At 44.5% G+C, this 57,671-nt stretch carries 48 protein-coding genes (1 of these 48 running past the window's edge); 15 read left to right on the forward strand and 33 right to left on the reverse strand.

Going from position 1 to position 57,671, the window contains the following annotated elements; all coding sequences use genetic code 11:
- Positions 1-21: 21 nt before the first annotated feature.
- Positions 22-561 carry a DUF924 family protein gene (locus GCHA_RS19645; RefSeq protein ID WP_007991476.1) on the reverse strand — a complete coding sequence of 180 codons (540 nt, stop codon included), beginning with the start codon at positions 559-561 and terminating at the stop codon, positions 22-24.
- A gap of 138 nt (positions 562-699) precedes the next feature.
- On the opposite strand from GCHA_RS19645, the gene GCHA_RS19650 reads away from it, so the two are divergent.
- On the forward strand, positions 700-1,869 hold the full coding sequence (locus GCHA_RS19650; protein ID WP_007991478.1) for an aspartyl/asparaginyl beta-hydroxylase domain-containing protein: 1,170 nt from the start codon (positions 700-702) through the stop codon (positions 1,867-1,869).
- A gap of 49 nt (positions 1,870-1,918) precedes the next feature.
- On the opposite strand, the gene GCHA_RS19655 is transcribed toward GCHA_RS19650, so the two are convergent.
- The gene (locus tag GCHA_RS19655; RefSeq protein ID WP_007991480.1) at positions 1,919-2,101 is read right to left on the reverse strand and encodes a hypothetical protein; all 183 of its coding nucleotides are present in this window, start codon (positions 2,099-2,101) and stop codon (positions 1,919-1,921) included.
- 279 nt (positions 2,102-2,380) lie between these two features.
- Here GCHA_RS19655 and GCHA_RS19660 point away from each other — a divergent pair, with 279 nt between their 5' ends.
- A complete protein-coding gene (locus tag GCHA_RS19660) occupies positions 2,381-2,776 on the forward strand; it encodes a DUF3718 domain-containing protein (RefSeq protein ID WP_007991482.1) in 396 nt (131 codons plus the stop codon).
- A 158-nt stretch (positions 2,777-2,934) separates the two neighbouring features.
- Here the strand turns inward: GCHA_RS19660 and GCHA_RS19665 are convergent, their stop codons facing one another.
- From GCHA_RS19665 to GCHA_RS19680, 4 genes are read right to left on the reverse strand one after another with little or no spacing between them, the layout of a single operon-like run.
- On the reverse strand, positions 2,935-3,909 hold the full coding sequence (locus GCHA_RS19665; RefSeq protein WP_007991483.1) for an NADPH:quinone oxidoreductase family protein: 975 nt from the start codon (positions 3,907-3,909) through the stop codon (positions 2,935-2,937).
- A gap of 57 nt (positions 3,910-3,966) precedes the next feature.
- On the reverse strand, positions 3,967-5,001 hold the full coding sequence (locus GCHA_RS19670; protein ID WP_007991485.1) for a phosphotransferase: 1,035 nt from the start codon (positions 4,999-5,001) through the stop codon (positions 3,967-3,969).
- Positions 5,002-5,013: 12 nt separating this feature from the next.
- Positions 5,014-6,240: an acyl-CoA dehydrogenase family protein gene (locus tag GCHA_RS19675; RefSeq protein ID WP_007991486.1), complete on the reverse strand. Its 1,227-nt coding sequence runs from the start codon at positions 6,238-6,240 to the stop codon at positions 5,014-5,016.
- Positions 6,241-6,255: 15 nt separating this feature from the next.
- Positions 6,256-6,933 carry a histidine phosphatase family protein gene (locus GCHA_RS19680; RefSeq protein WP_007991487.1) on the reverse strand — a complete coding sequence of 226 codons (678 nt, stop codon included), beginning with the start codon at positions 6,931-6,933 and terminating at the stop codon, positions 6,256-6,258.
- 337 nt (positions 6,934-7,270) lie between these two features.
- Here GCHA_RS19680 and GCHA_RS19685 point away from each other — a divergent pair, with 337 nt between their 5' ends.
- The 5 genes from GCHA_RS19685 to GCHA_RS19705 all read left to right on the forward strand — a co-directional run bounded on the left by GCHA_RS19685 (position 7,271) and on the right by GCHA_RS19705 (position 14,430).
- Positions 7,271-9,859 carry a TonB-dependent receptor gene (locus GCHA_RS19685; protein ID WP_007991488.1) on the forward strand — a complete coding sequence of 863 codons (2,589 nt, stop codon included), beginning with the start codon at positions 7,271-7,273 and terminating at the stop codon, positions 9,857-9,859.
- 147 nt (positions 9,860-10,006) lie between these two features.
- Entirely contained in the window at positions 10,007-10,711 is a 705-nt protein-coding gene (gene pepE / locus GCHA_RS19690; protein WP_007991489.1) for a dipeptidase PepE, read from the forward strand.
- 167 nt (positions 10,712-10,878) lie between these two features.
- A complete protein-coding gene (locus GCHA_RS19695) occupies positions 10,879-11,886 on the forward strand; it encodes an LLM class flavin-dependent oxidoreductase (RefSeq protein ID WP_007991491.1) in 1,008 nt (335 codons plus the stop codon).
- 134 nt (positions 11,887-12,020) lie between these two features.
- Positions 12,021-12,803, forward strand: a complete 783-nt coding sequence (locus GCHA_RS19700; protein ID WP_007991492.1) for a substrate-binding periplasmic protein — start codon at positions 12,021-12,023, stop codon at positions 12,801-12,803.
- 277 nt (positions 12,804-13,080) lie between these two features.
- The gene (locus GCHA_RS19705; protein WP_007991493.1) at positions 13,081-14,430 is read left to right on the forward strand and encodes a PQQ-dependent sugar dehydrogenase; all 1,350 of its coding nucleotides are present in this window, start codon (positions 13,081-13,083) and stop codon (positions 14,428-14,430) included.
- A gap of 77 nt (positions 14,431-14,507) precedes the next feature.
- On the opposite strand, the gene GCHA_RS19710 is transcribed toward GCHA_RS19705, so the two are convergent.
- A complete protein-coding gene (locus GCHA_RS19710) occupies positions 14,508-15,110 on the reverse strand; it encodes a winged helix-turn-helix transcriptional regulator (protein ID WP_318249028.1) in 603 nt (200 codons plus the stop codon).
- Between GCHA_RS19710 and GCHA_RS19715 the strand changes: the two genes are divergently transcribed.
- Both GCHA_RS19715 and GCHA_RS19720 read left to right on the forward strand, forming a co-directional pair.
- Positions 15,077-16,732: an FAD-binding oxidoreductase gene (locus tag GCHA_RS19715; RefSeq protein ID WP_318249023.1), complete on the forward strand. Its 1,656-nt coding sequence runs from the start codon at positions 15,077-15,079 to the stop codon at positions 16,730-16,732. The genes GCHA_RS19710 and GCHA_RS19715 overlap by 34 nt on opposite strands.
- Before the next feature lie 242 nt (positions 16,733-16,974).
- The gene (locus GCHA_RS19720; protein ID WP_007991496.1) at positions 16,975-19,044 is read left to right on the forward strand and encodes a S9 family peptidase; all 2,070 of its coding nucleotides are present in this window, start codon (positions 16,975-16,977) and stop codon (positions 19,042-19,044) included.
- Positions 19,045-19,108: 64 nt separating this feature from the next.
- Here GCHA_RS19720 and sucD read toward each other — a convergent pair whose 3' ends face one another.
- The 8 genes from sucD to sdhC form a co-directional block, all read right to left on the reverse strand.
- Positions 19,109-19,981 (reverse strand): succinate--CoA ligase subunit alpha, encoded by an 873-nt coding sequence (gene sucD, locus GCHA_RS19725; RefSeq protein ID WP_007991499.1) that lies wholly within the window; start codon positions 19,979-19,981, stop codon positions 19,109-19,111.
- Positions 19,978-21,147, reverse strand: coding sequence for an ADP-forming succinate--CoA ligase subunit beta (gene sucC / locus GCHA_RS19730; protein WP_007991500.1), 1,170 nt, complete (start codon positions 21,145-21,147; stop codon positions 19,978-19,980). The genes sucD and sucC overlap by 4 nt, the downstream gene beginning before the upstream one ends.
- 123 nt (positions 21,148-21,270) lie before the next feature.
- Positions 21,271-22,761, reverse strand: coding sequence for a 2-oxoglutarate dehydrogenase complex dihydrolipoyllysine-residue succinyltransferase (gene odhB, locus GCHA_RS19735; RefSeq protein WP_007991504.1), 1,491 nt, complete (start codon positions 22,759-22,761; stop codon positions 21,271-21,273).
- Positions 22,762-22,770: 9 nt separating this feature from the next.
- Positions 22,771-25,593 carry a 2-oxoglutarate dehydrogenase E1 component gene (sucA, locus tag GCHA_RS19740; RefSeq protein ID WP_007991506.1) on the reverse strand — a complete coding sequence of 941 codons (2,823 nt, stop codon included), beginning with the start codon at positions 25,591-25,593 and terminating at the stop codon, positions 22,771-22,773.
- 177 nt (positions 25,594-25,770) lie between these two features.
- Positions 25,771-26,481, reverse strand: coding sequence for a succinate dehydrogenase iron-sulfur subunit (locus GCHA_RS19745; protein WP_007991508.1), 711 nt, complete (start codon positions 26,479-26,481; stop codon positions 25,771-25,773).
- Positions 26,482-26,495: 14 nt separating this feature from the next.
- On the reverse strand, positions 26,496-28,265 hold the full coding sequence (gene sdhA, locus GCHA_RS19750) for a succinate dehydrogenase flavoprotein subunit (RefSeq protein WP_007991510.1): 1,770 nt from the start codon (positions 28,263-28,265) through the stop codon (positions 26,496-26,498).
- The gene (gene sdhD / locus GCHA_RS19755; RefSeq protein WP_007991512.1) at positions 28,266-28,613 is read right to left on the reverse strand and encodes a succinate dehydrogenase, hydrophobic membrane anchor protein; all 348 of its coding nucleotides are present in this window, start codon (positions 28,611-28,613) and stop codon (positions 28,266-28,268) included. It lies immediately after the preceding gene.
- Positions 28,607-28,981, reverse strand: coding sequence for a succinate dehydrogenase, cytochrome b556 subunit (sdhC, locus tag GCHA_RS19760; RefSeq protein ID WP_039992860.1), 375 nt, complete (start codon positions 28,979-28,981; stop codon positions 28,607-28,609). Before sdhC ends, sdhD begins: the two co-directional genes overlap by 7 nt.
- Before the next feature lie 412 nt (positions 28,982-29,393).
- Here sdhC and gltA point away from each other — a divergent pair, with 412 nt between their 5' ends.
- The gene (gene gltA, locus GCHA_RS19765) at positions 29,394-30,674 is read left to right on the forward strand and encodes a citrate synthase (RefSeq protein ID WP_007991516.1); all 1,281 of its coding nucleotides are present in this window, start codon (positions 29,394-29,396) and stop codon (positions 30,672-30,674) included.
- A gap of 97 nt (positions 30,675-30,771) precedes the next feature.
- Here the strand turns inward: gltA and GCHA_RS19770 are convergent, their stop codons facing one another.
- Together GCHA_RS19770 and GCHA_RS19775 are read right to left on the reverse strand one after the other, a co-directional pair.
- Positions 30,772-32,223 (reverse strand): phosphohexomutase domain-containing protein, encoded by a 1,452-nt coding sequence (locus GCHA_RS19770; protein WP_007991520.1) that lies wholly within the window; start codon positions 32,221-32,223, stop codon positions 30,772-30,774.
- Positions 32,224-32,253: 30 nt separating this feature from the next.
- The gene (locus GCHA_RS19775; protein WP_007991522.1) at positions 32,254-33,672 is read right to left on the reverse strand and encodes a mannose-1-phosphate guanylyltransferase/mannose-6-phosphate isomerase; all 1,419 of its coding nucleotides are present in this window, start codon (positions 33,670-33,672) and stop codon (positions 32,254-32,256) included.
- 284 nt (positions 33,673-33,956) lie between these two features.
- Between GCHA_RS19775 and tcdA the strand changes: the two genes are divergently transcribed.
- Entirely contained in the window at positions 33,957-34,754 is a 798-nt protein-coding gene (gene tcdA, locus GCHA_RS19780; protein ID WP_007991525.1) for a tRNA cyclic N6-threonylcarbamoyladenosine(37) synthase TcdA, read from the forward strand.
- A gap of 42 nt (positions 34,755-34,796) precedes the next feature.
- On the opposite strand, the gene GCHA_RS19785 is transcribed toward tcdA, so the two are convergent.
- Complete coding sequence (locus GCHA_RS19785) at positions 34,797-35,525, reverse strand: hypothetical protein (RefSeq protein WP_007991527.1); 729 nt, start codon at positions 35,523-35,525, stop codon at positions 34,797-34,799.
- Between the two features lie 125 nt (positions 35,526-35,650).
- Between GCHA_RS19785 and GCHA_RS19790 the strand changes: the two genes are divergently transcribed.
- Both GCHA_RS19790 and GCHA_RS19795 read left to right on the forward strand, forming a co-directional pair.
- Positions 35,651-36,556 (forward strand): LysR family transcriptional regulator, encoded by a 906-nt coding sequence (locus tag GCHA_RS19790; protein WP_007991529.1) that lies wholly within the window; start codon positions 35,651-35,653, stop codon positions 36,554-36,556.
- A gap of 23 nt (positions 36,557-36,579) precedes the next feature.
- Complete coding sequence (locus GCHA_RS19795; RefSeq protein WP_007991531.1) at positions 36,580-36,993, forward strand: hypothetical protein; 414 nt, start codon at positions 36,580-36,582, stop codon at positions 36,991-36,993.
- A gap of 51 nt (positions 36,994-37,044) precedes the next feature.
- Here GCHA_RS19795 and GCHA_RS19800 read toward each other — a convergent pair whose 3' ends face one another.
- From GCHA_RS19800 to GCHA_RS19845, 10 genes are all read right to left on the reverse strand, one after another.
- The gene (locus GCHA_RS19800; RefSeq protein ID WP_007991533.1) at positions 37,045-37,533 is read right to left on the reverse strand and encodes a DUF2919 domain-containing protein; all 489 of its coding nucleotides are present in this window, start codon (positions 37,531-37,533) and stop codon (positions 37,045-37,047) included.
- A 21-nt stretch (positions 37,534-37,554) separates the two neighbouring features.
- Positions 37,555-37,986 carry a GNAT family N-acetyltransferase gene (locus GCHA_RS19805; RefSeq protein WP_007991535.1) on the reverse strand — a complete coding sequence of 144 codons (432 nt, stop codon included), beginning with the start codon at positions 37,984-37,986 and terminating at the stop codon, positions 37,555-37,557.
- Positions 37,987-39,765, reverse strand: coding sequence for a GGDEF domain-containing protein (locus GCHA_RS19810; RefSeq protein WP_007991537.1), 1,779 nt, complete (start codon positions 39,763-39,765; stop codon positions 37,987-37,989). It abuts the gene before it with no gap.
- 154 nt (positions 39,766-39,919) lie between these two features.
- Positions 39,920-40,921, reverse strand: coding sequence for a D-cysteine desulfhydrase family protein (locus tag GCHA_RS19815; RefSeq protein ID WP_039992873.1), 1,002 nt, complete (start codon positions 40,919-40,921; stop codon positions 39,920-39,922).
- A gap of 31 nt (positions 40,922-40,952) precedes the next feature.
- Complete coding sequence (locus GCHA_RS19820) at positions 40,953-41,615, reverse strand: SDR family oxidoreductase (RefSeq protein WP_007991540.1); 663 nt, start codon at positions 41,613-41,615, stop codon at positions 40,953-40,955.
- 51 nt (positions 41,616-41,666) lie between these two features.
- Positions 41,667-42,428, reverse strand: coding sequence for a 3-deoxy-manno-octulosonate cytidylyltransferase (kdsB, locus tag GCHA_RS19825; protein WP_007991542.1), 762 nt, complete (start codon positions 42,426-42,428; stop codon positions 41,667-41,669).
- 12 nt (positions 42,429-42,440) lie between these two features.
- A complete protein-coding gene (locus GCHA_RS19830) occupies positions 42,441-42,644 on the reverse strand; it encodes a Trm112 family protein (RefSeq protein ID WP_007991544.1) in 204 nt (67 codons plus the stop codon).
- 12 nt (positions 42,645-42,656) lie between these two features.
- Complete coding sequence (gene lpxK, locus GCHA_RS19835) at positions 42,657-43,640, reverse strand: tetraacyldisaccharide 4'-kinase (RefSeq protein ID WP_007991546.1); 984 nt, start codon at positions 43,638-43,640, stop codon at positions 42,657-42,659.
- Positions 43,637-45,394, reverse strand: coding sequence for a lipid A export permease/ATP-binding protein MsbA (gene msbA, locus GCHA_RS19840; RefSeq protein WP_007991548.1), 1,758 nt, complete (start codon positions 45,392-45,394; stop codon positions 43,637-43,639). Before msbA ends, lpxK begins: the two co-directional genes overlap by 4 nt.
- Positions 45,395-45,489: 95 nt before the next feature.
- Positions 45,490-47,778 carry a DNA internalization-related competence protein ComEC/Rec2 gene (locus GCHA_RS19845; protein WP_007991551.1) on the reverse strand — a complete coding sequence of 763 codons (2,289 nt, stop codon included), beginning with the start codon at positions 47,776-47,778 and terminating at the stop codon, positions 45,490-45,492.
- Between the two features lie 49 nt (positions 47,779-47,827).
- Here GCHA_RS19845 and GCHA_RS19850 point away from each other — a divergent pair, with 49 nt between their 5' ends.
- The gene (locus tag GCHA_RS19850; protein WP_007991553.1) at positions 47,828-48,373 is read left to right on the forward strand and encodes a DUF2062 domain-containing protein; all 546 of its coding nucleotides are present in this window, start codon (positions 47,828-47,830) and stop codon (positions 48,371-48,373) included.
- Between the two features lie 38 nt (positions 48,374-48,411).
- Here the strand turns inward: GCHA_RS19850 and GCHA_RS19855 are convergent, their stop codons facing one another.
- Genes GCHA_RS19855 through smc form a run of 4 tightly spaced genes read right to left on the reverse strand, consistent with a single transcriptional unit; the run spans position 48,412 to position 55,665 of the window.
- Positions 48,412-48,750 carry a DUF3392 domain-containing protein gene (locus GCHA_RS19855; RefSeq protein ID WP_013753521.1) on the reverse strand — a complete coding sequence of 113 codons (339 nt, stop codon included), beginning with the start codon at positions 48,748-48,750 and terminating at the stop codon, positions 48,412-48,414.
- Between the two features lie 3 nt (positions 48,751-48,753).
- Positions 48,754-50,787: an NAD-dependent DNA ligase LigA gene (ligA, locus tag GCHA_RS19860; RefSeq protein WP_007991556.1), complete on the reverse strand. Its 2,034-nt coding sequence runs from the start codon at positions 50,785-50,787 to the stop codon at positions 48,754-48,756.
- 50 nt (positions 50,788-50,837) lie between these two features.
- Positions 50,838-52,148, reverse strand: coding sequence for a cell division protein ZipA (zipA, locus tag GCHA_RS19865; RefSeq protein ID WP_007991558.1), 1,311 nt, complete (start codon positions 52,146-52,148; stop codon positions 50,838-50,840).
- A 22-nt stretch (positions 52,149-52,170) separates the two neighbouring features.
- Positions 52,171-55,665, reverse strand: a complete 3,495-nt coding sequence (gene smc / locus GCHA_RS19870) for a chromosome segregation protein SMC (RefSeq protein WP_007991561.1) — start codon at positions 55,663-55,665, stop codon at positions 52,171-52,173.
- Between the two features lie 215 nt (positions 55,666-55,880).
- Here smc and cysZ point away from each other — a divergent pair, with 215 nt between their 5' ends.
- Positions 55,881-56,615, forward strand: a complete 735-nt coding sequence (gene cysZ / locus GCHA_RS19875) for a sulfate transporter CysZ (RefSeq protein WP_007991564.1) — start codon at positions 55,881-55,883, stop codon at positions 56,613-56,615.
- 49 nt (positions 56,616-56,664) lie between these two features.
- Here the strand turns inward: cysZ and GCHA_RS19880 are convergent, their stop codons facing one another.
- Positions 56,665-57,671, reverse strand: the 3' portion of a protein-coding gene (locus GCHA_RS19880; protein ID WP_007991565.1) for a 2-dehydropantoate 2-reductase. It continues 76 nt past the right edge of the window; only the last 1,007 of its 1,083 coding nucleotides appear in the window; its start codon lies off the right edge, out of view; its stop codon occupies positions 56,665-56,667.

The following is a 57,671-nucleotide window of genomic DNA, read 5'->3' on the forward strand; positions in this document are numbered from 1 at the left end:
ATTAACGTGGAATGGTATTACTTAAAACCCCGAGTTGGGCTGCGTTAAAAACGCCCTTTCCTCTTCAGTTGAATGACGCTGTAATATGTCATTTCGATGAGGATAGCGTCCAAAGCGCTGAATAATAGCGAGGTGCTTTAACTCAAATTCATACGTATGTTTACTTGCTTTGTTTTCAAATAAAGATTGAGCCTGCTGGTGGATCGCCAAAGATTCGCTGTGCATAAACGGCATATACAAAAAATTGCGTTGCGGCTCACTCAAGTCGTCATCTGCTTTACTGCTAACCGCCTCTTGTGCGAGCGCCAAAGCGAGCGGATCGTGAATAAACGCTTGGGGCGTATCTCGGTAGATATTACGCGAGAACTGGTCGATGACAATTATTTCTGCCAACCGTCCAAGCGATGTGTTTCGCCATTGCCTTAGCTCACAGTTGATCGCCTGTTGGTGAAGCGCCGAAAAGCGCTCTTTTAACATCGCATCAAATTCGTCACTTTTTTGCCACCATTGCGCCGGCGTTATTTCTTCAAACCAAAAAGTAATTATTTGTTGTTCATTCACAATGTGCTCCTTTATGGCAACCAGCAAAGGCCCTGCTTAGGGTTTATTACCGTGAATAAGGGCTCAAACACATGAGCAGAAACTTGTTTTTTATCAGCTAAAAAAGTAGCTTAGCATGATAATAATAAGGAAAGCGTCATGAGCGATACATCTTTTATCCAACCACAATTGCAATCTGCGATTGGCCTACTGCAAAACGGCAAAATGCAACAGGCTAGAAACGCATTCGACACTCTGTGTCACCAAGCTCCTCAATTAACCCAAGCTTGGTTTGGCTTAGCCTACGCTTGTTCGCAATTACAAGACTACCCTGCGTCTATTGCAGCCATTGACAACGTCATTCAGCGAGAGCCTAAAAATGTTAAAGCACTCATTTTTAAAGCTGACCAATTGGTATACAACGACCAAGAGCGCATGGCTCTGGCATTTTACGAAGGGGCATTACAACTTACGGCAAATCAGCAGAACTTGCCGGATGAAATTAAACGAGGTTTAAAAAGAGGGTTAGCACTGCGTGAAAAGTATGATAGTGAATACAGCAGCTACTTGCTCAATGCGCTACAAAAGAAAGGCTATCAACGCGGTAAAGTCAGCCAGCGTTTTGACGAAGCACTGGATATAAGCTTTGGTAAAAAAGAGATATTTTTGCAACAACCCACGCGTTTTTATTTTCCGGGTTTACCCCAACGGGCGTTTTATGAGCGCAGTGAGTTTCCTTGGTTAAATGCGCTAGAAGCAAAAACACCACAGATAAAATCCGAGCTACAAACCATGTTAACCGGAAGTGAGCAATTTTCACCTTATCTTGAGCGTGGCAATAATGAACCGAATTTCGTTCAACATTTGGATATTGTTGATAACTTAAATTGGTCTGCCGCTTATTTTTGGCACTACGGAACGCTAGACGATGCCATTGCTCAACAATGCCCCATCACCAAGCGCGCGTTGGATGAAGTGCCCTTACCTTTTATCAGTGGGCAGACCCCGATAGCGCTTTTTTCAAAACTAAAAGCTGGCATTAAAATACCACCCCACCATGGCTTGTTAAATACACGTTTGATATGTCATTTACCTGTCATTGTCCCAGAAAACTGCGGTGCTCTGCGAGTGGGAAACCAAACCCGTACGTGGCAAGAAGGAAAAGCCCTTATTTTTGATGACAGTGTTGAACATGAAGCTTGGAATAACAGCAATGAAGAACGTGTGGTGTTGCTTTTTGATATATGGCGCCCAGAACTTACTGAAGACGAAAGGCGTTTAATAACTGACATGCTGGTCGCTGTTGAGGAATACTCAGAGCAGCAATAAACAGCGCAAAGGTAAACAACGGCGAAGGTAAAGGTCAAATATGCGCTATTTAGCCTTTACTCGCGTTCGACCTTGAGCGAAAGACCTTACCTATGCCTAACCAGAATGCGGCCTCAAGTAGTATGCCGAGTACGAAAAAGCCCACGACTCCCGTCATGCTGCCCGCTGAATAACAGACTAATGCCGCAAAAATAACGGCCAATGATAGTAACACCCTATAAAGTGTATTCATGTTTATCTCCTTTACCTTTTTCCTTAATCCTTAGCCCCTATCCCTTTGAGCTATCGCCCATAGACAAAGCTGGAACATTTTTAAGAGTAAAGCACTATGTCTTTGTGAGAGCCAGTCTCGAACTGCAACAAAGTATTGCATACAAAAGCTTAAAGCTAATCATACGTATAGAGCCTTATACCTTAGTATCGACATGTAGATTTTTTAATCAGCTTAAATGACGTTTAATTACCTCAACGAAACGAGATTAAACCAATAATAAAAACCGAGGAATTGACCATGTTGAAAATAGTTAAAACTTCTATCGCCATCGCCGCTACTTCTATTGTTTTTGCTGCTCCTGCTCAAGCGGACGTAGCTGAAGCATTACAAAATATTTGCACCATCGTAAAAGCAGATGACAAGAGTGAACTGCGTAAAAAAATGAAACGCGTTCAGTCTGATTACCGTCTTAAATTGCAAGACTATTACACAGGGATCACCTGTGGTGGCAATAGCCTTATTCGTACCGCAATGCTCAACGATGCAGTTGAAACAGGTACATTAATGGTGAAAAAGATGCCAAAAAGTGATTTGAGCGCACCTGAGAAAGACGGAAAAACCGTTGTCGCTTGGGCCTCAGAAAATGGTTTAACCTCTTCTCCCATCGTTGCCGTATTGAACGACCGCATTTAAGTACATAGAGACTTTCGCGTGTTGGCAGCCACCGTTTATCTACCGTTTTTGAACTGACGCAAGGAATAAAACAAAGCTAAATTTGGCTGTTGAACACGCACCAAACAACAAAGGGCCTCAAATGAGGCCCTTTTTTTTGCTAACAAATAAAGAAAACACTAAGGATTAAGTGACATTTTACCTTTGACTTCTCGCCCCATCACTTTATTTAGCGCATCTTTGGCTTGGGCTAAAGGCAATGCTTGGTCCACCACTACTTTTACTTTTCCTTGCACGTACCAGGTCAATAGCTCTTTCATATTTTGGGCAAAGTCTTGGGGTTGATGTTGAGTGAACGAGCCCCAAAATACACCGACTACGGAATAACCTTTGACTAATGACAAGTTAACGGGAAACTCTGGAATGGTGCCACCAGCAAAACCGACCACCAGTAAGCGGCCATTCCACGCCATACTGCGTGAGCAAGCATGAAAGGTGTCACCGCCAACGCACTCGTAAACCACGTCAACGCCTTTACCATTGGTTGCTTCTTTTATGGCGGTTTTTAAATCTACTTCGCTGTAATTAATTAAAATATCAGCCCCATTGTCTTTTGCCATATCCAGTTTTTCTTGAGTAGAGCAAACGGCTATCACTTTTGCGCCCATTTGCTTACCAATTTGCACTGCAGCAAGCCCAGTGCCACCCGCAGCGCCTGTCACGAGTAGTGTTTCGCCAGGCTGTATATTCGCACGCTGTTTAAGGCCATGATGCGCGGTGGCATGTGCAGTCACTAAGCCAGCTGCTTCATCAAAAGAGATTTCATCAGGCAGCGGCATCACGTGGGTTGCCGCGCAAGATACTTTTTCGGCATAGCCACCAAGCATACACAAAGCAATAACCCGTTGCCCTACCTTAAGGTGGGGAACCCCTTCACCAATTTCGCTGATCACACCAGCGACTTCGTTGCCGGGAATAAAGGGTACTTCAGGCTTCATCTGATAGAGGCCCTGTACGATCAGCCCATCCGGAAAGTTGACGCCGCAGGCTTTAATCTCAACCACAACTTGGCCCTTGCCTGCTTGTGGGTCAGGTACGTCTTTGTATTCTAACTCTTCTACAGGACCAAAAGCGTTACATACGATAGCTTTCATGTTTGACTCCATTAGTTGTCAAAACGCCGCTTAGAGGGCGGCGAATTTATAAGTTGTTTATTGAATGAGCTTTAACGCGTATTGCGCTAAGGGTTGTACCAATTTACCGACTTGTAATGCTTCTTTGTTCGATGCATTACCATCAACAGCACGTTTGGCAACGCCTTGAGCGATGGCGCCGAGCCTGAAAAAACTAAACGCGAGGTAAAAGCTCCAATTTTCGATTTGCTCAATGCCGACCAGTTCGCAATATTGGGCTACGTACTCTTCTTCACTTGGAATACCAAGCTCTGCTCGGTCTACGTCGCCTAACCCAGTCGCTTTACCCACGTTGTCCGGCAGGCGCAGCTGCATGCATTGGTATGCTAAGTCAGCATATGGATGTCCCAAGGTCGATAGTTCCCAATCGAGCACCGCAATGATGTCGGTAGAATCTTTAGCGAACATTAAATTGTCCATTCGATAATCACCGTGCACCAAGGACACTTTGCCATCATCCGCAGGAATATTGGCCTCTAACCAAGCGATGAGGGTATCCATTTCAGGGATAACCTGAATCTCTGACAAGCGGTACTGCTTGGTCCAGCGACTAATTTGACGCTCAAAATAGTTGCCGGGTCTGCCGTAATCCCCTAAGCCGACCTCGTCTACGTTCACGCAGTGCATGGTGGCCATCACCTTAACCATGTTTTGATACATAGTACGCCGCGTTTGCGTATCGTTCACGTCAGGTAAAGAGCTGTCCCAATACACGTTGCCGTCCATAAACTCCATGACATAAAACATGCTACCGATAACATCGGTATCTTCACAAAGGTGATAAACCTTAGCCACGGGTACATCTGTGTTTTCAAGCGCTTTAATAACACGATACTCGCGGTCTACCGCATGGGCTGACTTCAGCAATTTACCCGGCGGCTGACGACGCAACACATAAGTTGTGTTCGCGGTTTGTAGTTTGAAGGTAGGATTAGACTGCCCACCAGCAAACTTTGTAGCAGTCACAGGACCACTAAAACCGGGAATATGCTCAGCTAAATAAGTGGCTAGACGTGCTTCGTCTAATTGCTCTACACCGCTTTGCTTACTCATTGCTCACTCCATTTATGCATTGTGATCTTTAATTAGATTACGCCCTAGTTGCATCATATGCACTTGATCTGGGCCGTCAGCCAAACGGATGGTACGTGCGTAGGCGTAGCTTGCGGCCAAGCTAAAGTCTTGACTTGTACCCGCTGCACCATGCATTTGAATCGCTTGGTCAATAACGTTGCACGCCATAGTAGGTGCAACAATTTTAATTGCTGCAATAATGTCTCGGGCCACCTTGTTGCCGTATCTGTCCATCTTGTCAGCTGCTTTTAATGTTAACAAACGAGCTTGCTCAATCTCGCAGTGCATTTTCGCAATGCTTTCACGCACCGATTGTTGCTTACTTAATGGTTGACCAAATGCAACGCGAGATTCTACCCGTTCACACGCCAAATCTAGGGCGCGCTGTGCACAGCCAATCAGGCGCATACAATGATGAATTCGCCCTGGCCCTAAACGCCCCTGAGCAATTTCAAAGCCCTTGCCCTCTCCTACCAACAAACTTGAGGCAGGAACGCGCACATCTTCAAATAACACTTCAGCATGGCCTATTGGCTCATCATAAAAACCCATGCCACTTAATGGGCGCACAACCGTAACGCCTTTGGTATCAATAGGAACAAGGATTTGTGATTGTTGTTCGTGGCGGGCTGCCGTAGGGTCTGTTTTACCCATGACTACCAAAATTTTACAATCTTCATTCATGGCGCCACTGGTGTACCATTTACGGCCGTTAATCACGTATTCATCACCGTCTCGGGTGATAGACGTTTCGATATTCGTCGCATCTGATGAAGCAACTGCAGGCTCTGTCATGGCAAAACCTGAACGAATTTTTCCTTCTAGCAAGGGCTCTAGCCATTTTTTCTTGTCGGCTTGTGACCCATAACGAGCAAGCACTTCCATGTTGCCGGTATCTGGCGCACTACAGTTAAATACTTCTGAGCTGAACATGACTCGGCCCATGATTTCACACAAAGGGGCGTATTCAAGGTTGTTTAAGCCGGCGCCATATGGCAAATACTCTTCAGGAAGGAAAAGATTCCATAAACCTGCAGCTTTGGCTTTTTCTTTTAGCTCTTCAATTAGCGGCAGGTTTTTCCAGCGTGTTTCTGGGTTGGTTGACGCGGCTTCAACATCGGCGAGATATTGTTTCTCATTTGGGTAAATGTGCTCGTCCATAAACGCTTCTAAACGGGCGATAAGATCTTTGGTTTTTTCTGAATAATCGAAGTTCATAGTATTTTATTCCATTTAACTAAACGTGACGGCACCCACACGCTCGGGGATATCGAGATGAGGTACATTATTGAAACTACTTAACCGCACCGTATCGCGGTTAAAGAAAAACTGACTGTAACTGGCATTACGTACTTGCATATTGAGCTCAATAACATGCTTTGCTTCAAGCTCAAGCACGAGACTCATTAGCATAGAAATAGCGCCGCCAGAACTGACGAGAAGAATAGGTTTTTTGTGATTCTGCTGGCGCATGGCATTTAACACGTCAAGCACACGTTGGCGAAACTCGGTCCAGGTTTCATTCAACATGCTCGGTTCAAGCTGTTCACTTGACCATGCCCCCATGGCTTTTTTAAGCAAGCGGTAAAACTCGGCTGGTGGCGCCCCCTTTTGCACCACGTCGTTTGGGTGCTGAGCTAAATAGGCTGCCGCAATATTCTGAAAGTCGAACTCATTTAAGCCTGTGTGCGTCACGCTTGAAATATCTGTGTTTAACCCCTCACAGATCCCCGCAGCTGTTTCTTGGTGGCGCACCATTTGACCTAACCACAGTTGACCAAACGTCATGTTTCGTTGGGCGAAATACTCGCCTAACCAAACAGACTGCTGATGACCTAACTCGCTGAGTTTGTCGTAATTTTCCGCGCCGAACGACGCTTGACCGTGTCGAACAATATAAAACTCTGACATTGCACCACCTCAATTTGAAACTGAAATGATAGTAGTGACAAAGCTATTATTAGTTTAATTGATTCTTTTAATGGTTTTGTATTGATCTACTTTATGCCTAGCCACGAAAGCAGCACTGATAAGGCGCTCAAGGCAACTGGTTGATATTTTGGATTAAAAAACCAGCATTAACATTTAACTAACGTATTATTTACTTTAGTTCAAAAAACTTGCACTCTTATGCTCATCCGACTAGTTGCTGCACTGGCAATGTGTGGGATATCGTCATTCCTCAACGCACAAAACTCAAATAACAAGGCGTGAGGATCAAGAGCTAACACATTGAGAGAAGTATAAAATGCCAATTTTACCGAATCGCTTAAAACGTACTCCCATCGCCTCTGTTATCGGTTTAGCACTTGCGCTAAACAGTGGTTTAACTGCAGCCCAAGAAGCCACCCCCGATGATAAAGGACTCGAAACGATAACCGTCACAGCGCAAAAGCGTGCACAAAATCTACAAGAAGTACCAGTGGCCGTCACCGCCTTTACGGGTGAAGCTATGGCTGAAGCAGTCATCAAAGATGTATACGATCTGCAAACCAATGTGCCTGGCTTAGGAGCCTTTCAAAGCCAAAGTGCCACGAATTCTAGTTTCTCCATCCGTGGTGTAGGTACTTCGTCACAAAACTTCGGTTTAGAATCGTCAGTGGGTTTATATGTAGACGGTGTTTATCGTGCTCGTCAAAACTCCATGATCAATAACTTGGTGGATATAGCCGCAGTTGAAGTTTTGCGCGGCCCTCAAGGCACACTATTTGGAAAGAACACCCCTTCAGGAGCAATTTTATTGTCTACGGTTGCTCCGAGTCATGGTGGCGGAGATGGGTTTGTTGAAGCAACTGTAGGTAATTATGGTTTAGTTAACCTATCAGGTGCGATGTCAATCTCTGCTATTGATGACGTGTTAGCGTTTCGGGTTACTGGATTTTCAAGTAACCGCGACGGCACAATTAGCGATGTTAACTTCGGTGAAGACGTACTAAATGATCGCGATAGATTTGGTGGTCGCATACAGGCACTTTATACCCCAAGTGAAGATATTTCCGTTCGAGTTATCGCTGATTACGCAGAAATTGACGAAATTTGCTGCGGCGCTCCCGTACAATTAAGTAACTTTCAGGCCAACGAAATCCCTGGAAAGTTTGGTACAGATGCCATTCTACCGACATTAGGTGGCACTGTGTTTGAAGGCGGTAATGCGTTTTATGACAGAGAAGTCGCTGTGTCATTCTTGCCTGTTGCCACAATGAAAGATCGCGGTATTTCAGCCGAGTTAGATTGGGAATTAGACGAGAACTATACCTTTGTGTCTATTTCTGCTTTTCGTTCATTTGATTCCTACGACAACATCGATAGTGACTTCACTGATGCAGACTTATTTGGCACCAGCAATGATTCAGAGCAAAGCTCGTTTTCCCAAGAATTTCGTTTAGATTACACCAGCGACGATTTAAACTTCATTTTGGGTGCTTATTATTTCACTCAAGACTTAGATTTGGACTACAGCCTATACACAGACAGCATCTTTGAAGGATTCGCCCTTGGTGTGCTTGGTCAAACAGTGGATGGCTTAACAGGTGCTGCAGGATCGTTTGATGGATTACTGGCAGGAATAGATGGTTTAGCTAGCGCCGGCCTTATCGCACCCCGCGCAGCTGCGGCACCTGCGGGTACAGGTTTTGACCATGTGGCTGAACAAGAACACAAAAGTTATGCGGTGTTCGGCCAGTTTGATTATAAGTTAAATGACCAATTCACCCTTACCGCCGGTTTGCGTTTTACCAAAGAAGAAAAAGACTTATTGACGGTATTTACTGAAGTCGGGCCTGGCATCAATGGTTTAGCGGGCAATACACCCGTTGATTTAGTGTCAGCATTAACTGTGGCAGGCGGTATTGCTGCTGGGGCAATTGATTTGACTACAGCAGAAGGACAAGCGGCATTAGGTGCGTTTCAAGGGTTCTCAGAGACAGGCTGGGCATTCCCCTTATTAGGTGATACCACGCGTCCACGGAGCAATATTCAAGAGAGTTTAAGCGATGACCAAATCAGTGGTACGCTAAAACTTAGCTATCAACCAGATACAGACACCTTGCTTTATGCATCATACGGCAATGGCTACAAATCAGGTGGTACTAACACGGATCGCATCGCCGCCACCTTTAATCCAATATTCGACGCTGAGACTTCTCAGTCTTTCGAGTTAGGTATTAAAAAGGACTTCCGCGAACATGACTTACGGGTGAATGCCGCTGCCCACTACACAACAGTGGATGACTTCCAAGCAAACACCTTTACCGGAAATGGCTTTAATTTACAAAACGCCGGTGACTATGAAATATCAGGTATGGAATTAGAAGCCACTTGGTTACCCATGGACACAGTAGAAGTGCACTTTGGTTATGCTCTAGTTAAAGCAGAGTATAAAACCTTTGAAGCGGGAAACTGCTGGACAGCATACACTTGGCATACAGGGATAGACGATCCAGGTCGAGTAAATCCTACAGATGGATTCTGTGACCGCTCTGGTGATCGTCCAGGTGGCGAACCTGAGAACTATGCAGTGTTGAGTGTCAAAAAGGACTTCGATATTGGCGATAGCATCTACGCCTACATTCAAGGTGAATACAGCTACACGGGCGACATTATCTTAGATGGCAGTAACGACCCATACGCTGTGCAAGACTCTTATAACATTATGAATTTACGCTTGTTTATGAACTTCACTGACTACGACATGGATGTAATTTTGTGGGGTCGAAATGTGTTAGACGAAGAGTACATCAACCGTACTAACTTCAACACGCCGTTACAAGAAGGTAAATTAAATGCCTATATGGCAGAGCCCGCTACTTATGGGATCACGGTGAAAAAACGCTTCTAGTCAGCGACTAAGTAGAGCGCAGAAGCTTGACCAAACCGGCGCATTGAGTAAATACACTAGTTGCTCAATATGCCGGTTTTTTATTGTCTGAAATTTGAATATTGAATTGATATCATTGGCTTTTAATCAGCATCTTAAGGAACTCCATTGAATTTATTGATGTTAAGCAGCTCGCGCGCAGGGGACGAAGCTTATTTAGCCCATGCTAAAGATATGATTGCGTCTCATTTAACTGGGTGCCAACGCATTGTGTTTATCCCGTATGCTGGGGTGACCATTGATTGGCCTAGTTATACCGAAAAGGTGCAAAGCGCCCTCCCCGAGTTCAATATTGTAGGGATTGAATCATTTGACGATCCCAAATTAGCAATCGAACAAGCAGACGCCGTTATGGTCGGTGGTGGCAACACCTTTCATTTACTGCATCAGCTGTATTCAAATGACCTTATTCATCCTATACAAGAACGTGTGGAACAAGGATTGCCCTATGTTGGCTGGAGCGCAGGTTCTAATATTTGTGGCACGTCGATTTGCACTACCAATGACATGCCGATTATTTATCCACCATCGTTTGATGCTTTGGCATTCGTGCCGTTTCAATTAAACCCACATTACAGTGATTATCAGCCGCCTGGGCATAATGGTGAAACCCGTGCCCAGCGGATTGAAGAATTTTGTGTACTAAACCCTAGTGTACCGGTAATAGGGATTAAAGAGGGCACCGCCCTAGTGCGAAAAAACGATACGCTGACGCTTCAAGGTCAGCTCGCCGGTGTTGTATTCAAAGGGCGTCAGCAGAACATTATTCAAACAGGAGAGGATTTGACTGAATATTTAAGGCCCTATCCTTAATAACTTCCTAGTCTGGATACGCTAGCGCTAAACTGCGCTGATTGCGTGAAACGTATGAGCTAGTGGTATAACCCCCAGTAAATAGTGACAATTTATGACGGGTGCTTGTTTTCATTTCAATGCACCCCCACCTGTTTTTCATGCGTCGCATTCAAGGACAATACAAAATGACACCCACAACGCCATTTTCCATTTTAGATTTAGCCCCGATAGCACAAGGGCAATCTATTTCTCAAACATTAGAAAACAGTCGACAGATGGCGGTTCAGGCTGAACAGCTCGGATACCAGCGTATTTGGCTTGCCGAACATCACGGAATGCGCGGCGTCGGTAGTTCAGCGACGTCAGTGGTTTTAGGGCACATTGGTGCAGCAACAAATAAGATACGCATAGGCTCAGGTGGTGTGATGTTACCTAATCACTCGCCACTTATTATTGCCGAACAATTCGGCACCCTCGCCGCGCTTTTTCCAAACAGAGTTGATCTAGGGTTAGGCCGCGCGCCAGGAACTGATATGGCAACAGCAAAAGCGTTAAGGCGTAACATGCAAGCCAGCGTAGAAGATTACCCTAACGATATTCGCGCCTTACAAAGCTATTTGGGTACCCCAACGCCTGAACAGAAAATTCTCGCTATCCCCGGCAGTGATAGTCACGTTCCATTGTGGCTACTTGGTTCAAGCTTATACAGTGCACAACTTGCAGCACAATTCGGTTTGCCTTATTCGTTTGCCTCACATTTTGCGCCTGACGCTTTGTTCGACGCGTTGAATATTTATCGCAGTCAGTTTCAACCTTCCGCACAACTAGAACAGCCTTATACCATGGCTGGGGTGATGGCCGTGATTGCAGATACTGATGAAGAAGCACAATACTTGTATACCTCACTACAACAACAATTTGCCAATTTGCGTAGAGGAGCCAATAAACCATTCGCACGGCCAGTAGATGATATTCATACTGTTTGCAGCCCTGCAGAGTTGTCGATGATTGCTCACACCTTACAATACGCCATTGTTGGCTCAGCCGAGACAGCGCATAAACAACTCACTACATTCATTGAAAACACTCAAGCAGATGAAGTTATTTTTTCATTTCCGATACATGATCAAAACGCCCGTTTGCACAGCATGCGATTACTAGCAAACAGCCCTAACATGCAAAGCCAAGTCTGAAACGCGTGTTTTATTATCCCAATTAAATTAATCTAAATTGACGTAATGCAGATATAATAGATTGATGAAAACGTTTTTAAGCGTACGCCAATAATAGCGCGTGTTTGCATTAATAACCTAACCGAGAGACAAATATGAACATAGCCCGCCCATTGATACAGTTAGTGTCATGGGCAATATTGGTATCCAGTGTGTTTTTGGTAAAAGCACTGGCCAATGACTCAACTCAAAACCTTTCCATAGCAGTTGGTTGGAGCAAGCCCCCCTATGTAATCGCTTTAAACGACACAGGTTATGAAGTTGAGTTAGCTCGACAGGTTTTTAAACGTATGGGATATTCAATCACGCCTGTGTACGTGCCCTATGGGCGAACACTGAGTATGCTTAAAAGTGCTAAAGTCGATGCTGCTTTAACCTTAAGTGAAAATACCGCTACACAGACCATTCATTTAACCGATAGTTATATTCAATATCAGAATGTGGCAATCAGTTTACAATCCTCAAATTTTAAAATTAAGCGCCCAAACGATTTGGCCAAACACTCGGTTGCGTCCTTTCAAACGGCCACGAAAATTCTGGGCAAAGCATATGCAGACGCGATAAAACAAGTGCCTTTATACGTGGAATTGCCTGATCAACGTAGGCAAGTGGGCATGCTACTAAATGGCAGCATTTCGGTGCTGGTAATGGACGTAAATATTTTCAACCACCTTCACTCTGCGCTCGAACCGATTGAAAGTAGGCAGTTGGTTAGCATTCACAATATATTCCCTCCTTCTCATTACCATGTAGGTTTTTTAAATTCTGAACTAAAAGAGCAATTCAATCGCGCATTAAACGATTTTCAAGCATCTCAAGCGTACGAAATATTAGTCAAAAAATACCATATTTTTCAAGAAGCGTTATCCACGCACTAAATTGAAACGCTAGTTTAACTCTTCAACCAATCGGTAAATATTTCTCACTGTAAGTAAAATATTCTTGGTTGCAAACAGCAACACTGAAACGTTTATCTCAATTTCACAATGCGCCCCTCACATCAATGTATTCTTACAGCACAGCTTCCCTCTTCGAAACGGCAAATAACTTGCTTAAACAAAGTCATCAACCGTGACAATCAAAATCGTTAAAAAGTGGACGCCAGCTAAAAAGCGGGTCTTTGCGCTTTTTTTACGTTTTACACAAGGAGCTCCCATGACAAAAATTCGTCCAATACACTGTGCTTTTATAGCCCTTTCTTCAATAGGTATAAGCGCTTGCTCAGAACATTCTGAAGTAGACCCGGCAAAAACTTTTGGCGCCGATCCTTTACTTGTTGAACCAGATGAGGAGCTTATCCCGAATGTGAATATTGCCGACGCGGTGGGATGGTCAGAGGGAGGAAAACCCACCACGCCACTAAATTCTATGCAAGTGAACCGCTTTGCTACCAATTTGCAGCACCCAAGATGGCTTTATACCTTGCCTAATGGCGACGTATTAGTGGCTGAAAGTAACGCACCGAAGAATGAAGGTAGTGACGGGGGCATAAAACAGTGGGTGACTGAAAAGGTTAAATCACAAGCAGGCGCAGAAACGCCCAGCGCTGATCGCATTACACTATTAAGAGACGCAGACAAAGACGGTGTGGCCGAGACTAAAACAACATTCTTATCGGGTCTTCATTCTCCTTTTGGCATGACGCTCGTGGGGAGCACCCTATATGTTGCAAATACGGACGCAATAGTCAGCTTTCCTTACCAGCAAGGTCAAACAGAAATTTCCGCTAAGGGCACTGAGTTAGTTAAATTGCCCGGGGGGAAAATCAATCATCACTGGACCAAGAACCTCATTGCCAACCAAGATGGTAGCAAACTGTACGCGTCTATCGGCTCAAATAGCAACATTGCTGAAAACGGATTTGATGCTGAAGTCGGCCGTGCTGCGATTTGGGAAATCGACATAGCAACAGGTGATCATCGCGTGTTTGCCTCGGGGTTGCGAAACCCAGTAGGAATGACATGGGTAAACAACACCTTGTGGACAGCGGTTAATGAGCGCGACCAACTAGGCAATGACTTAGTGCCTGATTACATGACATCAGTGCAAGACAATGGCTTTTATGGTTGGCCATATAGTTACTACGGTCAAAATATTGATACTCGCGTAGAGCAGCGCGAACCAGAGTTAGTAAAAAAAGCCATTAAACCAGACTATGCTCTTGGTGCTCATACGGCGTCGTTAGGTTTAATGTACACCAAAGGCGCTCATGCGTTATCTGGCATAAACGAAGGTATGTTTATCGGTCAACACGGTTCATGGAACCGTGAACCTAAAGCGGGTTACAAAGTTATTTTCGTCCCTTTTAGCAACCAAAAGCCAGCAGGCGACCCCATGGATATCTTAACTGGGTTTTTAAACGATAAAGACGAAGCACAAGGACGCCCTGTAGGAGTTGAACTAGATCAAAGCGGCAATTTACTGGTGGCAGATGATGTAGGGAATATTATCTGGCGCGTCTCCCCCAGTGATAGCAATGTTACCCACAATGTGAACCCAGAATAACGATGTAACCTGTTGTACTTACTCAGCAACGAGTAAGTGCTTTTCACGTTTTTTGATATGCGCAAGAGTGCTACAACCTAGGCAATTTCGGTGTATTTCTTAGGCCCTTTGAATTTTAGCCTATGGTCTTCCACCGCAGCGTTAAAGTCTTCCCACCCCATCCAAATTTTTGTTAGCTCACGAGCAGACACTTCAATGTGTACATCTGGTTTAAACCCTCTATCTACATAACATAAATCAACTTGCCCATGTTCGAAAATCAACCAGTACTCACTTTTATTTTCAGGCATGTCAGTCAACAAGAAGTGCGCAATAAAAAGGTTAGGCAAATCTTCATGTATTCTCACGTTGCGCCGAATGTCCCACATCAAAAAACTGCCATCAATATTTTCCAGTGACGGCTCTGTTTCTAACCACTCCTGCCCCCAACTCGCCATCGAAAAAACAACTGATTCAAGGGCTTTACCCGGTTTAGTCAACACATAATCAACTTGTCCTGTTCCCTGCTTTTCGAGGCGTGTTATCAAACCGATATTGACCAGTTCCTTTAAGCGGTTTGACAGGAGGGTGCGCGACATCCGAGGCACACCTCGGCTTATATCGTTAAAGTTTGTGGAGCCAAACAGTAATTCTCTAAAGATCAATAATGTCCACTTATTACATAGAAAAGCGGCAGACATTGCTAGCGGACAATACTGCCCATAAGGGGTGGTATTCACGGTGGTATTCCTCAGTGAAAGGTCAATTTAGCATACGCCCTAAACGTATATTTAGCACCTTAGCCAGTAAACAACTTGTACCACCTAGTGCAAAACGTTCACTAGACAGCATTTATGGCTCTGCCTACCCTTGGCTAGAAATCAACCAAAGGAGTGACGATATGAATATTCATATTATGGGCCTTAATGGCCAGAAGAAGGATATAAATAAGCAACAGTTTGAACAATACACGATCTCTATTCGCGGAGATGTGTTGCTGCCTGAGACTGCTGGTTACGCTGAGGCTCGTACAATATGGAATGGCATGATAGACATCAGCCCCGCTGTTATTGTGCGATGCAGTGGAGCTGCCGATGTGGTAACCACGATACAATTCGCTCGAAAATATGAATTGTTAATATCACTGAAAGGCGGAGGCCACAATATTGCGGGCAGTGCGTTATGTAATGGTGGCATAACGTTAGATTTAAGCAGTATGAAAGGTATATCTGTTGACCCTTCGGCGCGTATTGCAAGGGTGCAATGCGGTGTGTGTTTAGGGGATATTGATCACGAAACGCAACGCTTCGGGCTGGCTGTTCCAACTGGTATTAACTCAACTACAGGAATTGCAGGCTTAGCGCTGGGGGGTGGATATGGCTGGTTAAGTCGTGCTTTTGGGCATACCGTTGATAATATTATTAGCGCAGATTTAGTTGATGCTCAGGGCGAGTTTTTACATGTATCAGAGCAGGAAAATAGCGAATTATTTTGGGCTATACGTGGCGGCAGTGGCAATTTTGGCGTGGTAACACAATTTGAGTTTAAGTTGCACCCAGTCGGGCCGACAGTATTTGGAGGCCCAGTAGTATTTCCTCTATCTCAAGCGAAATCAATATTACGTAAGTACCGCGAGCTTGCTAAATCAATGCCCGATAAAGCAAGCTGCTGGCCTGTCATGCGCAAAGCTCCCCCCTTTCCCTTTCTTCCTCCTGAGCATCAAGTTAAGCCCGTTATTATTCTACCAATGATATACGTGGGAGATACAGCAAAAGGTGAAGAAGTATTAGCCCCACTGCGCACAATCGCAGAGCCGTTAGCTGATGCGGTCGGTCCCTTACCTTATGCCTCATGGCAAGCTGCATTTGACCCACTACTAGCGCCTGGGGCTCGAAATTATTGGAAATCAAGCGATTTTACCGAAATGACTGACGAGCTTATCGATACATTAGTTTGTGCTGCTGAGCAGTTACCATCGGATGAATGTGAAATTTTTACTGCTCAGTTAGGCGGCGCTGCATCTCGAGTAGCACCTGATGCTATGGCCTTTCCACATCGTTCAACAGCGTACACGGTAAATATTCATGGACGCTGGCAAACCGCTGAAATAGATGAAGCAGGTAAAGGTTGGGTAAAAGGACTGTTTGCTCAACTAGAGACGTTCTCGACTGGCAGCGTATACGTTAATTTTGTGCCTGAATATGACGAAGAGCGCTCGATTGGTCCCTATGGTGCGAACAGGCCGAAATTAGAAGACATTAAAAGTCGTGTCGATAAACTAAACTCGTTTCGCAGTAACATTAATATTTTACCTAAAGGCTAAATCAGTAGAATCAAAATTATTATTCGCTTTGTATGTACCTCAAAATGGGTGTGCAAAGCGCTTTTCTTTAGTTTAAGCAATAAAACGCAGCAAAATAGATTCACGGGAAAAGTTTAACATTTTCTTTCAAGACAACCTTATATACATCGCGTTGTGCGCTATATTGATATAGCAAAACACAGGGACAAAGGTTTAGCCAGGTGGTATTGGCCCATATCAAACGCTAACTGCAAGGGAATCAAATGAAAAATTCACTGCTTTACGCTTTTACATTGAGCGTGTTTTTAACGTTAATCGGATGCGCGCCCAACACTTCACAAACAACCCAACAAGAATCAAATTCACTTAATCAAAAATCATCTCCGCCCATGCTCATCTCTAGAGAGGTTTTGCTGGGCAACCCAAGTCGATATCAAGGGCGTATCAGCCCGGATGGAAACAGCATGAGTTTTAGAGCGCCAGTAGAGGGTGTTATGAACCTTTGGGTCGGAAAAATTGGCGACTTTTCTATTGCAAAACCCATAACCCAAGACACTGGGCGCGGTATTCCAACCCACTTTTGGTCATTAGACAGCCAATATGTTTTTTTCACTCAAGACAAAAATGGCGATGAAAACTGGCATTTACATCGTGTTGATGTAGGTAGTGGTGAAATACAAGACCTAACGCCATATCAAGGGGTGCAAGCTGACCAAATGCACCAGAGTGAGGCCCACCCGGGCACGATTATTGTAGGTATGAATGATCGCGACGCAAAATGGCACGACATGTATCAAGTTAACGTGGCCACCGCAGAGCGCACCTTACTTGAACAAAACGATGGCTACGCTTATTACAAATTAGACAATAACTTAAAAGTAAGGCTCGCGGTTAAGACTGCTGAAGATGGATCGAGCCATGTTTTCACTAAAGCGAATAATGAATGGCACTTGTGGTTTAAAGTGCCCTTTGCAGATTCACAAGCGTTCAATATTCTTGGCTTCGATAAACAAAATCAAGGCATATACATGATAGATACGCGAGAGCGAAACACCGCCGCGCTTGTATACTTGCCTATAGGAGAAACGACACCCACAGTCATTGCTAGCGATGATAAAGTAGATGTTACCAATGTACTTTTACACCCTCGTAGCCATGTGCCCCTAGCCTATGCACTAAACTTCATTAAACCTGTGTGGCACGCCATTGATGACGCTTTCATTACCCCGATTAATCAGTTGAACAACCAATTGAATGGGGGGTCACAAGTTTTAGCGCAAACATTAGATAATTCGCTTTGGACAGTATTTACTGACCAAAGTAATCAATCACCTATTTATAAAGTATTTGATACCACAAGCGGTGAATTGACTGATTTATTCATTACCCAGCCAGAAGTTAATAACCTGCCTCTTTCCACTATGCACGGGGTGGTTATTCCATCGCGGGATAATCTAGATTTAGTGAGTTACTTGTCTTTGCCCTTGATGTCAGATCCTAACCAAGACGGCAAACCCGAACAGACTTCCCCCCTGGTATTATTAGTTCACGGTGGCCCTTGGGCGAGGGACGAATTTGGCTTTAATTCTTTAGCTCAATGGCTAACAAATCGAGGGTATAGCGTACTGCAAGTTAACTTTCGCGCTTCAACAGGTTTTGGTAAAACGTTTTTAAATGCAGGGAACAAAGAGTGGGCAGGTGCTATGCACAATGACCTAATTGATGCAAAAGAATGGGCGGTAGCACAAGGTATTACCACGGATGACCAAGTCGCCATAATGGGGGGAAGTTACGGTGGCTACGCTACTCTAACCGGACTCACCTTTACCCCAGAAGCGTTTGCCTGTGGAGTCGATATTGTAGGGCCTTCAAACTTAGTAACGTTACTCGATTCAATTCCCCCTTACTGGGAGAGCTTTCGTCAGCAATTCTACGAGTCGGTGGGCAACCCTACTACCGAAGAAGGTTTAGCGCTGCTTAAAGCCCGCTCGCCCATCACCCATGTGGACAAAATAGTTAAGCCGTTACTTATTGGCCAAGGAGCGAATGACCCTAGGGTAAAGCAAGCTGAGTCTGACCAAATCGTTGACGCAATGAAAAGCCGCGATATTCCCGTGACTTACGTGCTATACCCCGACGAAGGCCACGGTTTTAACAAACCTGAAAATAACCTTTCATTTTTTGCCGTTGCCGAAGCATTTCTAGGCTCGTGTTTAGGAGGACGAATAGAGCCCATAGGTGATGATTTCAGTGACTCTAGCATAGAGATAATTCATGGGGGTGAATTTATCCCAGGATTAGATGAGCATATGGCCACACTAGGAAATAACTAAATTATTTAGTTAACCCATAAAAAAACCCGCTATAAAAGCGGGTTTTTATCAGTACTAAGCAAACTTACCAACCGGTAATTTCGCGAAGACCTTGACCAATTTCAGCCAATGAACGAACAGTCTTAACGCCTGCATCTTCAAGTGCTTTAAATTTATCGTCTGCAGTACCTTTACCACCAGAGATAATCGCACCAGCATGACCCATGCGCTTACCAGCAGGTGCAGTTACACCAGCAATGTAAGAAACAACAGGTTTAGTGATGTTAGCTTTGATAAATGCAGCAGCTTCTTCTTCAGCCGTTCCACCGATTTCACCAATCATAACGATTGCTTCAGTCTTAGGATCATCTTGGAACATCTGTAGAATGTCGATGAAGTTAGAACCAGGGATAGGATCACCACCGATACCAACACAGGTAGATTGACCGAAACCTTCGTCAGTTGTTTGCTTAACGGCTTCATAAGTCAAGGTACCAGAGCGAGAAACGATACCGACTTTACCTGGCTTGTGAATGTGACCTGGCATGATACCAATTTTACATTCACCTGGCGTGATAACACCTGGGCAGTTAGGACCGATCATACGTACGCCTTTACGGTTTACGTATTCTTTAACGTAAAGCATATCTAGCGTAGGAATACCTTCAGTGATACAAACGATCAACTCAATACCTGCATCAGCCGCTTCAACGATAGAGTCTTTACAGAAAGGCGCTGGAACATAGATAACTGTTGCAGTTGCACCAGTTTCTTCAACCGCTTCACGTACTGTATTGAAAACAGGCAAACCTAGGTGAGTAGTGCCGCCTTTACCAGGAGTAACACCACCAACCATTTGCGTACCGTACTCGATAGCTTGTTCTGAGTGGAAAGTACCTTGTCCACCAGTGAAACCTTGACAGATTACCTTGGTGTTTTTGTCGATTAGTACGCTCATGCAGCACCTCCGGCAGCTTTAACAACTTGTTTTGCAGCATCCGTTAAACTAGAAGCAGCGATGATATCTAAACCTGAGTTAGCCAATACTTCACGGCCAAGCTCTGCGTTGGTACCTTCTAAACGTACAACAACAGGGATAGTTACACCGACTTCTTTAACCGCTCCGATAATACCTTCAGCGATCATGTCACAACGTACGATACCACCAAAAATGTTTACCAATACAGCGGCAACATTTGAGTCAGATAGGATAATTTTGAATGCTTCAGCAACACGCTCTTTAGTTGCACCGCCACCAACGTCTAGGAAGTTAGCGGGTGAACCACCGTGCAAGTTAACGATATCCATAGTACCCATTGCTAGGCCTGCACCGTTAACCATGCAACCGATGTTACCATCAAGTGCTACGTAGTTAAGCTCCCACTTAGCCGCTTGTGCTTCACGTGCATCTTCCTGTGAAGGATCGTGCATTTCTTGAAGCTTAGGTTGACGGTAGGCAGCGTTGCTGTCCATGGCAACTTTAGCGTCAAGACAATGAAGGTTACCGTCATCTTTAATAACAAGCGGGTTAACTTCGATAAGTGCAATGTCTTTTTCTTCGAACAATTTCGCCAAACCCATGAAGATTTGAGTGAATTGTTTGATTTGAACGCCTTTAAGGCCAAGCTTGAACGCGATTTCACGTGCTTGGTAAGGTTGAGCACCTACTAGAGGGTCGATCTCAGCCTTAAGAATTTTTTCAGGTGTCTCTTCTGCAACTGTTTCAATTTCAACACCACCTTCGGTAGATGCCATGAAAACAACGCGACGAGAAGCACGATCAACAACTGCACCTAGGTACAATTCTTGAGCAATATCTGTACAGCTTTCAACCAAGATTTTGCTTACTGGTTGCCCAGCTTCATCTGTCTGATAAGTCACTAAGTTTTGACCAAGCCATTTTTGTGCAAATGCCTTGATCTCATCTTTGTTCTTAACAAGCTTAACACCGCCTGCTTTACCGCGACCACCAGCGTGAACCTGACATTTCACAACCCATTCAGTACCGCCAATACGATCTGCTGCTTCAACTGCAGCCTGCGGAGTTTCCGCAGCATATCCTTCAGATACAGGTAAACCGTATTCAGCGAATAATTGTTTACCCTGATATTCATGCAAATTCATGGTTTTCTATCCGTTTTGTTTAAGAAAAAAGCCGCGCTTGGCAGCTTGATTTTGTTAGCCGATATTATAGAAACAACAACGGCAAGAAACGGGCAAATCAATGACTTACCCGCTTAGATCCGATTAAACATCCAGTAGCAGACGCGTTGGATCTTCTAGCATTTCTTTGATCGTTACCAAGAAACCAACCGACTCTTTACCGTCGATGATTCTATGATCATAAGAAAGTGCTAAATACATCATAGGCAAAATTTCCACTTTGCCATTAACCGCCATAGGACGATCTTGGATTTTATGCATTCCCAAGATAGCACTCTGTGGTGGGTTGATAATAGGCGTTGAAAGCAATGAACCAAATACACCACCGTTAGTGATGGTGAAGTTACCGCCTTGCATGTCAGCCATTGACAATTTACCGTCACGGCCTTTAAGTGCAAGCTCTTTAATGCCGCCTTCAATGCCAGCCATACCTAACGTATCGCAATCACGCAATACAGGGGTAACAAGACCACGAGGAGTAGACACCGCAATCGATACATCGAAGTAGTTGTGGTAACAAATATCATCACCATCAAGTGACGCATTCACTTCAGGGAAACGCTTAAGCGCTTCGGTTACTGCTTTGACGTAAAAAGACATGAAACCTAGACGAATACCGTGACGCTTTTCGAACGTCTCTTGATATTGCTTACGAAGATCCATGATTGGCTTCATGTTGACTTCGTTAAAGGTCGTGAGCATCGCCGTTGAGTTTTTCGCTTCAAGTAAGCGACTTGCGATGGTCTTACGCAAACGAGTCATAGGTACGCGTTTTTCAGAGCGTTCGCCCGCTAATGAAGGCGCAGCAGGCGCTTCTTTTGCTGGTGCGGCGGCTTTACTTGGCGCAGAAAGAGACTTTTCGACGTCTTCTTTAGTAATGCGACCACCTTTACCTGTGCCTTTAATGTTGGCTGCATCAATGCCTTTTTCAGCAAGTAAACGACGTACAGAAGGGCTAAGCGCATCATTCTCTGCGTCGCTGCTATCATCATCACCGCTTGCTTTTGCAGGTGCATCTGATTTAGCAGGCGCAGCTCCGGCTGAGAAGTTTGCAATAACTTGCTCACCCATTACCGTTTCACCTTCTTGAGCAAGAATTTCGCTCAAAGTGCCATCGGCGGGCGCAACCACTTCTAACACCACTTTATCGGTTTCAATATCAACCAAGTTTTGATCACGCGAAACGGCGTCGCCTGGTTGAACATGCCATGTTGCTACGGTTGCATCTGCCACTGATTCGGGCAGCACAGGTACTTTAATCTCCACTGACTCACCTTTATTACTGGATGTTTTCTCTGTAGCCGGTGCACTTTGCTCTTGCGCTTTTTGTGCACCCGCCCCTTCTTCAAATTTAGCAATCACTTGCTCACCTAATACGGTCGCACCTTCTTCATCCAGAATGTCGCTTAATACGCCATCTGCTGGAGCAACCACTTCAAGTACCACTTTATCGGTTTCAATATCGACCAAGTTTTGATCGCGAGTCACCTGTTCGCCAACCTTCACATGCCACGTGGCAATTGATGCATCGGCCACAGATTCTGGCAATACCGGTACTTTAATATCTATTGACATACTGGATCCTTATTTAATTGTTAATGCATCATCAACCAAGTCTTTTTGCTGTTGGTTGTGAACAGAGATATATCCTACAGCAGGTGATGCAGATGCACTGCGTCCCGCATAGCTTAGCTTGGCGCCGTCTGGAATAGCAGACCAGAAGTGGTGCTGGCTACAATACCAAGCTCCTTGGTTTTGTGGCTCTTCTTGACACCAAACCCAATCCGTCACGTGTTTGAACTTGTTAACGATAGGTTCTATTTCAGCATGTGGGAACGGGTATAATTGCTCAATACGAATAATGGCAACATCTTCCTGCTCGCTCTTACGACGTTGATCAAGCAAGTCATAATACACTTTGCCTGAACACATCACGACGCGCTTAACCTTAGCTGCATCCATTTCATCGATTTCATCAATCACGTTTTGGAATACGCCACTTGATAGTTCCTCAAGTGAAGAAACCGCCAACGGATGACGTAACAGTGATTTAGGTGACATGACAATCAAAGGCTTACGCATTGGACGTATCGCTTGACGACGAAGCATATTGAATACTTGCGCTGGTGTTGATGGTACACATACTTGCCAGTTGTGATCGGCACACATTTGCAAGAAACGCTCTAAACGTGCTGAACTATGTTCAGGACCTTGCCCTTCATAACCGTGTGGTAACAACATGGTTAAGCCGCATAAACGGCCCCATTTTGCTTCACCTGAGCTAAGGAATTGGTCGATTACTACTTGAGCACCGTTTGCGAAGTCACCAAACTGTGCTTCCCAAATGGTCAATGTACCCGGCTCAGCCGTGGCGTAGCCAAATTCAAATGCAAGTACTGCCGCTTCTGACAACACAGAATCATAGATTTCCATCGTGCCTTGGTTTTCGTGTAGATGCGCTAATGGCATATACGCTTCACCACTATTTTGCCCATGCAAAACAGCATGACGATGGAAGAAAGTACCACGACCTGAATCTTGACCCGTCATACGGATATTAGAGCCAGCATCAACAATAGATGCATAGGCTAAGTTCTCAGCCATGCCCCAATCAAGCGGTTTCTCACCTGCCACCATTGCTCGGCGATCTTGATAAAGCTTAGCAACGCGAGATTGCAATTTATGCTCTTCAGGGTAAGTGCACAGCTTTTCGCCTAAGTCTTTCAGTTTTTCGACACTGATTTCTTTATCGTAAGGAGCTGTCCAGTCGTGACCTAGGTAAGGTGTCCAATCCACTGAATGCTCAGTCATTGGACGCCACTCTTCTACAACGCAAGCACCGTGATCGAGTGCAGCGCGATAGTCAGAAACCAATTTGTCTATTTCATGAGACTCAATGGAGCCTTCTGCTAACAATTGGTCTGCGTATAATTGACGCGGCACAGGATGCTTTTTAATCTTTTTGTACATCAATGGCTGAGTCGCACTTGGCTCATCAGCTTCATTGTGGCCGTGACGACGATAACAAACTAGGTCAATTACCACATCACGTTTAAATTTGTTGCGATAATCAAGCGCCAGTTTAGTAACAAACATAACCGCTTCTGGGTCATCTGAGTTCACATGGAAGATGGGCGCTTGGACCATTTTCGCTATATCAGTACAGTACTGAGTTGAGCGAGTATCTTCGGTATTTGACGTGGTGAAACCCACTTGGTTGTTGATAACGATACGCACCGTACCGCCAACTTTGAAGCCGCGAGTTTGAGACATGTTGAATGTCTCTTGCACCACACCTTGGCCTGCAATAGCTGAGTCACCATGAATGGTGATAGGCAATACGACCGAACCGTCGTCGCAATTTCTGCGATCAAGACGTGCACGTACTGAACCGATAACAACAGGATTTACAATTTCGAGATGCGAAGGGTTAAAGGCTAACGCTAAATGTACGTTACCACCTGGGGTAGCAAAATCAGACGAATAACCCGCATGATATTTCACATCGCCAGCACCTAGCGTGTTGTCGTGCTTACCAGAGAATTCATCAAATAAAACAGACGGGTTTTTACCCAGTACGTTTACCAGAACGTTGATACGCCCCCGGTGAGCCATACCGACAACCACTTCTTTCGTTCCACACTCACCGGCATGACTAATCAAGCCTTTAAGCATAGGAACAAGGGCATCGCCACCTTCTAGAGAGAAGCGTTTGGCCCCTGGGAATTTTGCTCCTAGGTATTTCTCCATACCATCGGCAGAAATCAGACCTTTAAGTATCGATACTTTTTCATCACGCGGTATTTCGGGCTTCGCCTGCACAGACTCGATTCGGTCTTGCAACCAACGCTTTTGTTCTGTGTCAGTGATGTGCATGTACTCTGTGCCGATTGAGCCGCAGTAAGTACGATTAAGTGATTTGAATAAATCACCTAACTTCATGCTGTCTTGGCCTATGGCGTAAGAACCAACATTAAATACTGTGTCGAAATCTTGTTCTGACAACGAGTGATGAGACAATTCTAGATCGCGTACTCTGGGTTGTTTCCAAAGTTCGAGAGGATCAAGATTGGCGTGTTGGTGACCGCGGAAACGATAAGCATTAATAAGCTGTAAAACTTTTACCTGCTTTTCATCGCTTGCATTAGAAGTACCACTGGATACGTTTCCTGCTCGAGCAACAGGACCTAATGCAGCTAGTGCTCGAAATTGGTTTCGAATTTCACTGTGCTTAGTTTCAAGCTCAGCGCCTTCCACCTTGGGTAATTTGTCGAAAATAGCACGCCATTCATCAGATACGCTTTTCGCGTCTTCAAGATATGCTTCGTATAGTTCTTCTACATAAGCAGCGTTGCCACCAGCCATGTGAGAAGAATCCCACCATGCTTTCATCACGCTTTGTTGCATTGTTGTCCCTTGAATTTTTTTAAGACTCACAATTATATGTGCTACTGCACACGACTTTTTAAAGGTTTGCGGATGCTTACCTTAAACTACGGTTTGTAAACTAAAAAAATAGCCACCCTGTTCGGGATGGCTATTTAGACATTATCATTCTGTAGCGTTAACTTACAGAATTAAAAACTAAACAGCCCGCTGCAATAGCATGGACTTGATATGTCCGATTGCTTTAGTGGGGTTAAGTCCTTTAGGACATACGCTAACGCAGTTCATGATCCCGTGACAACGAAATACACTAAACGCATCGTCAAGATCACCTAAACGTTGCTCTGTTGCGGTATCACGGCTATCAGCCAAGAAGCGATATGCATGTAGCAAACCCGCTGGGCCGATAAATTTATCAGGGTTCCACCAGAACGATGGGCAAGACGTTGAACAACAAGCACATAAAATACACTCGTATAAACCATCTAGCTTTTCACGCTCTTCAGGTGATTGTAAAAACTCACGAGCAGGCGGCTGATTGTTGTCATTGATCAAGAAAGGTTTAATTTTCTCATATTGCGTGTAGAACTGTGTCATATCGACCACTAAATCACGCACTACAGGCAAGCCAGGTAATGGACGAATGACGATTTTTTTGTTGCCAAGGGCAGACAAAGGCGTAATGCACGCCAAACCATTTTTACCGTTCATATTAACCCCGTCAGAACCACACACACCTTCACGGCATGAGCGACGGAATGACAAGGTGGGATCTTGTTCTTTCAACGCGATAAGTGCATCAAGCACCATCATGTCTTGGCCTTCTTCAACCTCTAGCTTGTAGTCTTGCATACGAGGAGCATTGTCTACATCTGGGTTATAGCGATAAACAGAAAATGTTAATTGCATATCGTCAACTCCTCTTAGTAAGTTCTAGCTTTCGGCGGGAAAGCTTCACGTAGTTTAGGTGTCATGTTTACATCACGTTTCAACATTTTGTCGCCTTCAGGCAAGTAAATAGAGTGACATAACCAGTTATCATCATCGCGGTCGGGGAAATCGAAACGGCTGTGAGCACCACGGCTCTCAGTGCGGAAGTTAGCCGCTACTGCTGTGCTGTAAGCTGTTTCCATCAGATTGTCTAATTCTAGACACTCAATACGCGCGGTGTTGAAATCGCTGCTCTTATCATCCAAACGTGCTGACTTAAGACGCTCACGAATTTCACCAAGTTCTTTAAGACCTTCAGCCATTGCATCACCTTCACGGAATACCGAGAAATTAAGCTGCATGCATTTTTGTAGGTCTTTCTTAATTTGCACTGGATCTTCGCCTTTACCTGCTTCTGAGTTTTCCCAGCGGTTAAAACGTGACATAGCCGCATCAATGTCATCACTTGATGCTTCACGGGCGTCAATGCCGTCAATCGCTTGGCCAAGGTGCAGACCAGTTGCGCGGCCAAATACCACCAAATCAAGTAATGAGTTACCGCCTAAACGGTTAGCACCATGCACAGATACGCAGGCAATTTCACCACAAGCAAATAAGCCTTTAATGGGTTTTTCGTTACCTTGTGCGTCTATACTCAATGCTTGGCCGTCAACGTTGGTCGGAATACCACCCATCATATAGTGACAAGTAGGAATAACCGGAATCGGTTCTTTTACAGGATCAACGTGGGCAAATGTACGTGAAAGCTCAAGAATACCAGGTAAGCGTGACTCAAGTACGTCTTTACCTAAGTGATCGAGTTTTAACTTAAGGTGCGTACCCCAAGGGCCTTCACAACCACGGCCTTCGCGTATTTCAGTCATCATCGAGCGGGCAACAACGTCACGTCCTGCCAAATCTTTCGCATTCGGTGCATAACGCTCCATAAAGCGTTCGCCGTCTTTATTAAGCAGATAACCACCTTCACCACGACAACCTTCGGTCACCAATGTACCTGCACCAGCAATCCCCGTTGGGTGGAACTGCCACATTTCCATGTCTTGCATAGGAACGCCAGCACGGATTGCCATACCAACGCCGTCACCAGTATTGATGTGAGCATTCGTGGTAGATGCGAAAATACGACCTGCTCCGCCTGTTGCTAAAACAACTGCTTTAGATTTGAAGAAAACGACTTCACCGCTTTCAATATCAATAGCGGTACAACCAACGACGTCACCGTCTTGGTTTTTAACTAAATCAAGTGCATACCATTCACTGAAAACCTTGGTTTTATTTTTTACGTTCTGTTGATACAACAAATGTAAAAGCGCGTGGCCAGTACGGTCAGCCGCAGCAGCGGTACGAGCGCCTTGCTCACCACCAAAGTTTTGTGATTGACCGCCAAAAGGACGTTGGTAGATTTTACCATTTTCAAAACGAGAGAATGGTAAGCCCATGTTCTCCATCTCAATAATGGCTTCAGGACCTGTTTTACACATGTACTCAATGGCGTCTTGGTCGCCAATATAGTCTGACCCTTTAACGGTGTCATACATGTGCCATTCCCAGTTGTCTTCATGGGAGTTACCCAGTGCTACCGTAATACCACCTTGAGCAGATACTGTGTGTGAGCGCGTTGGGAAAACTTTAGACAATAACGCACAAGATTTACCTGACTCAGAAATTTGCAATGCTGCACGCATGCCAGCACCGCCGGCACCAATAACGACTGCATCAAACTCGTGAACTGGAATACTCATTTATAGACCCCACAAAACAAACAAACCTACAGCAACGTATACGAACGCTACTAGGTTAATAAAAAATTGTACAACAGCACGAAGGCCTGTTGATTTAACGTAATCAGTTAGCACTTGCCAAAAACCGATTCTAATATGCAACATGACAGATACTAACGCTGCAAACGTGAAGACCTTCATGCCTAATGAAGAAAATAAGCCACGCCAGATTTCGTAGGTCACAGTTTCAGTGCTAAGGAAAAACCACGCCATGTATAAACTAAACACAGTCATAATGATCGCGGTGGCACGCACGGTTACGTAATCTTGAACACCATCGCGTTTAAAACTCGCTTGGTTAGTTAGCATAATAAAACTCCTACAACGACAGTCAGTACGATCCACAAGCCGATAACGATTTTCGCGCTGTTGTTTCCTGACTCAAGTTCTTCCCAGTAGCCCATATCCATCACAAGATGACGAAGACCGCCAAGAATGTGATAAGTCAGTGCTGAAATAGTACCGATAGCGATTATTTTACCGATAACGCCTGACATTTGCTCTTGCACGAAGGCGAAGCCATCAGGAGAAGATACAGATTCCGCCCAGGCCCAGATCACAAACAGTAACGCAAAAAACATTGCGACGCCGGTAATGCGATGAAGGATAGAAGTTATAGCTGCAGGGGGAAAACTGATTGTGTTTAATTGTAAATTAACTGGTCTCTGCTTTTTCACGTTTTGATGCCTGTTTTACCCGTAGGTTGTCTAGTCATTGTTTGGTAATGTGTTGCACTTTACCAATCGCTTAAAGATACATGTGTCCTACCGCCTAGATTGTTAGCATTTTGTAAACAAATTGTTGATTTAATTATTCATGTTAACAAGCGCTCGACGACAAGCAGGAGTATATCCAGCGACGCCAACAAATACAATTGTTGTTCGTTATTAACGGGTTATAATCAAGCATAAATTTTATCCATAATATTGGTGAATAATCAGGGTAGAATGGATGTGAATAATTATTAAGCAAAAATGGTTTTAAATTGACTTATGGCGTGAACCTGAGTACAAATAGCGCCAATTTTTCCCGATAATCATCATAAAATGCGGTTTATCGCAAACAGAACATTTCTGAGGAGAGCAATACATGGCAGACAATAAAGCCACTTTGAAAGCAGGTGATGTAGAGGTCGAACTACCGATTCTATCTGGTACTGCAGGGCATGATGTAATCGATGTACGTACGTTGGGTGCCAGCGGTTATTTCACTTTCGATCCGGGCTTTATGGCGACAGGTTCTTGTGAGTCGTCAATTACATACATTGACGGAGCAAAAGGTATTTTGTTGCACCGCGGATACTCAATCGAAGATTTGGCCCGCGACGCTGATTACATCGAAGTATGCTACATGTTGCTTCATGATAAGACACCGACTACCGAAGAATATCTTGATTTCAAAGACACCATTACGCGTCATACTTTGGTTCACGATCAAGTAAATAACTTCTTCCGCGGCTTCCGCCGTGATGCGCATCCAATGGCGATGTTATGCGGAACTGTAGGTGCAATGGCATCTTTCTACCATGATGATTTAGATATTTCAGACGCGGATCAACGACTACGCAGTGCCTATCGTTTAGTGGCGAAGATGCCTACATTGGTAGCTATGTGTTACAAGTACAATATTGGTCAACCATTTGTATATCCACGTAATGACCTGTCGTACGCAGAAAACTTCTTAAACATGATGTTCTCAGTACCTGCTGAAGATTATAAAATCAGCCCAGTAGTGGCTCGCGCAGTTGACAGAATTTTCACGCTGCACGCGGACCATGAACAAAACGCCTCAACGTCTACCGTACGTTTAGCGGGTTCATCTGGCGCTAACCCTTATGCGTGTATCGCAGCGGGTGTTGCCTCTCTTTGGGGACCTGCACACGGCGGCGCTAACGAAGCATGTTTGAATATGCTTCAGGAGATTGGTTCAGTGGACCGTATCCCTGAATTTATCGAGCGCGCGAAAGACAAAAATGACCCCTTCCGCTTGATGGGCTTCGGTCATCGTGTTTACAAAAACTTTGACCCTCGCGCTACCGTTATGCGTGAAAGCTGCCATGAAGTATTAGACGAATTGAACATTGACGATCCTTTGTTGAATGTGGCTATGGAACTAGAGCGTATCGCCCTTAGTGACCCGTACTTCGCTGAGAAAAAATTATTCCCTAACGTAGATTTCTACTCGGGTATCATTCTTAAGGCAATCGGCATTCCGACCAATATGTTCACCTGTATTTTTGCATTAGCAAGAACAGTAGGTTGGGTATCTCATTGGCATGAAATGTTAAGCCAACCAGGACAAAAAATCGGCCGTCCTCGTCAGCTTTACACCGGTGAAGCGCAACGTAAATACAATAAAATTGACAAATAATTAGCAATTTTAGAAACAAAAATAGCGCCAATTGGCGCTATTTTTTTATCTCGAAAGAGTAAAAGTGAGATAACGCACAAGTCGTTACCTCACTTTTTTAATTCTTTTTAAGTATTTCTAATAACTCTTTAGTTTTAGCCTGCATAAGTTGTATGTCACCTTGTGACTCTACGTTTAACCTTACAACCGGTTCAGTATTAGACTTACGTAAGTTGAAACGCCAGTTTTCAAACTCTAAACCAATGCCGTCAGTGTAATCGACGACAGTTGCTTGCTCTTCGTATGTCTGCAAAATGTTAGCAATTGCCGCATCAGGATCCTTCAATATAGAGTTAATTTCTCCTGATGAAGGAAAAGCAGCAATACGTTGAGCGACCATCTCGGAAAGAGGTTTATTCTGCAAGCAAAGTAATTCAGCGACTAGCAACCAAGGGATCATGCCCGAGTCACAGTAAGCAAAATCGCGGAAGTAGTGATGAGCACTCATTTCACCGCCATAAACGGCATCGTCTGCACGCATGCGTTCTTTGATAAACGCGTGGCCCGTTTTGCTTTTAATTGGCACACCACCGGCCGATTTAACAATATCCTCTGTGTTCCAATAAACCCGCGGATCATAAATAATTTTGGCACCGGGATCTTTTTCCAAGAAGGCTTGAGCAAGCAAACCGACTATGTAGTAGCCCTCAACAAAATCACCTTTTTCATCAAACAAGAAACAACGGTCAAAGTCACCATCCCAGGCTATTCCCATATTCGCTTGTTGCTGAATAACGGCATTAGCGGTATCGGCTCGACTTTCAGGTAGCAGAGGATTAGGGATCCCATTTGGAAATTGACCGTCAGGTTCGTGATGGATCTTAACAAATTCAATGGGAACACCCTTTTCTACAAAGGCCGCTTCAATAGCATCAAGCGCCTTTCCTGCGGCGCCATTTCCAGCGTTAACCACCAATTTTAATGGGGTGAAGTTGTCGCTATTAACGTAGCTTTGCATATGTTCAACATAAGCATCCATGATAGAGACAAGCTGATATTGACCACTGGCTTGTAACTTTTCAGTCGCTATACTGCATTTACCCTGAATAAAATCATCATTCGTAACAATTTGCGTTGAATATTGCTTAAGCCCTGCTTCGACGTCACTATCCTCGTAGCTTTCAGCCAACGCTTGCACCGCAAATAAGCCGGTGTCACCACTAACGGGACGAGAACCTTCTTTAACCAATTTCATACCATTGTAATCAATTGGATTGTGACTTGCGGTCACTTCAATACCACCATCAACACCTAAATGCTTGGTCGCAAAATAAATTTCTTCGGTTCCTGTCATGCCTAAATCACTGACGCTAGCTCCACCGTCAATAAGGCCTGCTGACAATGCGAGCTTGAGCGGTTCAGAGGTTAGGCGAACATCTCCACCGACAACCACAGTTTTTGCACTAAAATGCTCTGCGAATGCGCGCCCTATTCGATAGGCTACGGCTTCATCTAACTGTTCGATAAGCTTGCCGCGTATATCGTAAGCTTTAAAACAGGTAATTTTCATTGATAACTCCTAGTCAATTCTGTTTGCAAATTAGGATTCGACGCGACCATAGCGGTCAGAAAAACGCACAATATCGTCTTCGCCTAAATACGTACCTGACTGCACTTCGATAAGCTCCAATGGAATTTTCCCTGGGTTTTCCAAGGCGTGAATAACTCCGACCGGAATATAAGTCGACTGGTTTTCACATAACAATAAGGTTTCTTCGCCGTTAGTCACTTTAGCGGTACCCGCTACGACAATCCAATGCTCGGCTCTATGGTGGTGCATTTGCACAGAAAGCTTCTCTCCTGGCTTCACTGTGATGCGCTTCACCTGAAAACGCTCACCGTTATCAATCGAGTCATAGCTCCCCCAAGGGCGGAACACTTCACGATGAAATTCAAACTCTGGGCGTTTCTCGGCTTTGAGCTTATTAACCACATTTTTGATGTTCTGTACTTTATCTTTATGTGCGACTAGAACAGCGTCTTTGGTTTCTACCACTACCACATCATCCAAGCCTACAACGGAAATCAGGCGCTGCTCGGCATTGATATAACTATTATGCACGTCATCTAAAATGGCATCGCCGATAATCACATTCTGATTTTCGTCTTTTTCTTTTGCCGTTTCCCAAAGCGACGACCAACTGCCTACATCACTCCACCCTGCATCTAAAGGAACAACGGCAGCGGCATTGGTTTTCTCCATAACGGCATAATCGATAGAATCATCGGGGCACGTAGCAAAAATATCACCATCTACTCGCACGAATTCTAAATCTGGCGCTTCTGTGGCGATGGCGCGCTTACAAATGTCCAACATGTCAGGCGCGTATTTTTCCAGTTCTTCTAAATAGCGGCTCGCTTTAAACAAAAACATGCCGCTATTCCAAAAATAACTACCTGAATCAACGTATTGTTTCGCGGTCGCTAAATCAGGTTTTTCAACAAATTCTGCCACGTCGAAGCCGACTTCAGCTTCTGGCACCTTATCACCGCTGCGGATATAGCCGTAACCCGTGTGTGCGCTATCAGGTACGATACCGAATGTGACAAGCTTACCCTGCTCTGCCAATACTTCAGCTTGAGCAATTGCCTTATGAAAGGCTTTATTATCATTGATCAGGTGATCAGCAGCCAACACAAGTAAGGTTGGATCATCACCATTTAAAGACGCATGCAAAGCGGCAAGTGCAATAGCAGGCGCGGTATTACGGCCCATTGGCTCTAATAGAATACCGCCATGTTGTATATCTTGCTGACGTAGCTGTTCAGCGACAAGAAAGCGATGTGAATCGTTACAGATAACAATTGGCTTTTCAGCTTGCGTGCCCTCCAGACGTGCAACAGTATCTTGTAGCATGGTCAAGTTCGACGTTAAGCGTAAGAACTGCTTAGGCAATGCCGCTCGAGATTTAGGCCATAAACGGCTTCCGCTACCACCGGCTAAAACAACTGGTTTCATTTCACTTTCCTTTATTATTTCTGAATCTTGGACGACTTAATTTTTCGTGGGCAAATAGTATTAAAAGCACCATACTTATTCAATCACTGTGCCATTTAATTCAATCAATGTGCCATTTTTATTACGCTTAACAAATAAAATGTGACTTTGTTATTTAAATTCCCCCACTTTTTACAAAAATAGGAAAAGAACAATGGTAAAAAACTCGATACTGGAGGTTGCAAACAAGCTTCTGTGCCCTGATATACTTCCCGTTTAAACTTAGATGCGGTTACCCTTATATTATGAGTCAATTTTCACAGCGTTTCGGCGGTACACAAAGGTTATATGGTGTAAACGAAACACAAATACTCCAAAACTCACATGTGTGTGTAGTAGGTATCGGTGGCGTTGGCTCTTGGGTAGCAGAAGCACTAGCAAGAAGTGCGATTGGTCATATCACCCTAATTGATTTAGACGATATTTGCGTTACCAATACCAACAGGCAAATTCATGCACTGCAAAACACAATAGGTGAAGCAAAAGTCGATGCGATGCGCGAGCGAATTTTGCAAATCAATCCCGAGTGTAAAGTAGATGTCATCGAGGACTTTGTCACCCCAGACAATGCTAAAGATCTGCTGAATAAAAGTATGAGCTATGTGGTCGAAGCAACAGATAGCGTTAAAGCCAAAGCCGCTATGGTGGCCCATTGCAAACGTAATAAAATTCCGGTCATTACTATCGGTGGCGCCGGCGGTCAGATCGACCCGACACAGATTGCAGTGGCGGATTTAGCCAAAACAATTCAAGACCCGTTGGCTGCCAAACTGCGCTATATTTTGCGCAAAGAATACGGTTTTACCACCAATTCAAAGCGCCGCTTTGCAATAGAATGCGTCTTTTCTACTGAGCAATTGCGTTACCCTCAAGATGATGGCTCCGTATGCCAAACGAAAAACTTAGCCGATGGCAGTGTAAAACTTGACTGCAATAACGGATTTGGCGCATCTGTCGCCGTTACAGCTACGTTCGGTTTCGTGGCGGCCGCACGGGTTATGCACAAAATAATAGAGCGAGCAAAGAATCAATCTGCCTCATAAATGCCACCTCAGCTACTACCCACCTCGGCTAGCTAGGCATAATCAGTGACGTGACGAATAGTGTTTATAATCTAGATAGAGACAGACCAGCAACCAAATAGAGATGATTGCTAACAGAAACATCGTATTTTCTGCCAGTTGTAACACCTGTTCACTTAAAGTCGATGTGGCAAAAATTAACAGCAAGTAATAGGGTAAATTCAGTAGGCCGGCAAACCAAACGACCGTAAAGGAGCGGTTTTGCTCGCCTTGTTTGAACATATAAAACGCCAGTGAATTAATGTGGATCATGGCAATGAGTAGATACTTAAGTGAGTATGACTTGGCAGAACTGTTTTGCTGTTCCCCGCCTTGCTTGCTCATGCTTCGCGTTTCATCTTTCACCTCATGCTCAGCTCCATATTTCACCTTTTGTTCATCAGTGGCATTTTTCTTTTGCGCAAAGCGCTGACCAAGAAAATAGTTAATCACCGAACCAAGAGTTGCGCCCAACACCATACACAGTGTCAAATATAAAATGTCTGACCACTCAGGTTTAGCTAACACCACAAGCAAAACAGCGAAGAATTGACCTGGGAAATAGAACCCCACATACACTATCGATTCAGCCAGAATAATGATTAAAATCAACGCGAAGATGTGCCCTTCAAATGCCATTTTTAGTTGTTCAAGCATGGCCATGCCGGCAGGTATAATGTCTAACGTGATAAGCAAAGACATGATGCCAATCGATAGGATTGCAGAAAGAGGCAGTAACGAGTGATAGCGCATAGGGTCAAAATTTAAACATAGGATACATAATTTACGCTAAAGCACAGATTTGAGATCAATCTAAGTTGTTTTTAGCGCCAACTCTCCCTAGCATAGGCTTATTCTTTCGAAAAAATAGAAATCTAATGTATCGTGCGAAAACAACCATTGAACAATGGCGTATTTTACAAGCAGTTGTCGATTTTGGTGGCTATGCCCACGCCGCGAGTCACTTAAATAAAAGTCAGTCATCTTTAAATCACGCCGTCGCCAAGCTGCAAGACCAACTTGACGTAAAGCTACTGGAAGTTAAAGGGCGAAAAGCATTTCTAACAGAAGCCGGAGAGGTCATGCTACGTCGCTCTCGTCATCTCACTCAAAATGTGCGTGATTTAGAAGAATTAGCGGCCAATATTAATCAGGATTGGGAGCCTGAAATTACCATAGCAGTAGATTTAGCCTACCCTAAAAAATTGCTTTATCCCGCGCTGAAAACATTTTACCCAGAAAGCCGAGGTAGCCGCCTGCGCATTATAGAAACCGTATTAACCGGCACAGAAGAAGCGATAACCGAGGGCTGGGCTGACTTGGTCATTTCGCCAATGATGCCAAGAGGTTTTTTAGGCGAGCCAATCGCAGAATGTTCACTGCATCCTGTTTGTCATCCACAGCACGAACTAGCATCGCTTGAGGGGCCAGTTGATTTAAATGATTTGCAGCAACACCTGCAACTTGTCATTAAAGATACCTCTAAAACCCCCAACGAAAAGCAGGGCTGGTTAAAGTCAGAACAACGCTGGACTGTGAGCTCTTTTGAGACAGCGATTGATTTATTGCTCGAAAATATTGGTTTTTGCTGGCTTCCTGACTTTATTATCGCCCATCTGGTTGCTGAAAAATCATTACACCGTTTAGCCATTAAAGGCAGTAGCCTGCGCCCGTTGATATGCTATGTTGTAAAACCTAAGCCTGATTCCTGCGGCCCAGGTACCAATTTGTTATATCAAACACTTATTCAACAAAGCGCTTTTAATACCTCATTTCAAGAATAATAACGTCAAATTCGGAGACCGACATGCAAATGACCCAAGAAGAACTCACCCAACTGATGATCGATAGCGCACAGAACGCGATTGAAACAACAAAACAAGAATTTGGCGTAATATTAGATGAAACAGAGCAAAGCCTTTCCCTAGTGGACGATGTTATTTTAAGTTGGTTAGGAAAGTACGAATCCCAGGCATTAGAAGATAATGCCGTGTTTACCATTTGTAATATCTATGGAGCCTATGTAGGTGAACTGTTCCGTAACAAGGTAGGAGGTTTTTGGAAATACGATGAGTCTGACAAAAGTGCGCCTTATGTAGTGCTAGAGTATGCAGGAAGTACCTACGCGTTTGCGGGTATATGCTATCAGCGTCTGGTAAATGACAGCCAAATTAGTGTTAAAAACTACTTTGATCACGCGGTAGCCAATAACGTTCAATAACTCATTTTGGATACTGTTTGGGCCACACCATGCCCAAACAGCGTCACTTCATTAGACCTTTGCGTCCTGTGGCTCTTCTTTCGCCCAATCTCGAGTCATTAATCTAAGATGCAGATTCTTTTTTACCCAATAAAGATAAATACTATCCAACAGCAATGTTAACGCAACAAGCCAAGAAAACTCCCAATGCTGCTTAGACGCCATAGAAACGTGAAAAACAATATCCATTATCAGACTTAACATGACTAAAGGCGTAATCGCCCGAAATATAAGCCGAGCACGGGTGTTCCATAATTTAGCTCGAAAACTGATCAGTAACACCACTAATAACGCCGGAAATGCGATCCCCAAGCTAAGGTAAAAATAATAATTGTCGGGATAAAAAAGTGCTAATAAGGCCCCGCTATCTTGACGAAACGTTAGCGAAGCAATAAATACCCAAAAAGGTCGACAAAGGAAAAACAAACACCATAAAAATGAATTGGCGGGCTTAATTCGCCCTGCTTCGTCATAATATTTTAACGGTAACAATAAACGCATAAGTGGAGGATATTCGGCTTTCTAAAGCACCTTAGTAAAGTGGTGGCTGGCGATAATGAAGCCTGCACGTAAATAAAACTTATGGGCTAAAAATCGCTGCACGCCTGAATCAAGATGTATCTGAGCGCAATGCATATCCTTTGCGTAGTGTTCCAACCAATTCAGCATTTCAGCGCCAACTCCGTTGGAGCGCACATTTTCATCTGTGACTAAATCATCTACATAAAGATGCTTACCCCAAGCTAATTTGCTAGCTACCCAAAAGCCAGCGAGTCCACTGATTTTCCCTGCACACTCCCCTTTGAGTAATTGATATCCTTGGTGTTGTTGTCCCATAACCTGCTCAACAAATTGCGCCTCGGTTAAACCAGGACGAAGCTGTTGCATTAACGGGTGACAAAGCGCTATTTGCGCTTTTGTATCCACAAGCGTTAATGAAAGTGTTTGCGACATTTACGCGTCCTCGTTAGTAAAAGAACCGCGCATATCTGCCAGCACATCATCAATATCAGAGAGCCCCTCTGTGGATAAGTAAACGCTGAGTTGGCTTTCAATGCTCTCTTGTTGGCCCGCTTTGGATATAAATTGCGTGTCGTCAAGGGCGTTTTGCACACGCTCGAACGATTCTAGCGCCAAAGATTCATCAATATTACGCAAACACACAACGAATTGGTCGTTACCCAAGCGCCCAATAATATCTTCTTCTCTGGTGACTTTGCGCAAACTAACTGAAGCAGCTTGCAATGCACGTTCTGCTGCTATGTGTCCGTACTTTGCAGTTATTCGCCTAATATGACCGATTTCAATTACGGCTAACGCATTTGTTCGACTAGTTTGGGCTTGGGGTAAACGTCGCATTAATGTAATGACCGCCCTTTCATTGAGCAAGCCCGTTAAGGTGTCAGTGCTGACGCGTCTGATGTAACGCTTCACCACAAAGAAGTAGACCCCAGCAAGCAATAAAATAAACGCTGCCGTTAACATGACGATAGAACGATATTTTTGCGACTCTTGCTCTAATAACTCATTCTCAAGAGAGGTAATTTGACCATGTAAATTTGCCACGCCCAATACTCTACCTGAGCGCTGCTGATCCAAGATCTGTTGGTTGCTTAATTTGGCATATAACTTAAAGGTCTTCTCAGCCTTTTCAATATTTTTAGTGTAGAAGTAGGCTTGGCTCATCACCCAAAGATAATCCCGCTTAGCCAAAAAGCGCTTATGCTCCGAGTCGCTCATTTGTTCTTGTTGCGTTAAAAACGCGTTTACACGGGACGCATCATCATCGTAAATACATAACGCTATGGCATATAACTTGGCATTGCGATGGATAATAGTACTGCTGACTTTAGGCAGGTAGAAATGTAATTTAAGTAAGCTGTTGCGCAAATTTTCGTACTCTTCCAAGCGAAAATAGTATCGGCTCTCAGCGTAGTGCAACCAAGCATTGGTTAGCGGTGTATTTACCTCAACGTTTGCTTGTCGAAAAATTTCAATATTTTGTTTTGCCGCCACAAAATCGCCACTGGCCATGTTTGCACTGACTGCGCTAATCAGTGTCGCCAATTGATTACTCGTGGTGTATACCTCAAGCCCCATGTAGTAAGACTTTAAGTATTGCTCGGCGGCCAACTCATTTTGGCCAATGCTGCCATATAGTAACCCGATGTTATTATGAATATGGGCAATCGCAGCAACATTACCGATTTCAACAAATCGCTCTAACAACGCATACAATTTGCCTAATTTAACCGATATATCAGTGGTATCTTGGTTACATACGGTAATTAAACCTAATTGTGCACTTAGATAAATATCTGAATAACGGTCTCGAGCTAGGTCTTGTGCTTCAGCGTAATACTCGCAACGTTTGGGGTTTTCTTGCACATCAAGAATAAAGCCCACCTGATATACCGCCCCTGCATACAAAGCACTTTCTTTATCAATACTATTGTCGTTAAGTAATGTATCAAGAATATCTTGGGCATGGTGATATTGCCCAACACAAATCAAAGAGTGTGATTTAATCAGGCTAAGACGATCTTTTTGCCCTTTGGCTAAATCTTGATTGGCTAGATGACGATCTAGCGCAGGTGTGATGTCACTTTTGGGACAATCATAGGTTGCCGTTTGACCTGCGATAATAAATCGCTCTACCTCTTCGTTATGATCAGCATAAGCGTATGACGCACACAGCCAAAACAAGACGTTTACCGTCAACAACGCTTTCACAACATCACCATACTCTTATACTAAAGAAGGAGATAAACCATAGTGCGTCAGAAAAATTTTATCCAGCACTAAATGACCCGATCTGCACACATATTGTGCAGTTGGACGATAAAATAGATCTAAATCAGGTTAAAACACATTAATTGATTGAAAATCAATCAACGTGTTGCAATACCTCTGCATATGAAAAGAGCGCAGGAGCGCCGCCCGTATGCCAAAACAGCACATTACTGTCAGCACTAAAACGCCCTTTGCGTATCATATCAATCAATCCGCCCATTGCTCGTCCTGTATACACGGGATCGAGTAAAATGCCTTCAAGTTGCGCGCATAATGCTATGCCTTCTCGCTCTAATTCCCCGACAACGCCATATCCTGCACCTATGTAGTCATCTTTTAATTGAATCTCATCAATATCAGCTGGATAGCCCACCGCCAGTTTATTCGCAGTGTCTTTTATTAAGGTATGTAACTGCGACTTATATCTATCCTTACCCTGCTCGTCCTTATCAATATTAATGCCAATTATACGGCTGCTTACGTTGCACACCTCTTTACCTAACACTAAACCGCAGTGCGTCGCACCTGAGCTAGAAGCAAACACGATGTCGGAGAATTCAGCTGGCATTGCGGCATCTTTGCACTGCGCGTGTAACTCATAAAAGGCGTTGATGAAGCCCAGCGACCCAATCATATTAGAGCCGCCGTACGGCACCACATAAGGATTTCGCCCCTGTTCGCGTAAAGCTGCCACAATGTTAGGAATGTCTTCACCTTTTCGTTTATCTCCGCTCCAGTGGATATGCGCAGCAAAGAGCTGATCAAGTAGCAGATTGCCGTTTGCAACGTTCGGTGCTTGACCGCCAAGTACTAAATGACATTCTAACCCCAGCATTGCCGCGGCTGCGGCGGTTTGACGGCAATGGTTCGATTGCGCAGCGCCAGCAGTAATAATACAGTCACTGTCCTTCGCTAACGCATCAGCCAACAAATATTCAAGTTTCCGCGTTTTATTGCCTCCTAAGGCCAAACCGGTTAAATCATCACGCTTAATATATATCTGCGGGCCACCTAAATGAGCAGATAAACGCGGTAACTTTTGGATGGGCGTTGGAAATACCCCCAATTGAATTTTATTAAAACGACTTAGTGGCATGGCTTTCTCGGTAAAAAAGGTGAAATGGCGATTACCAAGGTAAAACATCACCGTTGGCATGATAAAAAGAACCGCTATCGGCCAATGTCAGTTGCTCAATACGCTCAATGATACTGGCACTGGCGTCCGTGGCCGATACATCTCCACCATAATTAACCATTTCTGTTTGTACATAACCCGGGTGAAATAACCCCACTGCAATATCAGCCGGTTTAAGATCGTGAGCAAGGGAGACGCCTGCCATATTAAGCGCGGCTTTAGACATACGATAGCCGTAGTATCCGCCTGAGGTATTATCAGTCATTGAGCCCATTCGGCTGGTGATCAAGGCTACTTTACTTCCTGCAACAAGCTGTTCTTTGAGTAATTGAGTCACTAAAAGGGGACCCATCGCATTAACCAAAAATTGTTGCTCGATGGTGTTAGGCGAGTAATCGTTTATGGATTCATTTGCCAACACCCCTGCGTTGTTAATCAGCAGGTCGATTTTCACTCCTTTGAGCCTTTCAAGGGCTAATGGCAGAGATTCAGGATTACCCACATCGACCTTGTCAATCACCTGAGCACCACTTGAGCTCAAATCATCTGAGGTATTTCTGCACAGTGCAAATACCTGATGCCCGTGGGCTAAATAATGTTTAACAAACTCAAGTCCGATCCCACGGTTTGCACCAGTAATAACCACATTGAACATAATTGCTCTCCTGTTTCTGACAAAGGCGAACAACCTATAGTGTTCGCTTTATTATTGAAGACTAGGGTCGGCCAAGATCCGTTTCAAGTCTTCTGGAGTATCAATCCCTGCAGGGGGAGTCTTACGGGCGATATCCACATGAATTTTTTCACCGTGCCACAACACCCTCAACTGCTCTAAGGATTCAATTTGCTCTAGTCCTGAGGGAGACATGTTCACATACTGCTTGATAAAACCAGCACGGTAAGCATAAATTCCCACGTGACGAAGATAATAATCGCCAATTTCGTCAATGATATCTTCGTCTAAAAACCGCGCTCTATCATAAGGTATAGTCGCCCGAGTGAAATACATGGCGTAGCCTTGTTTATCCAGAACGACTTTAACCGCATTGGGGTTAAATGCCTCTTCTACATCAACGATTTTTACCGCTAAGGTAGCCATCTCAGCTTGTTGGTGATGATGTAAATTTTCCGCGACTTGTTGAATATTTTCAGCGGGAATAAAGGGCTCGTCACCCTGCACATTGACCACAATTTCTTGGGCTAACATGTCTTGCATCTCCACTACTTCAGCTAATCGCTCTGTACCTGATTCATGATGGGCTCCGGTCATGCAATATCGCCCACCAAAATCACTCACTACCTTGGCTATACGAGCATCATCGGTGGCTACGATAACGTTTGATGCTCCCGATTCGATGGCTCGTTGATAAACATGTTGCACCATAGGCTTACCGTTTATCTCAACGAGTGGCTTGCCTGGAAACCGGCTGGATGCATAACGCGCAGGAATGATTACGTTGAAGTTCATGAAGCAACCTTTCTATGTGATTTTCTCTAATTCTTCGCTTGAAAGCGCCTGTGCTTCTGTTTCTAATAGCACAGGAATATTTTGTTCAATCGGATAAGCTAAACGATCTAGGCGACACACTAACCGCTCATTGCCGTTGGCATCTTTATTTAAAATCAGCGTCCCTTTACACACGGGGCAAGCCACTATTTCGAGTAATTTTTTATCAAACGCCATTTTTATCTCACTTTACTTTACGTTGCGTAATTTTGTTAATAATTGTTGTTCAAATACGTTATCAATATTGGCATCTACAGGTAAATACCACCAATCATCATGCGCAAATTCTTGGCATTTCACCGCGTCTTTTTCGGTCATTAAAACCCGCTCTTTAGGGAGATCACTGGCTTGAAACGCGTGGTGGTCGGTAAAACTTAAACGTTTGTTTATGACCACTTTGTGTTGCTCCAGTAGCCGAAAAAATCGCTCTGGATGGCCTATTCCTGCAGCAGCAACAATCGGTGAATCAAGTTCATTCAGGGCTAAGCGCCGCTTTGGATTTTTGAGGTTCACCAAATCACCCGGCGCAAGGGTCATAACATACTCGCCCTTTTTGCCCTGCTCACCATTAACCACGACAAAATCGACTGTTTTTAAGCGCGCTTCTGATTCACGCAACGGGCCCGATGGTAACAAAAAATGATTTCCTGTTCGGCGTGTGCCGTCCATCACAACAATTTCAATGTCTCTTTTTAGCGCATAATGCTGCAGGCCGTCATCACAAATGATCACATCACATTGATACTCAGTGATTAAATGCTGAGCCCCTCGTGCTCTCACTGGATCAACCACCATAGGGCACTGAATACGCTGGCGCATTAGTACCGGTTCGTCACCCACTTCAGTAGGAAGACTTGCCGGCGTGACACTACACGGATATTCAGCACTGTTGCCGCCGTATCCTCTGCTTAGTACCCCGGGGCGATAACCATTCGCTTGTAAAAAATCAGCTAAGTGCACAACAAGCGGTGTTTTGCCATTACCACCTACGCTAATATTCCCCACGATAATCACTGGCGCTGATAACTTAACAGATGCTTTCAGGCCAAGCGAAAAGGCTAGGCGACGAAGGGTGGAAAGCGCCCAAAACAAAAAAGTGAGAGGCAGCAACAAAATTACCCCTGGCCATTTAAACCAAGGGCGCTGATACCAAATGCGCTCTACCCATCTCACGCGACAGTTTGCCCGTCACCAAATTGCAACTTGTGCAACTGGGCGTAGGCGCCATCTTTAGAAAGCAAAGATGCATGGTCTCCTTGCTCCAAAATGCGGCCTTTTTCAATGACTAAAATTTGATCTGCACTTTCAATTGTCGATAGACGATGAGCCACGACAATACTCGTACGGTCTTGTTGTAAGGTTTCAAGGGCATCTTGGATTAAACGCTCTGATTCAGTATCAAGTGCTGAGGTCGCTTCATCAAGAATAAGTACAGGGGCATCTAGTAGCACCGCTCGAGCAATCGCCAAACGTTGACGCTGCCCACCAGAGAGCATCAAGCCATTTTCACCGATGAGGGTTTCCATGCCATTAGGTAACTGCTCAATAAACTCCATAGCATGGGCTGTTTTTGCAGCAGCTAATACTTGTTCTGGTGTAACACGCCCTTCAGAGCCATACGCAATATTATTGGCAATGGTGTCGTTAAACAGGGTGACATGCTGAGAAACGAGCGCAAACTGACGCCTTAAATCCTTTAACTTAAAATCCTCTAAAGGTACATCATCCAGCAGAATTGCCCCCTGCTGAGGGTCATAAAAACGCGTTAATAAGCTTGAGATGGTCGATTTACCACTACCAGAGCGCCCAACTAACGCAAAGGTTTTACCCGGCTCAACGGTAAATGACATATCCGATAACGCCGCTTCTTCTTTGTTCGGATAATGAAAGGTGACGTTTTTAAACGCTAATTTTCCGTCAGCTTTATCAAGCGATTTACTGCCAGTGTCTTTTTCGATGGCATTGTCTAATACCGAAAAGATACTCACACAAGCCGCCATGCCTTTTTGAAACTCACTGTTTACGGTAGTGAGTTGTTTAAGGGGTTTAAGCAACATGGTCATAGCGACCACAACCGTGACAAAGGTACCTGGGGTTAAATCGGTGATGAAATTTGGTTTACTTGAAATATATAGCACCACCGCAAGAGCTACCGAGGCAATGACCTGAATCGACGATACGCTCAGGATCTGTGCAATCACCAGTTTCATATTTTGCTGGCGATTATTATTATTCTTCTTGGCAAAGCGTGAGGCTTCTAAATCTTGACCGCCAAACATCAACACCACTTTATGGCCTTTAATGATTTGCTCAGCTGATGAGGTTAAATTTCCCATCGCTTTTTGAATATTCTTACTCACTAAACGAAAGCGCTTGCTCACGGTCGATACGATCATCGCCACAAGCGGACCAATCAAAATAAAGACCAACGACAATTGCCACGAATGATAGAACATCCAAAATAGCAAGCCAAAGACCAAGGCCCCCTCCCTGACTAAGGTTAAAAACGCTTTGCCCGCAGCACCGGCAACTTGTTCCGTATCGTATATTACTTTTGAGATAAGCTGACCCGAAGGATGATGATCGTGGAACGATACTGGCAGATGCATGTATTGGTGAAATAATTGCTCGCGCATTTTCATTACCACCTGGCTTGATATCCACGACAAGGTATAAGTGCCCATGAAGTTGAATATCCCCCTCGCAATGAATACAGGTATCACGAAGTAGGCCGCTAAGCGCAGATAATCATAATCCCATTCCCCCCCATTGCCGTCGATAATTGGTTGTAGCAAAGAGATGACATACGCATCGATAAGCGAATATCCCACCATGCCAATAATGGCTACACCAAAGGCGAGCTTGAAATCTTTAAGATAAACGGCGAAGCGTTTGAATACGTTTTGTGTCGGTAAAGTATGAGTCATGAAGGCGTTAGAATTCGACTTAGTTAAGGTTACACTGGGATATTGTAACTGTTGGGGTGAAAATCCCCAACTATCAATTATTTAATGCTCAGTTTTCAATCAATTGTTTGATTTGCGTACCAATATGGGTAGATATCTTGGCGAAATGTACGTACATCGACCGAACCTGAATCAATGGTTATTTGCACTTGCCCGTGGTCTGAGGTTCGATACATCTTGGGGCTAACCTGTTGATAGCGCTCCACCACGGCCTCTTTTGGAAATCCCCAACGGTTCATAAAGCCCTGACTAAAAATAACCTGCTGTGGCATCACTTTTTGTATAAAGGCCAACGATGACGATGTGTTACTACCATGATGGGGCGCAATTAAAACATTGGACTGTAACGCGCTGGCGTAGCGTGAAACGAGTTTTGCTTCAATTGTTGCATCTATATCGCCCGGCAATAACACACTGTAGCTTCCATCAGTGATCTTCAGGACACAAGAGCCATTGTTATCATTGTGCAGTTGCGGCTCGTCAGGCCATAGAGCCAAAATGGTTAGCCCTTGCCAACTGAGTTGCTGGCCTTGTCTGCAAACGTCATTAGTGGTGTACACATGCTTTATCGCTATTTTTTCGCGCAGCATGGGCAAACTTCCACTGTGATCATTGTCAAAGTGACTGATAAAAAGCACCTCAACCTGCCCTAACCCTTTGCCGCGCAAAAAAGGCACTAACACAGTATCAGCCATATTAAAGCCACTGGGGTACGCAGCGCCCACATCGTAAACCAAAGCCTGATTGTTCTTAATCAAAACCACGGACAGCCCCTGCCCCACATCCAGCACATTGATTTGCCAATCACGTGGATTGGGCGTCAATGCATACGTCAGCAACGGAAGACAAAACACCACTGGCCACCCACGAGGCACTAGCCCTCGTGGTAACAACACTGCTAATGTCGCTATGCTAAAGCAGAGCCACACAAATGCGGGTATCGATTGAATAGAATAAGCCGCCTCAGGCCATGCTCCCATAATATTTAACTTTTCGATTAAAAATTGTAACCCCCAATCGATAAGCATCATAAGCTGCGGCCAATACGGTAACGACAACAACATCATCACCACCGCAAGTAAACACAGAGGGACAATCACCAAGGTTACAATGGGCACCGCAAGTAAATTAATCACTGGGGCGGCAACAGAGATAAATGAAAATTGCCATGCCACTAATGGCAACATCAACAGGCTTAACGCCAGCTGCAAGCGGCACATTCCAGCAAACCAGCCTTTAATCGAAAAACCTTGATGCTTTACAGGCCAGCACCAGAATACGAAGCCAATAATCAATACAGCGCCAAAACTGAGCCAAAAACTTTGCCCAAATAAACTAAGAGGAAACAACACAATAAAGGCACCCACACTTATCAGCAAAATTCGCTTGAAGCGCCAATGAATACGACTCAACAGCAAACAAGCCGTTAACGCCAGCATTAGCCAGGCCCTCAAGGCCGGTAAGCCTAAGCCTGCCAAATAGGCATAGCCCAGAGTGGCGACAAGCGTAATGAGCACGCTAATAAAATAGAAATTAGCGTTTTGCGTCTTAGTTAACACTCGGTAACAAAAAAGTAGCGCGCTGGCGATGAACAAATAACAAAGGCTAGCAACCAGCGCTAAATGTAATCCAGAAATCGCGATTAAGTGTGCAATACCCGTGCGCTGTACAAGAGACCAGTCATCTGGCGTGAGCAGCCCTCGATGCCCCAACGCAAGCGCAGCAATCCACGGCGTTGTTGTTAACTCTAGTTCAATTAACGAGTCGAGTAGACGCTGACGCACTGTGACATGACTTACTAGTAACGCATTGTTTTCATGCGCTTTTACATAGCCTGTAGCCATGATAGCTTGGCTAAATAGCCACTGTTGATAATGAAAACCGCCTTGATTTGCTAAGCCGTGAGGTGGTTTTAATTTCACCCACAACTGCACTACTTGGCCTTGTTTAACCGGCCATTTGGGTCTAGCCCAGCTAACGCGAATAAGCTTATCCTTCGTCAGTTCTCTGTCATCAACTCTGGAAATTATCAGGTTAAACCGTGTGCTATTTTTATCATCTATTAAACTTTTTACCTTCCCTGTTACCCAAATTCCTTGTTTAAAATCATTCTCTTGCAGTTGCCAAGTTTGTTGCCAATGCCCTACACTTGCCATCCAAAAAATACCCAGCAAAAAACAAAAAACGAAAGATTTAATTGTCGCTAAGGTTGAATTACGCGTTGTTAAGCACCAAAGCAGTATGGCAAGGGTTAAAATTATTGGTAGAATGGCCAGCGCAGGAAGAGACGACCAAACGACGGCGGATATGCTTGCTGCAATAAAACTGAAAAGTCTTCCGTCCATAGTGCTTGGCACATCCTGTGTATCACCTTTCAACTTATTATAGGGAATCATGCTGAAAAAGTTCATTAAACGCTTTTTACCGGACCATCATAAGATTAAAAAGCAAAAAGCATTGAAGATATTCGGCACCTTGTTGCACGACCCCAATCTTTGGCATCTTAATCGTCGCTCTGCATCTGGCGCCTTTGGGATCGGACTCTTTTTTGCCTTCTGGCCAGTACCATTTCAAATGTGGTTATCAGCCGGAGCGGCTATTCCCCTTAGAGTAAATTTACCTCTGTCGGTCGCCACCGTTTGGATCACAAATCCGTTTACTATGCCGCCTATTTTTTACGGGGCGTACTTAGTCGGTGCAACCATTTTAGGCACAGATACTCAAGCCTTCCATTTTCAATTAAGTTGGGATTGGGTTGTACAAAGTCTTGAAACCATAGGACCGGCATTTTTGCTTGGCTGCGGTGTCTGTTCTGTGGTCTTTGGCTTGGCTGGCTATTTCGGATTGAATTACATCTGGCGCTGGTCAGTCGTTAAAGCATGGCAACTTCGTCAAGCCAAATACGCCGCCAAAAAAGCCAAACTAAAGCAACCCCAATAAAAAAAAACCAGCCGGTTTAGGCTGGTTTTTCTTCACCGCTATATATAGCGCCTATGCTCGGCGAGATAACCCAACAGCAAAAAGACACTCACGATACTTAATCCTCTATATAAACTTGGGATCATCATCATAGTTAGTTTTACATGGGGCGTGGTAAATATCACCAACGCGCCATAGCCGAAGGCACAGATCAGTACGAACACAACCGTTCTTAACACAAAATGATACGGTGACAAGATATGCTTAATTTTCTTGTTCAGTATGTCCCCATAAATCACCAATACCGTCGCCACAATCGTCATAGCGATTTCATTATAATACGGGCTAACCCAGCGGGTTAAAGTTCGTAAAACGTCAAAGATAAATGATGTATCCATTTCTTAACCATCAAGCTCAGCGAACATAGCAAGCATCTCATCTTCGTTCATTACCTTCACGCCTAAGTCTTGTGCTTTCGTTAACTTTGAACCGGCTTTTTCCCCTGCCACTAGGCAATCTGTTTTAGCAGAAACACTGCCGGACACTTTTGCTCCTAAGCTCTGCAATTTAGCTTTAGCCTGATTGCGATCCATAACATTTAGTGTACCGGTTAGTACGTACACCTGCCCAGCAAGCGGCAACTCATCCACAGCGACTTTTTCTATTTTAGGCCAATGCACACCGGCTTCTTGTAGCGCCGAAATAACCTCAAGATTGTGTTCTTCTTTGAAAAAATTAACAACATGCTGGGCCACAATAATACCCACGTCAGATACCGCTTGCAGTGCCTCCAGATCAGCTTGTTCTATCGCGTCTAGGGTCAAGAAATGGAGCGCTAAATTTTGTGCTGTCGCTTCGCCTACTTCACGAATTCCAAGGGAATATAAGAATTTGGCCAAAGTAGTTTTTTTACTTTTTTCTAAGGAGTTCACTAAATTTACTGCTGATTTCTCCCCCATTCTCTCCATACTTGATAGGGGCGCAATATCTAGCGCAAAGAAATCTGCCGGGCTTTTAACCATATCTGCGTCAACTAATTGCTCAATCAATTTGTCGCCTAAACCGTCAATGTCCAACGCTTTACGAGAGGCAAAATGCTTCATGGCTTCTTTACGCTGGGCTTTGCAGTACAATCCGCCAGTGCAACGGGCAACCGCTTCACCTTCAAGCTTTTCAACCGCCGAGCTACACACAGGGCAGCTTTCTGGGAACAAAATATCTTTTGCATCATCAGGTCGTTTATCTGCCACAATCGCGACGATTTGCGGAATAACGTCTCCTGCGCGGCGAATAATCACACTATCGCCGATTTTAATCCCTAATCGGTTAATTTCATCTTGGTTATGTAACGTGGCGTTGGATACTGTCACTCCACCAACAAACGTTGGTGCGAGACGCGCGACGGGAGTGATTGCCCCAGTCCTGCCAACTTGAAATTCTACATCTAACAAGGTGCTCATTTCTTCTTGGGCAGCAAACTTATGTGCTATCGCCCATCGGGGCGCTCGGGCTACAAACCCTAACGTTTGCTGCATAGCAATATCATCAACCTTGAACACCACGCCATCGATGTCGTAACTTAATTGACTCCGAAGTTCGCCGATTTTATGGAAATAGGTCAGGCATTCTTTTGCCCCTTGTGCCACCTCTAGCTCTTTACTAAGGGGTAAGCCCCAATCACTCAGTTGTTTTAAACGCGCTGAATGGGTGGTGCCTAAAGGTTGCTGTTCGTTTTCCACTAAACCTAACGAATAGCTGTAAAATAACAAAGGTCGTGCTGCTGTGATCTTAGGGTCAAGCTGGCGCAAACTTCCTGCAGCGGCATTCCTGGGGTTAACAAAAGGCTTTTTGCCCTTTTTAATTTGCGCTTCGTTTAATATGTCAAAGCCTGCACGAGTCATGATCACCTCGCCACGCACCTCTAAACGCTGTGGAAAGTCCTCACCACGTAAACTTAACGGGACGTTAGCGATCGTGCGCACATTAGTAGTGATGTTCTCACCTACCCTACCATCACCTCGCGTCGCGGCACGTACTAGCTTTCCATCTTCATACAAAATACTCACGGCTAAGCCATCAAGCTTTGGTTCGCAACTAAAACTAATTTCACTCGTTATCTTTAAACGGTCTTTAATTCGCTTTTCAAACGCGAACATATCGTCTTCATCAAAAGCGTTATCAAGAGATAACATGGGTACTTCATGCTCGACCTGCTCGAACGCGCTAAGCGCTGCACCGCCGACTTTTTGCGAAGGTGAATCTGGGCTACGTAAATCAGGGTGGGCTTTCTCAATATCAAGCAACTCGCGCATTAAGCGGTCATACTCAGCATCGGGCACTGAGGGGTTGTCCTGCACATAATACTGATAGTTGTATTCGTTGATGGTGTTAATAAGTTGCGTCAGCCTTTGAGCAGGCGACAAAGCATTAGACATATAATGTTCCAAGATATTCAAAGAAAACAGGGAGCCTACGCTCCCTAAAATTAGCGGTGTATCATTCTCTTACGTTCGAATTCACGGATCCGTTCGACATACTGCTGCAAACCTTGTTTGGTTAGCATGCTGCGGCGGCCATCAAGAATTTGAGCGTTAAACTCATCTGCAATTTTGCGCGTTGCATTGTGCATCATGTTAAAAACCTGATGTGGGTCACCTTCAATAGGCAGAATCATAAATAAGGTGATCCCATGGGTGGTGAAGTTTTCTAAATTATCAATGTCAAACACACCCGGCTTAAACATATTGGCCAAACTAAACAAAACGGGACCTTTACCATTTGCATTGACATGACGATGAAAAATATCTTGATCACCAAATTTAAACCCTAGGGTTAGCAACATAGGTAACAAGGCTGCACCTTGGATTGGCGCGTCATCCGCTGTTTTAACATTTAGCACCAGCACTTCTTGTGGCTGATCTTGAGTTGGAGCTTGGCTTTTTTGCACTGCTTCATTTCGTTGTGGTTCAGCTGCGGATGGCTCACTCGTGCCAAGCTGTTCATCAAAATCAATATTAAGTTGGTCTTCGGTAAATTTTGGCTCTTTTCGTTTGCGACTCGCGCCGTCTTGTTTACGTGTGTACAGCACTTTTTGCGCTACATCAGGACTAACCGCTTGTTCTTGTGCCACAGCCGCTGTTTTTGGCTGCTGCGGGGCTTGCGCTGTGTCATTACCTTTAAGCAGAAAAGTTGGTGGCTCAGGTATCTCTTGCGCCGGTTTACTACCCGCGCTGGTGTAGTGTTGTTGTGCTGTATACTCTGGTTTGGGTTGTGTCACTACTGAGGCATATACCTTGCCCGGGGTCACAGGCGGTTTAGGCGCTGTTTTTGGGGCAGTGCTAGCAGCAATATCAGCAGATTCTGACGGGTCCGATGCTTTTTGCATCGTTGAATCATCAGGCTCACCTTGCTCAGATTGACCAGTGTAAGATAAGTCTTCGTCAAACGATTTAGCGGTATTCTCTTGGTTTTCTGTCACCGGCGCTAAAGGGGGCTCTGAGGTTGTTTCGTCAGTGGCAACTTTATGATTGCTGACCACCCGCACTGGACCTACGCCGAGATCGTCAAAACCACCGTTTTGCTCATGTGCGCTGTCACTATCATCATCTAACGAAAAGCTTGGCTCTGATGACCTTTCGCTGTTTACACCGTGACGGCGCCCCGCTTCAAACTGTGCTTTTGATTTTGATTTTGATTTTCCCGAAGACCTGCGAGATACCCACAATCCATGAATTAACACCCCAGCAATCGCTAAGGTACCTACTATAAATAACGTCCAGCGTAATACATCTTCCATCGAATTAACTCATACCCTTTTATTATGCTTGCGCGATAGCTAAAGCTTGTTCTACATCAACGGCAACCATGCGTGACACACCCGGCTCCGCCATTGTTACCCCAGTTAAGTGACTCGCCATTTCCATCGCAATTTTGTTATGGGTGATATAAATAAATTGTACACTGGCAGACATCTCGCTAACCAGCTTACAAAAACGCCCCACATTGGCATCATCCAGTGGCGCATCCACTTCATCCAGCAAACAAAATGGTGCTGGATTGAGTTGAAAAATTGCGAAAACCAATGATAAAGCGGTCAGCGCTTTTTCTCCACCAGAAAGCAAGTGAATTGTGCTATTTTTCTTGCCCGGTGGCCGCGCCATAATGCTCACCCCCGTTTCCAGCAAGTCATCATCCGTTAAGGCTAAGTACGCAGAGCCTCCCCCAAACACCTTAGGAAACAAAGTTTGCAAACCATTATTAACGCGATCAAAGGTATTTTTAAAGCGAGTTCTGGTTTCTTTGTCAATTTTACGAATGGCTTGCTCTAACGTTTCAAGTGCTGATTCAAGATCTTGATTTTGTTCGTCTAAATGTTGCTTCCGCTGGGCTTGAACATCATACTCCTCTACGGCCGCTAAGTTGACCGCCCCTAGGCGAGCAACTGCCGCAACGGTCCGGTCTAATTGTTCTTGCCAGCGTTTTTCATCCGTGGCTTCACCCACTTTCTCGAGTAAAGGTTGCAACTGTACTTTGGCTTCATTCAGTTGTTCAATCACACTTTTGGCTCGTACCCGATAACCTTCGCATTCAACCTGACTGGCTTGTATATTTTGCTGCATCTGATGAATTTGCGCATTAATGCCCTGCTGACCTTTTTCAATCACCTCAAGTTGATGCTCAATTTCCCCTAACTCACTGTGTAGCTTTTTCTGCTCTTCATCCAACGTATTATGTTTGAGTAACATCGTTTGCAACGCATCGCCCTGTTCATCCAAAGGCGTAGACAATAAAGTTAACTCGCTGTTCAATTGCTCTTTTTTATAATGCATATTTTGCAATTGCGCGGCTTCTTTAGCGTGAATACTCTTTAGATTTTGCAGCTCCCCTTGATGACCTTTTAAGGTCAATGCCCCTTGGTGCAGTTGGGCTTTTAAGTTATCCACCTGGTGACGTTGCTCTCGCAATTGATTATTAAGTGCTTCTCGCTGCTTTTCAATGTCGGTTTGCTGGTCTTCTAAGCCCAATAAAGTTTCTGCCAATTCCTCGGTTTGCGCGGTGGTTTCAGCTAAATCAGCTTGCTCTTTGAGCAATATTTCTTGTTGTTTCTGCAGTTCCACTTGCAACTTTTGGCTACGCTGCGCATTCGTTTGTTGTTGCTGTGTCAGCCATTGAGCGTGATTTTTCTTTTGACTTAATGCGTCGCTACAACGTGACAACGTACTCTGGGCTTGTTCTTTACTTTGATTCAGGCGCTCAACATTCTGTTGTGCTTGCTCATTACTGCGCTGCGCTGTGTCACATTGTTGCTGTATTGCAGGCAATTTACTTTCAAGCGTGGAAATCATGTTTGCTCGCAAAATACTGCCCCCCGCATCTTCGCTACAGCCGTCTAGCGCCCAGTTTTCGCCAATCCATAATCCATCGGCACTCACAACGCTTTGCCCCTTACCCAGCGACTGTCTAAGCGCTACCGCCTCTTCTCGTGTTTTTGTAATGCGAATGTCTGCCATCCACTGAGGAAAAACACACTCTCCCATCACCGAGCTTAACGTGCCTTCTTCCATCGAGGAATCTTCTTGGTGACCGGATTGATTGTCCAACACCAAGGCTATGCCTTGCCATTTCGCCTCTTCTAATAAGGTGATATCGCACGAACTGTGCACTAGCAGAGCATTTTTTAGCTGGGCACTGACCGCTTCAACAGCGCTCTCCCATCCAGGAGCCACACTGAGTGACGCTTGCCAAGGTTGGCTGTCTATACCTTTTTCGAGCAATTTTTGCTGGTACTCTTCATGACCTTTCGATAAATCTTGCACACCTTGTAGAGCGTTAATTTGCGCGTCAAGTGCGTGTAATTCCCCTTGGATTTTGGTTTGTGCATCACTGAATGTGCGCCAATCTAGCTGGGCTTGATGCAAGGCATCAGATTGCGCTTGATACAGCAGCTGTGCTTCGTCGTGCTGCTCTTGGGCTAACTGTTGCTGCGCCTGAGCTTGTTCTATTTGCACATTAAATTCTTCGCTATCAAGGCTATTTATCTCACTCTTGATTTCACTAATGCGCTCTTCGCTACGCATTTGCATTGCCAAAATAGATTGAATTTTACCGTGATAGCTTTGTGCTTGCTGTTTGTACTTTTGATAGGTTTGTTCTTGTTCTCGCCACTGATTTTGCTGTGTTAGCGTGCGTTCTTCTATATTCTGTAACTGCCAAGTGGCATTTTCTAACGCTTGTTCGGCTAATGCGTGTTCAGGCTCGTACTTATCAATGGTGGCGGTTAAGTCAGCTACTCGTAATACATTCGTTTTTTGTTCAGCTTCGCTGTCTTGTATCGTTTCGTTAAGCGTACCCAACTCTTGGTTAATTTGGCTGATACGCTGTTTGCTGTGCAATTGATTTTGCTCTAACCGAGTAATGTCAGTGCCAAGGCGAAAGTAGGCTTGTTGGCTATCTTGCAGTTGTTGCTTAAGATCTTGCTGACGCGTGCGATAAAGGGTAATTTCTTTTTCATCACCGCGTTGGCGAGCGATAAAGGCTTCTAAGTCGGCTTCTTGTTGATGGGTTAGTTGCTCTAAACTAACAATTTTAGTATTAAAATTAGACCAGCGGATAGCCGCCAGTTCATTGCGTAACTGCCGTTCTTGCTGCTTCAATTCTTTATAGCGTTTCGCTGCTGCTGCTTGTTTTTCTAATTTTTGTAACTGGGCTCCCAATTCGCCACGCACATCGTCTAACCGCTCTAAATTTTCTTTAGTGTGTCGTATACGATTTTCTGTTTCACGGCGCCGTTCTTTATATTTTGAAATACCTGCAGCTTCTTCAATAAATACCCGTAGTTCTTGCGGTTTTGATTCAATCAGCCGGGAAATAGTGCCCTGTTCGATGATGGCATAACTGCGAGGACCTAAGCCCGTGCCTAAAAACAAATCGGTTACATCTCGGCGCCGACATTTAGCATTATTTAGGAAATAGCTGGATTGACCATCTTTTGTTACCAAACGCTTAACGGAGATTTCATTGTAGCTTGCAAACTCACCTTGAATGCGTCCCGACGTGTTATCAAACACCAATTCAACGGTGCACTGAGAAACAGGCTTGCGTGCACTTGAACCGTTGAATATCACGTCTATCATGGCATCACCACGTAGATTCTTCGCAGAGCTTTCACCTAATACCCAGCGCACCGCATCAATGACGTTAGATTTACCGCAGCCGTTCGGGCCGACTATAGCGGTCATATCGTCAACAAAGGGAATGCTGGTAGGGTCAACAAAAGACTTAAACCCTGCGAGCTTTATTTTCTTTAAGCGCATGAATAAAAAGGTGATTCCGGTTTTATCGTTATTCTGGGAAACAGTAGAAATGTAGCAAAACTCACCCCGTGTAACAATTGACGTTTTGCCGCTGCCTGCTTAGTCAGTATAATACCTCAAGATAGCATCGATATTTGCCAATTAATTCAACGTATTAGACAATTTTTGGCAAACAATCATTAAATGTACAAATAGTATACAAAAGAGGCTACACATTGAATTACTTCTTACAGGGCTTTTCCCTTATTCAAACCAAGGGCTTAAAGCGCTTTGTTTTTATTCCCTTGATGGTTAACTTGCTCCTGTTTTGTGCCGCGTTCTACGCACTTTTTGGCCAAATAGACGGAGCTATTGTGTGGTTAGTAGATTTGATACCAGACTGGCTAGGTTGGCTTAAATCAGCTTTGAGTTACATTATTTGGCCCCTTGCAGTGATCAGTATTTTACTTATCTTCGCACTTATTTTTGGCACATTAGCCAACTGGATCGCCGCCCCTTTTAATGGCTTATTAGCGGAGAAAGTTGAGAAACACCTTACAGGTCAAGACTTAGGCGACACAGGGGTATTGGACGTAGTGAAAGATATCCCCCGTACGTTAGGCCGTGAGTTTGCAAAACTTGCCTACTACATACCGCGCGCATTGGGTTTCTTGTTATTATTTTTTATATTGCCTGTTTTTGGTCAAATACTATGGTTTTTGTTTTCAGCATGGATGATGGCCATCCAGTATTGTGATTACCCTTTTGACAATCACAAAGTGGCGTTCAAAGACATGCGAAGAACGCTTAACCAGAGTCGAGGAAATTGCTTTAGCTTCGGTATTGGGGTCAGCATTTTCTCTATGATCCCCATAATCAACTTTCTTGTCATGCCGGTTGCCATTTGCGGCGCAACGGCGATGTGGGTAGATAATCTAAAACCCAAACTGTTAAACGACGTTAACGCCTAGCCGTTAACGTTGTCCTTAGCACTGCGTAAATTGGTTATAAACGTCTTCTTTATCCAATCAATTTCTGTAGCTGTTTAGCGCTCACCGGGCGGGTAAGATTGACACCTTTACCCGCATTGCCGTTAGTATTAGCGCCACTGCCGTCCACTTTTTTCTCATTGTCGTGAGATAGTGCCTTTATCAACGCCACAATGCGTTTATTCGCGGGGGTTGATACGCCTATTCGCATCCCAGTATCAACGATGGCACCGTTAAGATACGCGATTTCAGTTGGCTTTCCTTGTGACATATCCCACCACATTGAGGTGCGTACAGTTGGGTCCACCGCCAGCATTTTATTAGCAACGCGGGTAAACAAGAAGTTCGGCAATTTGAGTACATAGGGGATCACACTAGCGGGCACTGACGTAACCTTTGGCAAGGTCAGCCCTAGCTCGTTCGATACGGCAAGTAACTCTTGCATCAAGGTAGCGATAACTAAGCGATAACCCCGCTGTTCTAACATGCTTTTAACCGGAATATCGGCAAGCGCATTAATGCTATTGCCTAAATTTAACTGTAATTTAGCCCACAACAACGCTTGCATATCTTGCGTTAGCGCAACAGGCAACAAGGGGCTATTCAATAAATTCACTAAATCATCGCTTATGTTGGCTTGGCTCGATTGCTCGATGGTAAGGTGCCCCTGTGAACCTCGGTGTAAATGGCCTTTTTCTAATTCGACGACATTAAATGGCACCATAACACGCAACACGATATTGTCAGGAAAGGCATCTTTGACTTGTTTGTCTGACCCCAAACCATTTTGACAACACAATATTACCGTATCTTTGTTGACCAGTGGCTTAATATCTTGCACGGTTTGCTCAACACTGTGGCATTTTACGGTTAACCACAAAAAGTCACAGTTAATTTGCTCTGCTGAGAGCTTGGCCAATACGTCGATATCAAGAAAATTAAGCTTTTCAGCACGGGCCTGATGTTCCTGATAGTCAGTTAATGTGACCCCTTTTGCTAACTTATTCCTGACGGAAGCTCGACAAACAAGCGCCACAT

The sequence above is a fragment of the Paraglaciecola chathamensis S18K6 genome (assembly GCA_000314955.1).
Lineage (GTDB): Bacteria > Pseudomonadota > Gammaproteobacteria > Enterobacterales > Alteromonadaceae > Paraglaciecola > Paraglaciecola chathamensis.

Bases quoted from the DNA above. Each gene is read 5' to 3' on its own strand.
- GCHA_RS19665 (WP_007991483.1), bottom strand. From the start codon at position 3,909: ATGAAAGCTATCGTATGTAACGCTTTTGGTCCTGTAGAAGAGTTAGAA.
- GCHA_RS19720 (WP_007991496.1), top strand. From the start codon at position 16,975: ATGAAAAATTCACTGCTTTACGCTTTTACATTGAGCGTGTTTTTAACG.
- GCHA_RS19805 (WP_007991535.1), bottom strand. From the start codon at position 37,986: ATGTCGCAAACACTTTCATTAACGCTTGTGGATACAAAAGCGCAAATA.
- GCHA_RS19695 (WP_007991491.1), top strand. From the start codon at position 10,879: ATGACACCCACAACGCCATTTTCCATTTTAGATTTAGCCCCGATAGCA.
- GCHA_RS19705 (WP_007991493.1), top strand. From the start codon at position 13,081: ATGACAAAAATTCGTCCAATACACTGTGCTTTTATAGCCCTTTCTTCA.
- GCHA_RS19775 (WP_007991522.1), bottom strand. From the start codon at position 33,672: ATGAAACCAGTTGTTTTAGCCGGTGGTAGCGGAAGCCGTTTATGGCCT.
- sucA (WP_007991506.1), bottom strand. From the start codon at position 25,593: ATGCAACAAAGCGTGATGAAAGCATGGTGGGATTCTTCTCACATGGCT.
- sucD (WP_007991499.1), bottom strand. From the start codon at position 19,981: ATGAGCGTACTAATCGACAAAAACACCAAGGTAATCTGTCAAGGTTTC.
- GCHA_RS19655 (WP_007991480.1), bottom strand. From the start codon at position 2,101: ATGAATACACTTTATAGGGTGTTACTATCATTGGCCGTTATTTTTGCG.
- GCHA_RS19770 (WP_007991520.1), bottom strand. From the start codon at position 32,223: ATGAAAATTACCTGTTTTAAAGCTTACGATATACGCGGCAAGCTTATC.
- zipA (WP_007991558.1), bottom strand. From the start codon at position 52,148: ATGGAAGATGTATTACGCTGGACGTTATTTATAGTAGGTACCTTAGCG.
- GCHA_RS19855 (WP_013753521.1), bottom strand. From the start codon at position 48,750: ATGGATACATCATTTATCTTTGACGTTTTACGAACTTTAACCCGCTGG.
- ligA (WP_007991556.1), bottom strand. From the start codon at position 50,787: ATGTCTAATGCTTTGTCGCCTGCTCAAAGGCTGACGCAACTTATTAAC.
- sdhA (WP_007991510.1), bottom strand. From the start codon at position 28,265: ATGAGTATTCCAGTTCACGAGTTTGATGCAGTCGTTATTGGTGCCGGC.
- GCHA_RS19660 (WP_007991482.1), top strand. From the start codon at position 2,381: ATGTTGAAAATAGTTAAAACTTCTATCGCCATCGCCGCTACTTCTATT.
- GCHA_RS19790 (WP_007991529.1), top strand. From the start codon at position 35,651: ATGTATCGTGCGAAAACAACCATTGAACAATGGCGTATTTTACAAGCA.
- GCHA_RS19815 (WP_039992873.1), bottom strand. From the start codon at position 40,921: ATGCCACTAAGTCGTTTTAATAAAATTCAATTGGGGGTATTTCCAACG.
- GCHA_RS19785 (WP_007991527.1), bottom strand. From the start codon at position 35,525: ATGCGCTATCACTCGTTACTGCCTCTTTCTGCAATCCTATCGATTGGC.
- GCHA_RS19745 (WP_007991508.1), bottom strand. From the start codon at position 26,481: ATGCAATTAACATTTTCTGTTTATCGCTATAACCCAGATGTAGACAAT.
- GCHA_RS19850 (WP_007991553.1), top strand. From the start codon at position 47,828: ATGCTGAAAAAGTTCATTAAACGCTTTTTACCGGACCATCATAAGATT.
- GCHA_RS19715 (WP_318249023.1), top strand. From the start codon at position 15,077: ATGTCCACTTATTACATAGAAAAGCGGCAGACATTGCTAGCGGACAAT.
- GCHA_RS19675 (WP_007991486.1), bottom strand. From the start codon at position 6,240: ATGAACTTCGATTATTCAGAAAAAACCAAAGATCTTATCGCCCGTTTA.
- GCHA_RS19680 (WP_007991487.1), bottom strand. From the start codon at position 6,933: ATGTCAGAGTTTTATATTGTTCGACACGGTCAAGCGTCGTTCGGCGCG.
- kdsB (WP_007991542.1), bottom strand. From the start codon at position 42,428: ATGAACTTCAACGTAATCATTCCTGCGCGTTATGCATCCAGCCGGTTT.
- GCHA_RS19795 (WP_007991531.1), top strand. From the start codon at position 36,580: ATGCAAATGACCCAAGAAGAACTCACCCAACTGATGATCGATAGCGCA.
- GCHA_RS19700 (WP_007991492.1), top strand. From the start codon at position 12,021: ATGAACATAGCCCGCCCATTGATACAGTTAGTGTCATGGGCAATATTG.
- GCHA_RS19710 (WP_318249028.1), bottom strand. From the start codon at position 15,110: ATGTCTGCCGCTTTTCTATGTAATAAGTGGACATTATTGATCTTTAGA.
- GCHA_RS19845 (WP_007991551.1), bottom strand. From the start codon at position 47,778: ATGGACGGAAGACTTTTCAGTTTTATTGCAGCAAGCATATCCGCCGTC.
- GCHA_RS19685 (WP_007991488.1), top strand. From the start codon at position 7,271: ATGCCAATTTTACCGAATCGCTTAAAACGTACTCCCATCGCCTCTGTT.
- msbA (WP_007991548.1), bottom strand. From the start codon at position 45,394: ATGACTCATACTTTACCGACACAAAACGTATTCAAACGCTTCGCCGTT.
- odhB (WP_007991504.1), bottom strand. From the start codon at position 22,761: ATGTCAATAGATATTAAAGTACCGGTATTGCCAGAATCTGTGGCCGAT.
- GCHA_RS19800 (WP_007991533.1), bottom strand. From the start codon at position 37,533: ATGCGTTTATTGTTACCGTTAAAATATTATGACGAAGCAGGGCGAATT.
- smc (WP_007991561.1), bottom strand. From the start codon at position 55,665: ATGCGCTTAAAGAAAATAAAGCTCGCAGGGTTTAAGTCTTTTGTTGAC.
- GCHA_RS19670 (WP_007991485.1), bottom strand. From the start codon at position 5,001: ATGAGTAAGCAAAGCGGTGTAGAGCAATTAGACGAAGCACGTCTAGCC.
- GCHA_RS19820 (WP_007991540.1), bottom strand. From the start codon at position 41,615: ATGTTCAATGTGGTTATTACTGGTGCAAACCGTGGGATCGGACTTGAG.
- sdhD (WP_007991512.1), bottom strand. From the start codon at position 28,613: ATGCTAACTAACCAAGCGAGTTTTAAACGCGATGGTGTTCAAGATTAC.
- sucC (WP_007991500.1), bottom strand. From the start codon at position 21,147: ATGAATTTGCATGAATATCAGGGTAAACAATTATTCGCTGAATACGGT.
- tcdA (WP_007991525.1), top strand. From the start codon at position 33,957: ATGAGTCAATTTTCACAGCGTTTCGGCGGTACACAAAGGTTATATGGT.
- GCHA_RS19830 (WP_007991544.1), bottom strand. From the start codon at position 42,644: ATGGCGTTTGATAAAAAATTACTCGAAATAGTGGCTTGCCCCGTGTGT.
- GCHA_RS19650 (WP_007991478.1), top strand. From the start codon at position 700: ATGAGCGATACATCTTTTATCCAACCACAATTGCAATCTGCGATTGGC.
- gltA (WP_007991516.1), top strand. From the start codon at position 29,394: ATGGCAGACAATAAAGCCACTTTGAAAGCAGGTGATGTAGAGGTCGAA.